This window comes from Pseudomonas sp. DF5 (genome assembly GCF_058148225.1).
Genome location: NZ_JBYVYM010000018.1, coordinates 1 through 57,671, shown reverse-complemented (window position 1 = coordinate 57,671; position 57,671 = coordinate 1). Strand labels below are relative to the sequence as shown.

Annotated in this window: 50 protein-coding genes, 9 tRNA genes and 1 pseudogene (1 of these 60 running past the window's edge); 18 read left to right on the top strand and 42 right to left on the bottom strand. The window is 59.6% G+C overall.

Features of this window, described 5'->3' with window-relative positions; all coding sequences use genetic code 11:
* Nucleotides 1-473: the 3' portion of a GDL motif peptide-associated radical SAM/SPASM maturase gene (locus tag AC30D7_RS17630; RefSeq protein ID WP_490134906.1), read on the top strand. The gene continues 991 nt to the left of window position 1, outside the view; 473 of the gene's 1,464 nt are visible here — the last part of the coding sequence; the start codon falls outside the window, past its left edge; the stop codon is at nt 471-473.
* Between the two features lie 134 nt (nt 474-607).
* On the opposite strand, the gene AC30D7_RS17625 is transcribed toward AC30D7_RS17630, so the two are convergent.
* Complete coding sequence (locus AC30D7_RS17625) at nt 608-973, bottom strand: SPOR domain-containing protein (protein WP_007938113.1); 366 nt, start codon at nt 971-973, stop codon at nt 608-610.
* Nucleotides 974-1,223: 250 nt separating this feature from the next.
* On the opposite strand from AC30D7_RS17625, the gene csrA reads away from it, so the two are divergent.
* Entirely contained in the window at nt 1,224-1,418 is a 195-nt protein-coding gene (gene csrA / locus AC30D7_RS17620; RefSeq protein ID WP_007938114.1) for a carbon storage regulator CsrA, read from the top strand.
* A gap of 195 nt (nt 1,419-1,613) precedes the next feature.
* On the opposite strand, the gene AC30D7_RS17615 is transcribed toward csrA, so the two are convergent.
* From AC30D7_RS17615 to AC30D7_RS17600, 4 genes and pseudogenes are all read right to left on the bottom strand, one after another.
* A complete protein-coding gene (locus AC30D7_RS17615; RefSeq protein WP_490134905.1) occupies nt 1,614-2,069 on the bottom strand; it encodes a DUF2214 family protein in 456 nt (151 codons plus the stop codon).
* 618 nt (nt 2,070-2,687) lie between these two features.
* A pseudogene (locus AC30D7_RS17610) lies at nt 2,688-2,915 on the bottom strand (hypothetical protein); the annotation flags it as partial.
* A gap of 178 nt (nt 2,916-3,093) precedes the next feature.
* A complete protein-coding gene (locus AC30D7_RS17605; RefSeq protein WP_007935023.1) occupies nt 3,094-3,561 on the bottom strand; it encodes an anti-virulence regulator CigR family protein in 468 nt (155 codons plus the stop codon).
* A gap of 202 nt (nt 3,562-3,763) precedes the next feature.
* Nucleotides 3,764-3,840 (bottom strand) — tRNA-Val (locus tag AC30D7_RS17600).
* A 183-nt stretch (nt 3,841-4,023) separates the two neighbouring features.
* Here AC30D7_RS17600 and AC30D7_RS17595 point away from each other — a divergent pair.
* Nucleotides 4,024-5,307: an NAD(P)/FAD-dependent oxidoreductase gene (locus AC30D7_RS17595; protein ID WP_490134904.1), complete on the top strand. Its 1,284-nt coding sequence runs from the start codon at nt 4,024-4,026 to the stop codon at nt 5,305-5,307.
* 246 nt (nt 5,308-5,553) lie between these two features.
* On the opposite strand, the gene AC30D7_RS17590 is transcribed toward AC30D7_RS17595, so the two are convergent.
* The 19 genes from AC30D7_RS17590 to leuC all read right to left on the bottom strand — a co-directional run bounded on the left by AC30D7_RS17590 (nt 5,554) and on the right by leuC (nt 24,731).
* Nucleotides 5,554-5,630 (bottom strand) — tRNA-Asp (locus tag AC30D7_RS17590).
* Between the two features lie 107 nt (nt 5,631-5,737).
* Nucleotides 5,738-5,814 (bottom strand) — tRNA-Asp (locus AC30D7_RS17585).
* A 54-nt stretch (nt 5,815-5,868) separates the two neighbouring features.
* Nucleotides 5,869-5,944: transfer RNA gene (locus tag AC30D7_RS17580), tRNA-Val, on the bottom strand.
* Between the two features lie 157 nt (nt 5,945-6,101).
* Nucleotides 6,102-6,869 carry an SDR family oxidoreductase gene (locus tag AC30D7_RS17575; protein ID WP_490134903.1) on the bottom strand — a complete coding sequence of 256 codons (768 nt, stop codon included), beginning with the start codon at nt 6,867-6,869 and terminating at the stop codon, nt 6,102-6,104.
* 5 nt (nt 6,870-6,874) lie between these two features.
* On the bottom strand, nt 6,875-8,086 hold the full coding sequence (locus AC30D7_RS17570) for an O-succinylhomoserine sulfhydrylase (RefSeq protein WP_490134902.1): 1,212 nt from the start codon (nt 8,084-8,086) through the stop codon (nt 6,875-6,877).
* A 67-nt stretch (nt 8,087-8,153) separates the two neighbouring features.
* Complete coding sequence (gene purF / locus AC30D7_RS17565) at nt 8,154-9,659, bottom strand: amidophosphoribosyltransferase (protein ID WP_108217777.1); 1,506 nt, start codon at nt 9,657-9,659, stop codon at nt 8,154-8,156.
* Nucleotides 9,660-9,700: 41 nt separating this feature from the next.
* Nucleotides 9,701-10,261: a CvpA family protein gene (locus AC30D7_RS17560; RefSeq protein WP_253425575.1), complete on the bottom strand. Its 561-nt coding sequence runs from the start codon at nt 10,259-10,261 to the stop codon at nt 9,701-9,703.
* 98 nt (nt 10,262-10,359) lie between these two features.
* Entirely contained in the window at nt 10,360-11,022 is a 663-nt protein-coding gene (locus tag AC30D7_RS17555) for an SPOR domain-containing protein (RefSeq protein ID WP_490134901.1), read from the bottom strand.
* Nucleotides 11,006-12,313 (bottom strand): bifunctional tetrahydrofolate synthase/dihydrofolate synthase, encoded by a 1,308-nt coding sequence (folC, locus tag AC30D7_RS17550; RefSeq protein WP_490134900.1) that lies wholly within the window; start codon nt 12,311-12,313, stop codon nt 11,006-11,008. The genes AC30D7_RS17555 and folC overlap by 17 nt, the downstream gene beginning before the upstream one ends.
* Complete coding sequence (gene accD / locus AC30D7_RS17545) at nt 12,310-13,230, bottom strand: acetyl-CoA carboxylase, carboxyltransferase subunit beta (RefSeq protein ID WP_490134899.1); 921 nt, start codon at nt 13,228-13,230, stop codon at nt 12,310-12,312. Before accD ends, folC begins: the two co-directional genes overlap by 4 nt.
* A 212-nt stretch (nt 13,231-13,442) precedes the next feature.
* Nucleotides 13,443-14,075 (bottom strand): phosphoribosylanthranilate isomerase, encoded by a 633-nt coding sequence (locus tag AC30D7_RS17540; RefSeq protein WP_490134898.1) that lies wholly within the window; start codon nt 14,073-14,075, stop codon nt 13,443-13,445.
* 63 nt (nt 14,076-14,138) lie between these two features.
* Entirely contained in the window at nt 14,139-14,963 is an 825-nt protein-coding gene (gene truA / locus AC30D7_RS17535) for a tRNA pseudouridine(38-40) synthase TruA (RefSeq protein WP_253426823.1), read from the bottom strand.
* Between the two features lie 324 nt (nt 14,964-15,287).
* On the bottom strand, nt 15,288-17,945 hold the full coding sequence (locus AC30D7_RS17530; protein WP_490134897.1) for a motility hub landmark protein FimV: 2,658 nt from the start codon (nt 17,943-17,945) through the stop codon (nt 15,288-15,290).
* Between the two features lie 208 nt (nt 17,946-18,153).
* Complete coding sequence (locus AC30D7_RS17525; RefSeq protein WP_490134896.1) at nt 18,154-19,164, bottom strand: aspartate-semialdehyde dehydrogenase; 1,011 nt, start codon at nt 19,162-19,164, stop codon at nt 18,154-18,156.
* Nucleotides 19,165-19,418: 254 nt separating this feature from the next.
* On the bottom strand, nt 19,419-20,531 hold the full coding sequence (asd, locus tag AC30D7_RS17520) for an aspartate-semialdehyde dehydrogenase (RefSeq protein ID WP_490134895.1): 1,113 nt from the start codon (nt 20,529-20,531) through the stop codon (nt 19,419-19,421).
* Nucleotides 20,532-20,599: 68 nt separating this feature from the next.
* Nucleotides 20,600-21,682, bottom strand: coding sequence for a 3-isopropylmalate dehydrogenase (gene leuB / locus AC30D7_RS17515; RefSeq protein WP_007935187.1), 1,083 nt, complete (start codon nt 21,680-21,682; stop codon nt 20,600-20,602).
* A 52-nt stretch (nt 21,683-21,734) separates the two neighbouring features.
* Complete coding sequence (locus tag AC30D7_RS17510) at nt 21,735-22,502, bottom strand: class I SAM-dependent methyltransferase (protein WP_490134894.1); 768 nt, start codon at nt 22,500-22,502, stop codon at nt 21,735-21,737.
* 154 nt (nt 22,503-22,656) lie between these two features.
* Nucleotides 22,657-23,301 (bottom strand): 3-isopropylmalate dehydratase small subunit, encoded by a 645-nt coding sequence (gene leuD / locus AC30D7_RS17505; protein ID WP_018928097.1) that lies wholly within the window; start codon nt 23,299-23,301, stop codon nt 22,657-22,659.
* 11 nt (nt 23,302-23,312) lie between these two features.
* Nucleotides 23,313-24,731, bottom strand: a complete 1,419-nt coding sequence (gene leuC / locus AC30D7_RS17500) for a 3-isopropylmalate dehydratase large subunit (RefSeq protein WP_490134893.1) — start codon at nt 24,729-24,731, stop codon at nt 23,313-23,315.
* Between the two features lie 159 nt (nt 24,732-24,890).
* On the opposite strand from leuC, the gene AC30D7_RS17495 reads away from it, so the two are divergent.
* Both AC30D7_RS17495 and AC30D7_RS17490 read left to right on the top strand, forming a co-directional pair.
* Entirely contained in the window at nt 24,891-25,781 is an 891-nt protein-coding gene (locus AC30D7_RS17495) for a LysR family transcriptional regulator (RefSeq protein WP_490134892.1), read from the top strand.
* Nucleotides 25,782-25,864: 83 nt separating this feature from the next.
* Nucleotides 25,865-29,143: a sensor domain-containing protein gene (locus AC30D7_RS17490; protein WP_490134891.1), complete on the top strand. Its 3,279-nt coding sequence runs from the start codon at nt 25,865-25,867 to the stop codon at nt 29,141-29,143.
* A gap of 255 nt (nt 29,144-29,398) precedes the next feature.
* Here the strand turns inward: AC30D7_RS17490 and AC30D7_RS17485 are convergent, their stop codons facing one another.
* The 11 genes from AC30D7_RS17485 to uvrB all read right to left on the bottom strand — a co-directional run bounded on the left by AC30D7_RS17485 (nt 29,399) and on the right by uvrB (nt 37,587).
* The gene (locus AC30D7_RS17485; protein ID WP_490134890.1) at nt 29,399-29,845 is read right to left on the bottom strand and encodes an Hsp20 family protein; all 447 of its coding nucleotides are present in this window, start codon (nt 29,843-29,845) and stop codon (nt 29,399-29,401) included.
* A 131-nt stretch (nt 29,846-29,976) separates the two neighbouring features.
* A complete protein-coding gene (locus AC30D7_RS17480; RefSeq protein ID WP_138867200.1) occupies nt 29,977-30,936 on the bottom strand; it encodes a tRNA dihydrouridine synthase in 960 nt (319 codons plus the stop codon).
* A gap of 96 nt (nt 30,937-31,032) precedes the next feature.
* Entirely contained in the window at nt 31,033-31,470 is a 438-nt protein-coding gene (locus AC30D7_RS17475) for an acyl-CoA thioesterase (protein ID WP_490134889.1), read from the bottom strand.
* 48 nt (nt 31,471-31,518) lie between these two features.
* Complete coding sequence (locus AC30D7_RS17470) at nt 31,519-32,352, bottom strand: alpha/beta fold hydrolase (RefSeq protein WP_490134888.1); 834 nt, start codon at nt 32,350-32,352, stop codon at nt 31,519-31,521.
* 31 nt (nt 32,353-32,383) lie between these two features.
* Nucleotides 32,384-32,923, bottom strand: a complete 540-nt coding sequence (locus tag AC30D7_RS17465; RefSeq protein ID WP_490134887.1) for a TetR/AcrR family transcriptional regulator — start codon at nt 32,921-32,923, stop codon at nt 32,384-32,386.
* Between the two features lie 182 nt (nt 32,924-33,105).
* Nucleotides 33,106-33,181, bottom strand: a tRNA-Glu gene (locus AC30D7_RS17460).
* 80 nt (nt 33,182-33,261) lie between these two features.
* Nucleotides 33,262-33,337, bottom strand: a tRNA-Ala gene (locus AC30D7_RS17455).
* 53 nt (nt 33,338-33,390) lie between these two features.
* Nucleotides 33,391-33,466, bottom strand: a tRNA-Glu gene (locus AC30D7_RS17450).
* 79 nt (nt 33,467-33,545) lie between these two features.
* A tRNA-Ala gene (locus AC30D7_RS17445) sits at nt 33,546-33,621 on the bottom strand.
* A 189-nt stretch (nt 33,622-33,810) separates the two neighbouring features.
* On the bottom strand, nt 33,811-35,292 hold the full coding sequence (gene gltX, locus AC30D7_RS17440; protein ID WP_018928106.1) for a glutamate--tRNA ligase: 1,482 nt from the start codon (nt 35,290-35,292) through the stop codon (nt 33,811-33,813).
* Between the two features lie 279 nt (nt 35,293-35,571).
* Nucleotides 35,572-37,587, bottom strand: a complete 2,016-nt coding sequence (gene uvrB / locus AC30D7_RS17435) for an excinuclease ABC subunit UvrB (protein ID WP_019582112.1) — start codon at nt 37,585-37,587, stop codon at nt 35,572-35,574.
* Between the two features lie 336 nt (nt 37,588-37,923).
* Between uvrB and AC30D7_RS17430 the strand changes: the two genes are divergently transcribed.
* Complete coding sequence (locus AC30D7_RS17430) at nt 37,924-39,120, top strand: amino acid aminotransferase (protein WP_028939639.1); 1,197 nt, start codon at nt 37,924-37,926, stop codon at nt 39,118-39,120.
* 140 nt (nt 39,121-39,260) lie between these two features.
* Nucleotides 39,261-39,461: a hypothetical protein gene (locus AC30D7_RS17425; RefSeq protein ID WP_007935214.1), complete on the top strand. Its 201-nt coding sequence runs from the start codon at nt 39,261-39,263 to the stop codon at nt 39,459-39,461.
* On the opposite strand, the gene AC30D7_RS17420 is transcribed toward AC30D7_RS17425, so the two are convergent.
* A complete protein-coding gene (locus AC30D7_RS17420) occupies nt 39,458-39,688 on the bottom strand; it encodes a hypothetical protein (RefSeq protein WP_019582110.1) in 231 nt (76 codons plus the stop codon). The two genes, AC30D7_RS17425 and AC30D7_RS17420, sit on opposite strands and share 4 nt — an antisense overlap.
* A gap of 227 nt (nt 39,689-39,915) precedes the next feature.
* Here AC30D7_RS17420 and AC30D7_RS17415 point away from each other — a divergent pair.
* Nucleotides 39,916-39,991, top strand: a tRNA-Asn gene (locus AC30D7_RS17415).
* A gap of 273 nt (nt 39,992-40,264) precedes the next feature.
* Nucleotides 40,265-40,723 (top strand): hypothetical protein, encoded by a 459-nt coding sequence (locus AC30D7_RS17410; RefSeq protein ID WP_019582109.1) that lies wholly within the window; start codon nt 40,265-40,267, stop codon nt 40,721-40,723.
* 284 nt (nt 40,724-41,007) lie between these two features.
* Here the strand turns inward: AC30D7_RS17410 and AC30D7_RS17405 are convergent, their stop codons facing one another.
* Nucleotides 41,008-42,525 carry a nucleobase:cation symporter-2 family protein gene (locus AC30D7_RS17405; RefSeq protein ID WP_490134886.1) on the bottom strand — a complete coding sequence of 506 codons (1,518 nt, stop codon included), beginning with the start codon at nt 42,523-42,525 and terminating at the stop codon, nt 41,008-41,010.
* Nucleotides 42,526-42,779: 254 nt separating this feature from the next.
* Here AC30D7_RS17405 and AC30D7_RS17400 point away from each other — a divergent pair, with 254 nt between their 5' ends.
* Nucleotides 42,780-43,061 (top strand): BrnT family toxin, encoded by a 282-nt coding sequence (locus AC30D7_RS17400; RefSeq protein WP_490134885.1) that lies wholly within the window; start codon nt 42,780-42,782, stop codon nt 43,059-43,061.
* Nucleotides 43,062-43,064: 3 nt separating this feature from the next.
* Entirely contained in the window at nt 43,065-43,409 is a 345-nt protein-coding gene (locus tag AC30D7_RS17395; protein ID WP_490134884.1) for a BrnA antitoxin family protein, read from the top strand.
* A 62-nt stretch (nt 43,410-43,471) separates the two neighbouring features.
* On the opposite strand, the gene AC30D7_RS17390 is transcribed toward AC30D7_RS17395, so the two are convergent.
* From AC30D7_RS17390 to AC30D7_RS17375, 4 genes are all read right to left on the bottom strand, one after another.
* Nucleotides 43,472-44,311 (bottom strand): arylamine N-acetyltransferase family protein, encoded by an 840-nt coding sequence (locus tag AC30D7_RS17390; protein ID WP_490134883.1) that lies wholly within the window; start codon nt 44,309-44,311, stop codon nt 43,472-43,474.
* A gap of 113 nt (nt 44,312-44,424) precedes the next feature.
* Nucleotides 44,425-45,219 (bottom strand): exodeoxyribonuclease III, encoded by a 795-nt coding sequence (gene xth, locus AC30D7_RS17385; protein ID WP_490134882.1) that lies wholly within the window; start codon nt 45,217-45,219, stop codon nt 44,425-44,427.
* Between the two features lie 84 nt (nt 45,220-45,303).
* Nucleotides 45,304-47,889, bottom strand: a complete 2,586-nt coding sequence (locus AC30D7_RS17380) for a bifunctional diguanylate cyclase/phosphodiesterase (RefSeq protein WP_490134881.1) — start codon at nt 47,887-47,889, stop codon at nt 45,304-45,306.
* A 188-nt stretch (nt 47,890-48,077) separates the two neighbouring features.
* Complete coding sequence (locus AC30D7_RS17375) at nt 48,078-49,649, bottom strand: sensor domain-containing diguanylate cyclase (RefSeq protein ID WP_490134880.1); 1,572 nt, start codon at nt 49,647-49,649, stop codon at nt 48,078-48,080.
* A gap of 192 nt (nt 49,650-49,841) precedes the next feature.
* On the opposite strand from AC30D7_RS17375, the gene AC30D7_RS17370 reads away from it, so the two are divergent.
* Nucleotides 49,842-50,324 carry a hypothetical protein gene (locus tag AC30D7_RS17370; RefSeq protein ID WP_490134879.1) on the top strand — a complete coding sequence of 161 codons (483 nt, stop codon included), beginning with the start codon at nt 49,842-49,844 and terminating at the stop codon, nt 50,322-50,324.
* Nucleotides 50,325-50,327: 3 nt separating this feature from the next.
* Here the strand turns inward: AC30D7_RS17370 and AC30D7_RS17365 are convergent, their stop codons facing one another.
* Nucleotides 50,328-52,079 carry a L,D-transpeptidase family protein gene (locus AC30D7_RS17365; protein ID WP_490134878.1) on the bottom strand — a complete coding sequence of 584 codons (1,752 nt, stop codon included), beginning with the start codon at nt 52,077-52,079 and terminating at the stop codon, nt 50,328-50,330.
* Between the two features lie 81 nt (nt 52,080-52,160).
* Here AC30D7_RS17365 and AC30D7_RS17360 point away from each other — a divergent pair, with 81 nt between their 5' ends.
* The 6 genes from AC30D7_RS17360 to AC30D7_RS17335 all read left to right on the top strand — a co-directional run bounded on the left by AC30D7_RS17360 (nt 52,161) and on the right by AC30D7_RS17335 (nt 57,640).
* Nucleotides 52,161-52,868, top strand: a complete 708-nt coding sequence (locus AC30D7_RS17360; protein ID WP_018928119.1) for a murein L,D-transpeptidase catalytic domain family protein — start codon at nt 52,161-52,163, stop codon at nt 52,866-52,868.
* A gap of 146 nt (nt 52,869-53,014) precedes the next feature.
* Nucleotides 53,015-54,880 carry a copper resistance system multicopper oxidase gene (locus AC30D7_RS17355; RefSeq protein ID WP_490134877.1) on the top strand — a complete coding sequence of 622 codons (1,866 nt, stop codon included), beginning with the start codon at nt 53,015-53,017 and terminating at the stop codon, nt 54,878-54,880.
* A 10-nt stretch (nt 54,881-54,890) separates the two neighbouring features.
* Nucleotides 54,891-55,778 carry a copper resistance protein B gene (locus AC30D7_RS17350; protein WP_490134876.1) on the top strand — a complete coding sequence of 296 codons (888 nt, stop codon included), beginning with the start codon at nt 54,891-54,893 and terminating at the stop codon, nt 55,776-55,778.
* Nucleotides 55,779-55,833: 55 nt separating this feature from the next.
* Nucleotides 55,834-56,217, top strand: coding sequence for a copper homeostasis periplasmic binding protein CopC (copC, locus tag AC30D7_RS17345; protein WP_028939650.1), 384 nt, complete (start codon nt 55,834-55,836; stop codon nt 56,215-56,217).
* A gap of 3 nt (nt 56,218-56,220) precedes the next feature.
* A complete protein-coding gene (copD, locus tag AC30D7_RS17340; RefSeq protein WP_490134875.1) occupies nt 56,221-57,144 on the top strand; it encodes a copper homeostasis membrane protein CopD in 924 nt (307 codons plus the stop codon).
* Between the two features lie 154 nt (nt 57,145-57,298).
* Nucleotides 57,299-57,640, top strand: a complete 342-nt coding sequence (locus tag AC30D7_RS17335) for a hypothetical protein (RefSeq protein WP_019582098.1) — start codon at nt 57,299-57,301, stop codon at nt 57,638-57,640.
* The last annotated feature ends 31 nt before the right edge of the window (nt 57,641-57,671 follow it).

Here is a 57,671-nt window from a genome sequence, read left to right as displayed (position 1 = left end):
ACGTCTGCCGTGGCGGCTGCACCTGGACGTCGCACTCCCTGCTCGGCAAACCCGGCAACAATCCCTACTGCCATTATCGCGCGCTGGACCTGCAAAAACGCGGGCTGCGTGAGCGCATCGTTAAACTCGAGGACGCGGCAAAAACCTCCTTCGCCGTCGGCCGTTTTGATCTGATTACCGAGCGCATCGATACCGGCGAGAAGGTGAACAGCGTCAGCGACAGCGGCCAGGTGATCAAACTGGCCTGGGCGAACCAGGGCCAGAAATCGCCGGACGAAGGGCGTATTCCGCCGCAACTGGCGCTGTGTCGTGGCTGCTTGCAGTACATTCATGCACACGAAGTGACGTGCCCCCACTGCAACGCCGATGTCGCCGCCGCAGAAGCCGTGCACCAGACAGACCGTGCCCGACAACAAGCGATCATCAACACCCTGACCGGCCTGTTGGGGTTGCCGCAAAACACCTTGATGTAACGTTTATGCGGACACGTCACCAGGGGAGCGATCTCACGGATCGCTTCCCTGGCACATCATCCGGCATGCGGGTCTGCGAGTTGCTGATCGATGGCAGGCGATCCGTCAGCGTCACCCGCGCGACGAAGAGGACCTCACTGAGCCGTCGGGTGTTCGACAATCAGCGATTCGATGTTCATTTTTTTCGCTCGGGTGAGCGCCGCTGTTATTTCAGCTTGCCTGGCCTGCGCCTCGGCTTGCGATCCGAACGGCCCGACCAGAATACGAACCTTTCCATTCTCCTTCACGACGTTGGGAACGAAGCTGTGCTCAATCAACCAACCGCTCAGGTCACTGACCGCCTGGGGTGTCTCGCCGCGCACTTCGACGTCCCACTGCGGGCCCGTTACCGCCGCAGGGACGGAGGCGACTGCCGGTTGCGGCTTTTGAGCGTCAACACCCTTATCCTCACCGCATCCGGCCAGCGTCAGTACCGCGATTACCAAGACCATTTTGCGCACAACGCTTTCCTCCGAATGCTTAAAGCGGCGATTTTAACATCCATGGATCCATCCGGAGTGCCGCAAAATGGGCTTAAAACAACGAGAATGATGGTGTCGGCCTCTGTATAGTTACACCTTGGGAATTAATGCAGCATCTGCGCGTCAGAAAGAGGCACCCAAACCGTGAAACTTCGCACTAATCTATACCTAATACCGACCTCTGCACTGTCCGAATCAGGTGCCCTACAAAGCAATCAAGGAGAAAACCATGCTGATACTCACCCGCAAAGTCGGTGAAAGCATAAACATCGGTGATGACATTACGATCACCATTCTGGGCGTTAGCGGCCAGCAAGTCAGGATTGGCATCAACGCCCCGAAAGACGTTGCGGTGCATCGCGAAGAAATTTATCAACGCATCCAGGCTGGCCTGACCGCCCCGGACAAGCCGCAAACGCCCTGAATCCTGCTGCAGTCAGTAGCCAGCCCATTCTGCCTCGAATAACGGCTGGCTAAAGATTCAGGCGCCGCATCGTTTTGCGCTCCGTCTCTCTTTGCGATGCCGTCGCAGCACGGAGCCGATACTACCGCCCTGCCTCTAGCCATGACTGTCAGACGTTTCGGATTTGCTGCGAGAAAGAGCGTTCCCCCTTCCCGGCTAGCCAAACGTCACCCCACGCGCCATGCCCGTGGCCGCCACGACCATCAGCACCAGCAACAGCGCCTCGATATGACTGATACGGGCAAACAGCGTTGCACGCCCGGTATCGATAGCCGAGCCACGCCCCAGCGCAAACCTCCATTTGATCAGCGTCACCATCGGTGCAATCTCAAGCAACAAGATGAACACGAAGAGCGTCATCTTGAGATGAAACAAGGGTTGGTGAAGATAGTAATCAGTGCCTTTTTCGTATCCGCCAAAAGCTCGCATCCCCCCCGTGATCAGGAGAGTGACTGCAGAGATCCCCCACAGGTTATCTGCAATCAAAACACGGCGAACGTCCCCTGCCCCGGCACTCAGACGACGTAACGCCGTACCGCGGGTCAGCACAGCCCAAAAACCCAGACCAAAGGCCAAGAGGTGAACCGCCGCCAGAAACCAGTGAGCCAGCATCGACATACTCCCGTCAGGACAAAGTTGAATCAGCCTTACAGTAGTAGTCCATCGTGTGGGATTTGCTCACGCATGTAGCTGGGCTGATCTCCCGCACCTCGCCACCGGGCAAATTGCAGGCGAAAAAAAACCGGGTTCCTGATGGATACCCGGTTTTTGAGAGTCTTGGACTTAATCCAGTCGTTTCGAGATCGAAGTGCGAGCGCTGCTCAACCCTTTGGTGTTGTGATCGCCAGGAGTAGTTGCCGAAATGGCAGAGGCCTTGGCAACTCCTCGTGTGTCCCTGGAATGCGCAATGCCCGAAGTGACTGCGCCATGGCCGCGATCACTGTTACGTTCGCTACCATAGTGGTTGCCTTTGAGGCCATGGTCCCGGACGGCTTTGCCGGCGTGATCACTGCTCAAGCCGGCACCACGGCCGACATGGGCGCTACTCAAGCCTGCACCACGGCCGACATGGTCGCTGCTCAAGCCTGCGCCGCGGCCGACGTGGTCGCTGCTCAAGCCTGCGCCGCGGCCGACGTGGTCGCTGCTCAAGCCTGCGCCGCGGCCGACGTGGTCGCTACTCAGACCTGCGCCACGGCCGATATGGTCGCTACTCAAGCCGGCACCACGGCCATTGCTGCTGTCGCCGCCGGAATGGCCAGAACCGCCGATACCACCATGACCACCGCCGTTACCGCCGCCATTGCCACCACCGTTACCACCGCCGCCGCCACCGCCATTGCCACCATCCTTCGCGTAGGCGGAGCTCATGATGGACAGTTCAGCGGGCAATAACGGGGCGGCTGCAAGCATCATCACGCAGGACATGACGGCAACAAAACTCTTGTTTTTTAATAGCATGGTGAGGTTCCGTGGAGGTTGATATTGCACGGAATAATTGACCGTCTCCCCCCCATACAGTTCAAAGGCCGGCGACCAGCGGGCAGGCAATGTGCAGCGATCGAACCGGCACACTGCTTCCCGTGATGTTGCTGGTCGTTATGCTGCAAGGGCGCAATTGAAATTTATCGCCCTCACATCAATCGAACGCACCATTGAGCACCTCGTAGATGATCCCGGTAGCGATAGCCACCAAAATCAAGTCAGTGCCAGCCTGCTGCCACTCATAGCCATCGTAGTGGGGAAGCTGGCCGAGCAGACGGCCATCGAGTTTTTTGGCGATCCCCGGCGGCAGAGGTTTACCGCGCGCAAGGTTTTTCTGAATACCGGGTGGCAAGGCGGGACCGGGGCTCCAGTAGTCGCGATAACCACCCACGATGCCAAGGACGCTACCGTGGTTGATGCTCGGGCCGTGACTCCAATCGTCCCCCCCTGAACCTTTCCCTTTGTTTCCATGGCCGGAGTTGCCATGGTCCTGGTTGTATTGTGGATTTCCCTTGCCTCCTCCCTGGCCTTTCCCGTTTCCCGGGTCGGCCAATGCAGTCACTGAACCAGACACCAAGGCAAGACACGTCATAGCGGCGATCAACGAGCGAGATCTAAACATATCCATTCTCTCCGAAAGGGGATGTCCCCTGAAGAATGTAGACGGCTATGGCGGTATTAGTTCAGCAACAGTGTTTACTGGAAGTAAGGCGCCGAGTTGGCGTTTTTGAGGATTTTGCAAAAGCCAGGTAAATCGCAGACAACAAAAAAGGGCCCACCTTTCGGTGAGCCCTTCTAGACCGCCCAGCAGAGCGGATTTTGTTTGGTAGGCGCGATTGGACTCGAACCAACGACCCCCACCATGTCAAGGTGGTGCTCTAACCAACTGAGCTACGTGCCTGCTGTGAGGCGGCATTCTACGGAATTCCGGAGGGGTGTCAACACCTTTTTTTCACCTAACCCTATGAATATGCAAAATATTTAATTTCGCTGTGGCAAAGAAGATTTTCCGGTGGCTAGCGGTCGATTTTTAACTCGGGTAGGATCAATGCACTCGTAAAATATATTAAACAGAGGCTGCAGGATGGCGAACACTCCCTACCCAGAGTCCTATTACGCTGCGTCGGCCAATGCGGCACCAGCGCGCCCGGCCTTGCAGGATGATGCAGAGACTGATGTCTGTGTAATCGGCGCCGGTTACACCGGCCTGTCCTCTGCCCTGTTTCTGCTGGAAAACGGTTTCAAGGTAACGGTGCTGGAAGCCGCCAAGGTCGGTTTCGGTGCGTCGGGACGCAACGGTGGCCAGATCGTTAACAGCTACAGCCGTGATATCGATGTGATCGAGCGCAGCGTCGGCCCCAAGCAAGCTCAGTTGCTGGGGCAGATGGCGTTCGAAGGAGGGCGGATCATTCGTGAGCGAGTGGCCAAATATAATATCCAGTGCGACTTGAAGGATGGCGGTGTGTTCGCCGCCATTACCGACAAGCAAATGGGCCATCTGGAGTCTCAGAAGCGCCTGTGGGAGCGTTTCGGTCACACGCAGCTTGAGCTGTTGGATCAGCGTCGCATCCGCGAGGTAGTGGCTTGCGATCAATATGTCGGCGGCATGCTCGACATGAGCGGCGGGCATATTCATCCACTCAATCTTGCCTTGGGCGAAGCGGCGGCCGTGGAGCTATTGGGCGGCACTATTTATGAGCAATCGCCGGCAGTGCGCATCGAGCGCAGTGCCAACCCGGTGGTGCATACGCCTCAGGGCAAGGTCAGGGCCAAGTTCATCATCGTTGCCGGCAACGCGTATATCGGCAATCTGGTGCCGGAGCTGGCGGCCAAGTCGATGCCCTGCGGGACTCAAGTGATCACCACCGAACCGTTGGGCGATGAATTGGCCAAACGTCTGCTGCCTCAGGACTACTGCGTCGAAGACTGTAACTACTTGCTCGACTATTACCGCCTGAGCGCCGACAAGCGTCTGATTTTCGGCGGCGGCGTGGTGTATGGCGCGCGGGATCCAGCGAACATCGAGGCGATCATTCGACCGAAGATGCTCAAGGCCTTCCCACAACTCAAGAACGTGAAAATCGATTACGCCTGGACCGGCAATTTCCTGCTGACCCTGTCGCGACTTCCTCAGGTCGGGCGACTGGGCGACAACATCTACTACTCCCAGGGTTGCAGTGGCCACGGAGTGACGTATACGCACCTGGCGGGCAAAGTACTGGCCGAGGCATTGCGTGGTCAGGCCGAGCGCTTCGACGCCTTTGCCGACCTGCCCCACTACCCATTCCCCGGCGGACAGTTGCTGCGCACACCGTTCGCTGCGTTGGGCGCCTGGTATTACGGATTGCGGGACAAGCTTGGGGTCTGATCGACTGACTCAGGCGACTTCTTTAAAGCGAAGTCGCCGTCAAAGCCCAACAGGTATCAGTGGCGCGCAAAGTGACTGGGCTGCTGGGATGCAGAAAGATCAGAGCGCAAAGGCATAGAGAAGAAAAAGACAAATTGCAGACACAAAAAACCCCGGTCTTTCGACCAGGGTCTTTGCTATCGACTCGAAGATTGCCAACGGCTTTCTTCGTAGCTCCAAGGCGTTCAGTGGGCCTTGAGGCAGATATGGCGCAGCGGACGGGACTCGAACCCGCGACCCCCGGCGTGACAGGCCGGTATTCTAACCGACTGAACTACCGCTGCGTATCGCTTTGAGCTGACGCTCAAGTAACTCGTCTGATTGAAAATTCGAGACTTTCCAATCTCGCTTTTTTCAATCTCGAATCAGGGTAAACCTGACTCGGAAAATATGGCGCAGCGGACGGGACTCGAACCCGCGACCCCCGGCGTGACAGGCCGGTATTCTAACCGACTGAACTACCGCTGCGCGTCGGTGGAGGCTTTTCAGCTTCCCTCTTGCTTACACAAGAGTCTCAAGAGTTGGTGGGTGATGACGGGATCGAACCGCCGACATTCTGCTTGTAAGGCAGACGCTCTCCCAGCTGAGCTAATCACCCTTTGCATCTCTGAGGCCGCGAAATTTACGCAGGTACCGAAGCTAAGTCAATACCCTGCTTGAAGTTTTTCTGAAAAAGACAAAATCGTGTCATTTCCAGCCGCGCCGACAATAGCCGACTTGCACTTCAAGCCGCACTTATTACGGCCTCGCTCGAACTACTCGCTGTAAATCATCTTCTTGGTCATGCCACCATCGACCACGAACTCCTGGCCCGTGACAAAACCGGCGTTCTTCGACAACAACCAGGCCACCATCGCCGCCACATCCTCGACCGTCCCTACCCTGCCCGCCGGATGCTGCGCATGATCGGTGTCGGTCAGCGGCTCGGCGCGTCGTGCCGCCGGATCCCGCGCATCGATCCAGCCGGGGCTGACCGCGTTGACGCGAATCTCCGGCCCAAGACTGATGGCCAAGGCGTGAGTCAGGGCCAACAGGCCGCCCTTGCTCGCCGCATAAGCCTCTGTGTCGGGTTCTGACTGCGCGGCGCGGGTCGAGGCCAGGTTGACGATGGCGCCGCTGTGAGCGCGCAGATACGGCGCACAGTGCTTGGCCAACAGCATCGGCCCACTGAGGTTCACCGCCAGCACCCGGTTCCAGTAGGCCAAGTCAAGGCTTTCCAGGGTGATGTTGTGCGGATCGGCCACCGCCGCATTGCACACCAGCGCATCCAGACGCCCGAATTGCCCCAACACCTCGGCCACACCCAGCGCCACCTGTGCTTCATTCGCGACGTCCATGGCGATGAACCAGGCGTTTTCGCCGAGCACCTTCGCCACTTTCGAACCACGTTCGCGATCCAGATCGGTCAGCACCACCTGCCAACCTTCGCAGATCAGCCAGGCCGCAATGCCCAAGCCAATGCCCCGCGCAGCACCGGTGACCAGTGCGACGCGGCCATGGGAGCCCGTGGTCGGCATCGACATTTCGATCACAAGGCAGCCAACCCGCGCGCCAGATCGGCTTGCAGGTCTGCCACATCTTCCAGACCGACCGCGATGCGGATCAGGCTGTCGCGAATCCCCGCCGCTTCACGCTCTTGCGGCGCCAGACGGCCGTGGGAGGTGGTGCTCGGGTGCGTGATGGTGGTTTTGCTGTCACCCAGGTTGGCGGTGATGGAAATCAGGCGAGTCGCGTCGATAAAGCGCCACGCGCCCTCTTTGCCGCCTTTGACCTCGAAACTCACGACCGCACCGAAGCCCTTCTGCTGACGCTGGGCCAGTTCGTGCTGCGGATGACTCTTGAGTCCGGCGTAATGGACTTTCTCGATACCGTCCTGCTGCTCCAGCCACTCGGCCAGTTGCTGGGCATTGGCGCAATGCGCCTTCATGCGCAGGCTCAGCGTTTCCAGGCCCTTGAGGAAGATCCAGGCGTTGAACGGGCTCAGGGTCGGCCCAGCGGTGCGCAGGAAACCGACGACTTCTTTCATCTGCTCACTGCGCCCCGCCACGACGCCGCCCATGCAACGACCCTGGCCGTCGATGAACTTGGTCGCTGAGTGCACAACGACGTCCGCCCCCAGCTTCAGTGGCTGCTGCAACGCGGGTGTGCAGAAGCAGTTATCGACCACCAACATCGCGCCTTTGGCGTGAGCGATTTCCGACAGCGCAGTGATATCCACCAGCTCGGCCAGCGGGTTGGACGGCGATTCTACAAAGAGCAATTTGGTGTTGGCTTTGATTGCTGCATCCCAGCCGGACAAGTCCGCCAGCGCTACGTAATCGACTTCGATGCCGAAGCGCTTGAAGTACTTCTCGAACAAGCTGATGGTCGAACCAAACACGCTACGCGACACCAGCACGTGATCGCCGGCACTGCACAGGCTCATTACCACCGCCATGATCGCGGCCATGCCAGTCGCCGTAGCCACGGCTTGCTCGGCGCTTTCCAGCGCGGCGATGCGCTCTTCGAACGCGCGCACGGTCGGGTTGGTGTAGCGCGAGTAAACGTTGCCCGGCACTTCACCGGAAAAACGCGCAGCCGCGTCGGCGGCGGTGCGGAATACGTAGCTGGAAGTGAAGAACATCGGATCACCGTGTTCGCCTTCCGGCGTGCGGTGCTGGCCGGCGCGTACGGCCAGGGTATCGAACGCTACGCCTTCGAGGTCGCTGTCCAGCCGACCGGCATCCCAATCCTGACTCATGCTGTCACTCCTTGCCTTGCTCTTTATTTAGTAGATACAAAACCGGCCCCTCAGGGCCGGTAGTTACTCAGTTGTTGTACAGATCAATGATCGCACTGACTGCCTGGGTCTTGACCTTGGAGGCATCGTTGCGTGCCTGCTCGATCTTGTTCAGGTAAGCCTCATCGACGTCGCCGGTGACGTACTGGCCGTCGAACACCGCGCAATCGAACTTGTCGATCTTGATCTTGCCGCCACCAACCGCTTCGATCAAGTCAGGCAGATCCTGATAGATCAACCAGTCAGCGCCGATCAGGTCGGCCACATCCTGGGTCGAACGGTTGTGGGCGATCAGCTCGTGAGCGCTTGGCATGTCGATGCCGTAGACGTTCGGGTAACGCACGGCCGGAGCCGCCGAGCAGAAATAGACGTTCTTGGCGCCGGCTTCGCGAGCCATCTGGATGATCTGCTTGCAGGTGGTGCCGCGAACGATGGAGTCATCCACCAGCATCACGTTCTTGCCGCGGAATTCCAGCTCGATGGCGTTGAGCTTCTGGCGAACGGACTTTTTCCGTGCAGCCTGACCCGGCATGATGAAGGTCCGGCCGATGTAGCGGTTCTTCACGAAGCCTTCGCGGAACTTGACGCCCAAGTGGTTCGCCAGCTCCAGGGCCGCGGTGCGGCTGGTGTCCGGAATCGGGATAACCACATCGATGTCGTGATCCGGGCGCTCGCGCAGGATCTTCTCGGCAAGCTTCTCGCCCATGCGCAGGCGGGCTTTGTAAACCGAGACACCGTCGATGATCGAGTCCGGACGCGCCAGGTAGACGTGTTCGAAGATGCACGGGGTAAGCGACGGGTTGGTCGCGCACTGACGGGTGTGCAGCTTGCCGTCCTCAGTGATGTAGACCGCTTCGCCCGGTGCCAGGTCGCGAATCAGGGTGAAACCGAGCACGTCCAGCGAAACGCTTTCGGAAGCGATCATGTACTCGACGCCTTCGTCGGTGTGACGCTGACCGAAGACGATCGGGCGGATGCCGTGCGGATCACGGAAACCGACGATGCCGTAACCGGTCACCATCGCCACGACTGCGTAACCACCAACGCAACGGTTGTGCACGTCGGTGACGGCAGCGAACACGTCTTCTTCGGTCGGCTGCAATTTGCCGCGCTGGGCCAGCTCGTGTGCGAACACGTTGAGCAGCACTTCCGAATCGGAGCTGGTGTTGACGTGGCGCAGGTCAGACTCGTAAATCTCCTTGGCCAGTTGCTCAACGTTGGTCAGGTTACCGTTGTGCGCCAGGGTGATGCCGTACGGCGAGTTGACGTAAAACGGTTGAGCTTCGGCCGAGGTCGAACTGCCCGCGGTCGGATAACGCACATGGCCAATGCCCATGTGACCGACCAGACGCTGCATGTGACGCTGATGGAACACGTCACGCACCAGGCCATTGTCCTTGCGCAGGAATAACCGGCCATCATGGCTGGTCACGATACCGGCAGCGTCCTGGCCGCGGTGCTGGAGGACGGTTAGCGCGTCATACAGCGCCTGATTGACGTTCGACTTACCGACGATACCGACGATGCCACACATGCGACGCAACCCCTACTTAATGGATCTGAACTGAACACAACTCACTGAGGCGTTTTGGCCGTCGGCAAGAGGTGCTCCTTGAACGGTATATCAGCGGGTACGCTGATTCCGCTGGCAAGCCACTGACTGCTCCACCCGAGAATCAGGTTTTTGGACCAGTCTGCGACCAATAGAAATTTTGGCACGAGCTGTGACTCTTGCCACCACCCGTCCTGCTGTACCGGCCCCAGGCTCAACAGCCCGACCGCCACGACCACCAGCAACACGCCGCGCGCCCCGCCGAAAGCCATGCCAAGGAATCGATCGGTCCCGGATAGCCCGGTGACGCGAACCAACTCGCCGATAAGATAATTGATCATTGCGCCTACGATTAAAGTGGCGACAAACATGATGGCACAGCCCGTGATCACACGAGCCGACGGTGTTGCAATGTATCCGCCGAGGTATTCGGACAATGAACCACCGAACATCCAGGCAACGACTCCTGCGATGATCCAGGTCAGCAGCGAGAGCGCTTCCTTGACGAAGCCGCGGCTCAGACTGATCAAAGCGGAGATGGCGATGATTGCAACGATCGCCCAGTCAACCCAGGTAAATGGCACAGTGCAGCCTACAGACAGATGAGGCGGCGCATTTTAGCAGAGCCCATGGCTGTCGGTAAGCTGAGATTATCAGTGCTTTTCAAATCAGGGCGATAGATTTAGCCGCGCTCAGGCTGGAAGCGCACCACAAACCCCTTGAGGTTCTGCTGACGACTCAACAAATCACGCAAACGATCGGCTTCCGCACGCTCGATCAGCGGCCCGACGAACACCCGATTCTTGCCATCGGATGAGCGGATATAGGCGTTATAGCCCTGACTGCGCAGGGTTTTCTGCAGGCTTTCAGCACTCTCGCGACTCGACAGGCTCGCCAGTTGCACCGACCAGCTGACCGACAGGCCATTGGCATCGACGCGACTTGGGGTGGCGACCGGCTTGGGTGGTGCGACCGCGATTGGCTGGGCAGGTGCCGGTACAGGCTTGGCAACTGGCGCTGCAGGTGGAGCGACCGGCTTGGCAGCCGGTGGCGCTGGCGCCACGGGAGCAGCCGGTGCAATCGCTGTCGACGGCGCTTGCTGTTCGGCAATCTCGTCATCGCTCGGCACAGGCTCTTGCGGCAATGCCTGCGGCTCAGGCACCGCTACCGGCTCGATCTGCACTTGCGGTACCGAGGGGGCATGCGGCGCAGCAGGCGCGTCGACCGTTACCTGGCGCTGTTCGTCCTGACGGGAAAACAGCATCGGCAGGAAAATCACCGCCAGCGCCACCAGCACCAGGGCGCCAACCATGCGCTGCTTGTACGCCTTATCCAGCAAAGCCATTTGCCGCTTCCTCCGTGGAGTGCCGGGCCAGCCATTCAAGGGCCTCGGCGACACAATAAAATGATCCGAACAACAGAATCTCATCGTCGCTCGTCGCCTGCGCGCACTGCCCTTCCAGGGCGGCGGCCACGCTGTCATAAGACGTTACCGAGGCGCCAAGGTTCTGCAATGCCGCGTGCAACTGAGCAACCGGCCGTGCCCGCGGCGAATCCAGCGGCGCGACAGCCCAATGCTGGACACTAGCATTCAATTCACCGACAACACCATCCAGATCCTTGTCCGCCAGCAACCCGAACACCGCCAGACGCTTGCCGGCCGGCGGTCGACTGGCCAGACGCCGAGCCAGATATTCTGCCGCGTGGGGGTTGTGCCCCACATCCAGCAGCAGATTCAGACGCTTGCCCTGCCAGACAATCTGACGACGATCGAGGCGACCAACGACCCGCGTTGCCTTCAGCGCTTCAATAATCTGCGCATCCATCCAAGGCAAGCCGAGCAGCAGGTAAGCCTGCAACGCCAGTGCGGCGTTTTCCATCGGCAGATCGAGCAATGGCAGATCGTGCAATTCGACCGCATGCCCTTGGGCATCAATACCGCGCCATTGCCAGTTGTGATCGGTGACACCCAGGTCGAAATCGCGCCCACGCAGGAAAAACGGGCAATTGAGCTCGCGCACCTTATCCAGCAGAGGTTGAGGAGGATTCAGATCGCCGCACAGAGCAGGCGCACCCTGGCGGAAGATCCCGGCCTTTTCGAAGGCCACGGATTCGCGGGTATCACCCAGGTAATCCGCATGGTCGACACCAATGCTGGTGACCAGCGCGATATCGGCATCCACCACATTGACCGTGTCCAGGCGCCCACCCAGGCCGACTTCCAGCACCACCGCATCGAGGCCGGCCTGCTGAAACAGCCAAAACGCCGCCAGAGTGCCCATTTCGAAGTAAGTCAGGGATGTTTCGCCACGACCCGCCTCGACCGCGGCAAAGGCTTCGCACAGCTGCGCGTCAGTGGCTTCTACACCGTTGACCTGCACCCGCTCGTTGTAACGCAGCAGGTGCGGAGAATTGTAGACACCCACGTTCAGGCCCTGCGCCCGCAGCAACGAAGCCACGAATGCGCAGGTAGACCCTTTGCCGTTGGTGCCGGTGACCGTGATCACCCGAGGCGCCGGCTTGCCCAGTCCCATGCGGGACGCTACCTGTTGCGAACGTTCCAGCCCCATGTCGATGGCCGAAGGATGCAACTGTTCAAGGTAGGCGAGCCACTCGCCAAGGGTGCGCTCGATCATAGGTTCGCAGGTACCGGTGGAACCACGATCGGCTCGACTGGCGCAGGGACGAACTTAGGCGTCGGTTTGCCGGTCAGTTGTGCCAGCAGGTTGCCCAGACGCGGACGCAGCTCCTGACGAGGAATGATCATATCGATCGCGCCGTGCTCCAGCAGGAACTCGCTGCGCTGGAAGCCTTCCGGCAGTTTTTCGCGAACGGTTTGTTCGATCACGCGCGGACCGGCGAAACCGATCAGGGCTTTCGGCTCACCGACGATCACGTCACCAAGCATCGCCAGACTGGCGGAAACGCCGCCATACACCGGATCGGTCAGCACCGAGATGAACGGAATGCCTTCTTCGCGCAGACGTGCCAGCACTGCGGAGGTCTTGGCCATTTGCATCAGGGAGATCAGTGCTTCCTGCATCCGCGCACCGCCGGAAGCGGAGAAGCAGATCATCGGGCAACGGTTTTCCAGGGCGTAGTTGGCGGCGCGCACAAAGCGCTCACCGACGATGGCACCCATCGAGCCACCCATGAAGGAGAATTCGAAGGCCGACACCACGACCGGCATGCCCAGCAAGGTGCCGCTCATGGAGATCAGTGCGTCTTTTTCGCCAGTCTGCTTTTGCGCGGCGGTCAGGCGATCCTTGTACTTCTTGCCATCACGGAATTTCAGACGGTCAACCGGCTCCAGGTCCGCGCCCAGTTCGGCACGACCTTCAGCGTCGAGGAAGATGTCGATGCGCGCGCGTGCGCCGATACGCATGTGGTGGTTGCACTTGGGGCAAACGTCCAGGGTCTTTTCCAGCTCCGGACGATACAGCACCGCCTCGCAAGACGGGCATTTGTGCCACAGACCTTCAGGCACCGAGCTCTTCTTGACCTCGGAACGCATGATCGAAGGGATCAGTTTGTCTACTAACCAGTTGCTCATGCTTTCTTTCTCCAGTACCGGCGGCCCGAACGCTCTGGTTCGCAGCCCCGCGTATGCCCTTGAGCTAAATTCATGTGTGTAGCGATGATCGATGGATTGCCGGGTCAGCGAGACGCTGACCTGCGTACAACCCAAAAATTCTCAGCCATGCCTGCTTTTTGCAGGTGCACCTCTTTTGTACAGAGCAGTGGACGGCGGCAGTCTGCCAGCCGTCACATCAACGACGTGCTACCGCGTACCGCTTTGATGAACGCTTGAATCTTTGCGTGATCCTTGATGCCCTTGCTCGCCTCTACCCCTCCGCTGACGTCCACCGCGTAAGGCCGAACCCGGGCGATCGCCTCGGCGACGTTATCTGGCGTCAAGCCACCCGCCAGGATGATCGGCTTGCTCAAGCCTTGCGGTATCAGTGACCAGTCGAAGGCTTCACCGGTTCCACCGGGAACACCTTCGACATAGGTGTCGAGCAAAATACCGCTGGCACTCGGGTAGGCGTCACAAGCTGCCGCAATGTCATCACCGGCCTTGACCCGCAATACCTTGATGTACGGTCGGTGCCAGCCTTCACAATCAGCGGCGGTTTCGTCGCCATGGAACTGCAACAAGTCCAGCGGCACGGCGTCGAGGATTTCCCCCAACTCGCAACGGCTGGCGTTGACGAACAAACCCACGGTGGTCACGAACGGCGGCAAGGCCGCGATGATCGCCCTCGCCTGCTGGAACGTCACGGCCCGTGGGCTTTTGGCGTAGAACACAAATCCGATGGCATCGGCCCCGGCCTCAACCGCCGCCAACGCATCCTCTATGCGGGTAATCCCACAAATTTTGCTGCGAACGGCCGACATGTCGATAGAACCTCAGGGCAATTGCGGGAAAGTCCCGGATGGTATCAAAAGCGTTCGAAGGCGTCAGCCGTCAAGTTCCGAGAAGCCGGTGAGGAAGTGTGGGCCGATGTAACGCTCGGGCAGTTCGAACTCGTCGCGATACTCAACCTGCACCAGATACAGGCCGAACGGATGAGCCGTCACCCCACCGGAACGACGAACGCGACTCTCCAGCACCTCTTTCATCCACTCCACGGGACGCTCGCCAGCACCGATAGTCATCAAGACGCCTGCGATGTTGCGCACCATGTGGTGCAGGAACGCGCTGGCACGGATATCAAGCACGATCATTTTGCCATGGCGGGTAACGCGCAAGTGATGCAGCTCCTTGATCGGCGACTTGGCCTGGCACTGGCCGGCACGGAAAGCACTGAAGTCGTGGGTGCCGACCAGATACTGAGCGGCCTCGGACATACGCTCAACGTCCAGCGGGCGATGGTTCCAGGTGATTTCTTCGTTCAGGTGCGCCGGGCGGATCTGATCGTTGTAGATCACATAGCGATAACGCCGGGCGATGGCTTTAAACCGCGCATGGAAATGCGCCGGCATGACCTTGGCCCAACTGACGCTGATATCGTGCGGCAAGTTGATGTTGGCACCCATGACCCAGGCTTTCATCGAGCGCTCGACCTGGGTGTCGAAATGCACCACTTGACCGCAAGCATGCACACCGGCGTCAGTGCGCCCGGCGCAATGCAGCGACACAGGGGAGTCGGCGACCTTGGACAAGGCCTTTTCGAGAAGCTCCTGCACCGTGTCCACACCGGAGGCCTGACGTTGCCAGCCGCGATAACGCGAACCTTTGTATTCAACGCCCAACGCGATCCGGAAAAAGCCGTCGGCCGCCATTTCGGCGGCCGGATTATCTATATTTGCCAAGGGGTGACAGCCTGCTGATCTACGCAAAGGCGAGCATTATAAGGCCGTCAGACCGGGATGCCAGAGCCGTGTGATTTCTGTGCTTCGCCCAACCAGTTCAACTGCTGACAGTTGTGCTGGATGTGAGGCCTCTTCGCGGGCAAGCCTCGCTCCTACAGTGATTGGGGCGGCCGCATATCCCCTGTAGGAGCGAGGCTTGCCCGCGAAGGCACTCCAACAGACGCCACCACACCCTCCCCAAACAAAAACGGCAGCCTCGATGGGCTGCCGTTTTGTTTACGCCTTACCGACGATTCACGCCAGACGCGAGAGCATTTCCCTGGCTTCGCTCTTCTGACCGGCATCGCCCTCGGTCACCACCTCATTGAGGATGTCCCGAGCGCCGTCGTTGTCGCCCATATCGATGTAGGCCTGGGCCAGGTCGAGTTTGGTGGCGACTTCGTCAGCGCCAGAGAGGAAATCGAGCTCGTCATCTGACGAGGCCAACGCATCTTCCTCAGTGAAGCTTGGCTCGCCGAGGCTCTGGGACAAACGATCCAGCTCGGCATTGACGTCGTTGAGTTCGTTTTCAAAGGCGTCAGGCTTATCCGGGGCGGCGTCCATTTCATCGGCCAGCGACAGATCGAAGTCAGCCGGCAACTCCAGATCGTCGAGCGGCGCCTCAGTCACCGTTGGCGCCTCAGTGACGGTCGGCACTTCAGCGACAGGCAAGTCCTTGAGGTCGTCATCCAGGCTCAGCAGGAAGTCGTCTTCAGCCAGAGTCTCCGGGGAAGCATCGCCGCCCAGATCCATGTCCAGGTCGAAGTCCGACAGGTCGTCGAGGCTTTCCTTGATTTCAGTCTGTTGTTGCAACACCGACTCAAAGCTCAGGTCGTCGTCCAGCGGAAACTCATCCAGCTCAGCCAGAGACTCTGGTTCTGGCTCAGGCTGTGGCTGCGGTGCTGGCTCGACTGCAACCGCAGGCGTGATCGGAGTAGCCGCTTCCAGATCGTCGAGACTCAGATCGAAAGCGCTGTCAAAGTCAGCCAATGCCGGCTCCGGGGCTTGCGGCTCATCCAGCAGCAGCTCCTTGACATACTGTGCATCCAGCTCGGCGGCAACGGCCGCAGCGGCCAGGCCACCCACCGCCGCGACCACCATGGTCGGGAAGCGGCTTTTCAGCTGTTCGACCCGGGCGAAGTTGTCGCCATTGGCCACCAGCTGACGCTCCTGCGCGACGAACGCATCGCGATCGCCCTGCTGACCGTAGACCTCCATCAGCTTCAGGCGCAGATCGCTGCGTTGCGGTTCTTTCTTGATGGCATCTTCCAGCAATGCGCCAGCCTGATTCAGACGACCGGCCGCGATGTGCGACTGTGCCTGGGCCAATACATCGTCAGAGCGTTCGGCGGCAGGCGCAACCAACGGTGCCGCGATCGGTGGCGTCACCACAACCGGAGCGACTACCGGAGCCGGTGCAGGTGCAGGCGTTGGTGCAGTTGCGAGCTTCACGCTTGGCGGCGGAACCTCCAGACCTTCGAAGCTGCTTTCCGGCAGGTCGTAGTCGGCGGAGAATTCTTGCTCTTCAGCCAAGGCACGAGCCATACGCAGGTGTTTCTCGGCTTCTTGCTGAGCTTTGCGGCGACGGGCCAGCAACAGCAGCAAGAGCAGCAGAACCACCGCACCGCCACCCACCAGACCCAGCAGGATCGGGTTAGTCAGCAGGTCGTTGAATTTCTGCTCGTCGGACGCCACAGGTGTCGGCTCGACGGGCGGTGCCGGAACGACTTCCGGTGCACCAGCCTCTGGCGCCGGAGCGGCTGGAGCCACGTCCGCAGTTTTTGCGGCAGGATTGCCCGCCAGCTCGGCCGACATCGCCGGAGCCGTCGTGGCAGCCACTGGTGCGCCTGCATCGCCTTCGGCTTGCAGCTTGGCCAACTGATTATTCTTCAATTCGATCAGACGCTGCAGCTTGTCCAGCTGACTTTGCAGATCGTTCATGCGGCTTTTCAGTTCGGCGTTGTCACGGCGAGTCGTGTCGAGGCTTTCCTGGGTCACGGCCAGCTTGTTGCTCAAGGCTTTCGCATCACCGGCGGCACCTTTGCCATGCCCCTTGCCGGTGTCGGCAGACACCAGGCTCAGCTTGTCCGTGGCGGCTTGCGACGAAGCACCTTCACCGCGAGCACGCTTGGTGGCATCGAGTTGCTGCTGCCCGCTTCCGGGCTTCGCCACATAGCGACGACCGTGGCGCCATGCAGAGTTCTGCGCCGCGACTTCAGCGATGGCCTTGGGTTGCGGCAGGTTGGTACTTTGCACCTGATCCGGCAGACGCAGCACCTGGCCGGTTTTCAACCGGTTGATGTTGCCGTCGATAAAGGCATCCGGATTCAGCGCCTGAATGGCTAGCATGGTTTGCTGGATCGATGCGCCGTTACGCGACTTGGCGGCAATTTCCCACAGGGTATCGCGCTGCGAAGTGGTGTATTGCGTCGATTTGGTCGCGCCCGTAGCTGGCGCAGTCACCGTTTGGGCTGGCGCCGGTTGCGCGGCGGCATCGGCGGTTTGCGGCGAGAATTTGGACGGATCGAGCAGCACGCTGTAATCGCGCAGCAGACGACCGTTTGGCCACATCACCTGAACCAGGAATTTCACCATCGGTTCGGACAGCGGTTTACTGGAGGTGATGCGCAGGATGCTTTTGCCGCTGGCGTTAAGCACCGGCGTAAACGTCAGGTCGTTGAGGAACGCCTGACGGTCGACACCGGCCTTGGCGAAATCTTCGGGCGAGGCCAGGCTCGGCACCACTTCGGCAGCGGTGAGATCCTTGACGTCGAGCAACTCGATTTCTGCTACCAGAGGCTGGTTCAGCGTCGATTTCAGGGTCAATTCCCCAAGCCCGAGGGCATGCGCCATACCGGAGGACAGCGCCGAGGCGGCCGCTATTGCTAACACCAGTTTGCGAACTTGAACCATAGCCTCATCCTTTGTTTGAACATTCCTCGGCCAGCGAGAAGGTGTTGATTGCCGCTGCCGTAAGGCGTTGCGCGCGACGGCGAAGGGTCGTCGCGCGCGATCGTTTCATTCATGCGACGAAAGCCCTGCGGGATGGCTCGCCTCAAGCATTCCAGCCAAACATAGCGTTCGGCTGGAACCACTAGAAAAAATTGTTGCCAAGTATCTTTTACAGCAGGTCTTTTATCAACAATTCAGCCACCTGCACAGCATTGAGCGCGGCGCCTTTGCGTACGTTATCTGACGTCAGCCACACGTTAAGTTCCGCCGGGTCGTCGATCCCGCTGCGAACCCGACCAACGTAAACCACGTCCTGCCCTACCGCATCGCCTACCGGAGTCGGGTAATCGCCCGCCTCGACCAGCTCGATACCAGGCGCTGCTTCCAGTGCTGCGTTGACTTTCGCCAGGTCGACAGCGCTCGATGACTGCAAGGTCACGCTATAGCTATCGCCAAAAAACACCGGGGCTTGAATGCAAGTGACGGAAATCTTTAATAAAGGCAGCGACAAGACCTGACGCAGCTCGCGCACCAGACGTTTTTCCAGCAGCGTATGGCCCTGAGCATCGGGCGCACCGACCTGCGCCAACAGGTTGAAAGCCATCTGTCGATCGAAGAAAGCCGGCTCCAGCGGACGCACGTTGAGCAGTTCGGCGGTTTGCCGGGCCAGCTCGCTGACCGCTTCGCGGCCCTGGGCCGATACCGCCAGGCACGCCGTCATGCTGATGCGTTGCAGGTCGAGCAAGTCGAGCAGCGGCGCCAGCACCACCGCCAGCGCTGTCGCCGAAGGGCTTGGGCTGCTGACCTGGAAGGGCTTTTTCAGGCCAGCCAGAACTGCAGCGTTGGCCTCGGGCACCACTTGCGGCGCCTGATCGGCCGGCAGTGCGCCGGACAGGTCGATCAGCGAGCACCCGGCAGCCGTGGCGCGCGGGGCGAAACTGAGGGTTACCGCCGGCCCGGCGGCGAAGAACACCAACTGGACTTTGCTGAAGTCGAATTCATCGACTTCGCGCACCCGCACGTTCTTGCCGCGAAACGGCACCGAGTGTCCGGCCGATTCACTGCTCGCCAGCAGGTGCAGATTGCCGACTGGAAAGTCGCGTTCTTCAAGAATCTGGACGAGTGTTTCGCCGACAGTACCGGTGGCGCCGATCACGGCAATATCGAAGGACTGGCTCATGGTTCTACCTCTGGCGAAACGGGGGGAGCGGCACTTTACCGGGTGGTTGGGATGCAGGCAATTCTGGTGGGGATTTGCGGTGAATGCGATGGCCTCTTCGCGGGCAAGCCTCGCTCCTACAAGGGGCTGGTCGGATAACTCCGATCACTGTAGGAGCGAGGCTTGCCCGCGAAGAGGGACTGACTGACGATGCAACCTCCCAAAAAAAACCCGCACCTCTTTCAAGGCGCGGGTTCTTTCATTGCATCAATCGATCAACGCTCAAGCAGGATCCGCAGCATGCGACGCAGCGGCTCGGCCGCGCCCCACAGCAGTTGGTCGCCGACGGTGAAGGCACCGACGAATTGCGACCCCATGTTCAGCTTGCGCAGACGACCGACCGGCACGTTCAGGGTGCCGGTGACTTTCGTCGGGCTCAGCTCCTGCATGCTGATTTCACGGTTGTTCGGCACCAGCTTGACCCAAGGGTTGTGCTGGCTGATCAGCCCTTCGATATCAGCGATCGGCACGTCTTTGTTCAGCTTGATGGTCAGCGCCTGGCTGTGGCAACGCATGGCGCCGATGCGCACGCAGATACCGTCCACCGGGATCGGGCTCTTAAAGCGACCGAGGATTTTGTTGGTCTCGGCCTGGGCCTTCCACTCTTCACGGCTCTGGCCGTTCGGCAGCTCCTTGTCGATCCACGGGATCAGGCTGCCGGCCAGCGGTACGCCGAAGTTTTCGATCGGGTACGCATCGCTGCGCATGGCTTCGGCGACACGGCGGTCGATGTCGAGGATGGCGCTGGCCGGATCGGCCAGTTGATCGGCGACAGCGCCGTGGGTCACCCCCATTTGCTTGATCAGCTCACGCATGTGCTGCGCGCCGCCACCGGAGGCCGCCTGATAGGTCATGGCGCTCATCCACTCCACCAGACCGGCTTCGAACAGACCGCCCAGGCCCATCAGCATCAGACTGACGGTGCAGTTGCCGCCGATGTAGTTCTTGGTGCCCGCGTCGAGCTGCTGGTCGATGACCTTGCGGTTCACCGGGTCCAGCACGATCACCGCGTCATCCTGCATGCGCAGGCTGGAAGCGGCGTCGATCCAGTAACCCTGCCAGCCGGCTTCGCGCAGCTTCGGGAACACTTCGCTGGTGTAGTCGCCACCCTGGCAGGTCAGAATCACGTCGAGGGTTTTCAGCTCTTCAATGCTGTAAGCGTCCTTGAGCGGAGCAATGTCCTTGCCCACGGACGGGCCTTGGCCACCGACATTGGAAGTGGTGAAAAACACCGGCTCGATAAGATCGAAATCCTGCTCTTCCAGCATCCGCTGCATGAGCACGGAACCGACCATGCCGCGCCAACCGATCAGACCTACACGTTTCATCGCAACTACACCTTCTTGAAAAGTGGGCCGCTGCTTTCAAGGTTGAAAATTGCAGCGGGCCAGAGAGATTACAGATTCCGCAGCGCGGCGACTACTGCGTCGCCCATTTCCTGTGTACCGACCTTGGTGCAACCAGCCGACCAGATGTCGCCCGTACGCAGACCCTGATCCAAAACCAGGCTCACGGCCTTCTCGATGGCATCGGCCGCATCCTGCAGATTGAAGCTGTAACGCAGCATCATCGACACCGACAAAATGGTCGCCAACGGGTTGGCAATGCCCTTGCCAGCGATGTCCGGCGCCGAACCATGGCACGGCTCGTACATGCCTTTGTTGTTGGCATCCAAAGACGCCGACGGCAGCATGCCGATGGAACCGGTGAGCATCGACGCTTCGTCGGAAAGAATGTCGCCGAACAGGTTGTCGGTGACGATCACGTCGAACTGCTTCGGCGCACGCACCAGTTGCATAGCGGCGTTGTCGACGTACATGTGGCTCAGTTCGACGTCCGGGTAGTCCTTGGCCACTTGCTCGACGATTTCACGCCACAGCTGGCTGGAGGCCAGCACGTTGGCCTTGTCCACCGAGCACAGCTTCTTGCCGCGCACGCGCGCCATGTCGAAACCGACACGGGCGATACGGCGGATTTCAGTTTCGCTGTATGGCAGCGTGTCGTAGGCCTGACGCTCGCCATTTTCCAGTTCGCGCACGCCACGTGGCGCGCCGAAGTAGATACCGCCGGTCAGTTCACGGACGATCAGGATGTCCAGGCCGGCAACGATTTCTGCCTTCAGGCTGGAAGCCTCGGCCAGTTGCGGGTACAGGATCGCCGGACGCAGGTTGCCGAACAAGCCCAGTTGCGCACGGATTTTCAGCAGACCGCGCTCAGGGCGGATGTCACGCTCGATGGTGTCCCATTTCGGGCCGCCCACGGCGCCCAGCAGCACAGCATCGGCTGCGCGTGCACGGGCCAGGGTTTCATCGGCCAGCGGCACGCCGTGCTTGTCGATGGCGGCGCCACCGATCACGTCATGGCTCAGTTCGAAGCCCAGGCTGTACTTGTCGTTCGCCAGCTCCAGCACCTTGACCGCTTCGGCCATGATTTCCGGACCAATACCGTCGCCTGGGAGAATCAGAATCTGCTTGCTCATGCTTTCCTCATGTCATCAGTCGGCGCACCCGCGGGTGCGCCCGGAAAAAATTCTATCGTTCAGCCATCAGCACCAGCACATCGGTGCTGAACGAACCATCGGCCTCAATCTCAAAATATTCGCGCACCTCGTTGCCCATCGATTGCTGCAACTCGAGGATCGCCGCGCGCATCACCTGCGGCGTACGCATGCGCTCGACCCAGGAGGTGTACTCCAGGCGCAACCGTTGGCGCGTGGTGCTGCGGGTATGCAACCCCGCTTCGCTGACCTGACGCAACCACTCGCCCGCAGAATAATCGCGCACGTGGCTGGTGTCGCGCAGCACTTCGACGCTTTGCAGGTAAGTGTCGAACAACGGGCTGCCCGGCGACAACACATCGATGAACGCCGCCACCCCGCCCGGTTTCAGCACCCGGCGAACTTCGCGCAGGGCCACACTGAGGTCGCTCCAATGGTGCGCCGAATAGCGGCTGAAGACGAAGTCGAACTCGCCATCGGCGAACGGCAGACGCTCGGCGGCGCCGTTGACCGTGGTCACATTACTCAAACCCCGGTCGATAGCAGCGGCGGCGACTACATCGAGCATCTGCTGGGACAAGTCGTAAGCGACGACTTCCTTGACCAGCGAGGCCACATGAAAACTCACATGACCGGCGCCGCAACCAAGGTCCAGTACCCGGGCATCGCCCTGCCCCGCCAGTTCAGCCTGTAGCAGTGCGAACTCGGTGCCTTGAGCGTGTACGGCGCTGCTCAGATAGGCCGAGGCCTGTTCACCGAATTGTTTTTGTACTACCTGACTGTGCTGGGCGGTGCTGGTCATGGGGACTTCCTTTTTGGGGTTTAGCCTTGTGTTGTCTGGTGGGCCTCTTCGCGGGCAAGCCTCGCTCCTACAGGGATTTGTGATGTTCACAAAACCTGTGGGAGCGGGCTTGCCCGCGATGAGGCCGGTCCTATCCTTACAAATCCCGGATCAATCACGCGTCGCGAAACAACCACGGCTGGCTTGCGCGGTGTTTGGCTTCAAACGTCGCAATCGCCTCGTGATCCTGCAAAGTCAGACCAATATCGTCGAGACCATTCAACAGGCAGTGCTTGCGGAAGGCATCGATCTCGAAGCTCAGCACTTTGCCGTCCGGGCGGGTCACGGTCTGGGCCTGCAAATCGATCTGCAACTGGTAGCCCGGGTTCGCTTCAACCTGCTTGAACAGCTCATCGACTTCAGCGTCGCTCAGGATGATCGGCAGCAAGCCGTTCTTGAAGCTGTTGTTGAAGAAGATGTCGGCGTAGCTCGGCGCGATGATGCTGCGGAAACCGTACTCTTCCAGTGCCCACGGCGCGTGCTCGCGGCTGGAGCCACAACCGAAGTTCTCGCGGGCCAGCAACACGCTGGCGCCTTGATAACGCTCGGCATTGAGGACGAAGTCCTTGTTCAGCGGGCGCTTGGAGTTGTCCTGATACGGCTGGCCAACGTCCAGATAACGCCACTCATCGAACAGGTTCGGACCGAAACCGGTGCGCTTGATCGACTTCAAGAACTGCTTCGGGATGATCTGGTCGGTGTCGACGTTGGCACGATCCAAAGGCGCGACAAGACCAGTGTGCTGGGTAAAAGCTTTCATGCTGCGCTCCTTTAGATCAATTCACGGACGTCGACGAAACGACCGTTCACAGCGGCGGCGGCGGCCATGGCCGGGCTGACGAGGTGGGTACGACCACCGGCGCCCTGACGGCCTTCGAAGTTACGGTTGGAGGTCGACGCGCAATGCTCGCCCGACTCCAAACGGTCCGGGTTCATCGCCAGGCACATCGAGCAGCCAGGCTCACGCCATTCAAAACCGGCCTCGATAAAAATCTTGTCCAGGCCTTCGGATTCGGCCTGAGCCTTCACCAGCCCCGAACCCGGCACCACGATGGCCTGCTTGATGGTCGAAGCCACTTTGCGGCCCTTGGCGATCACCGCGGCGGCGCGCAGGTCTTCGATCCGCGAGTTGGTGCAGGAGCCGATGAATACACGGTCCAACTGAATGTCGGTGATCGCCTGATTGGCGGTCAAACCCATGTATTTCAAGGCGCGTTCGATGGAATCGCGCTTGACCAGGTCCATTTCCTTGGCCGGATCCGGCACGTTCTGGTCCACGGCCAGCACCATCTCAGGCGAGGTGCCCCAGCTGACTTGCGGCTTGATCTGAGAGGCATCGAGCTCGACGATGGTGTCGAACTTGGCATCGGCGTCGGAGACCAGGTCTTTCCAGGCTTCGACGGCCAAATCCCACTCCGCGCCCTTCGGAGCAAATGGACGGCCCTTGACGTAAGCCACGGTTTTTTCGTCGGCGGCCACCAGGCCAACACGGGCGCCGGCTTCGATGGACATGTTGCAGATGGTCATGCGGCCTTCAACCGACAGGTCGCGAATCGCGCTACCGGCGAATTCGATGGCGTGGCCATTACCGCCGGCGGTGCCGATCTTGCCGATTACGGCGAGGACGATGTCCTTGGCAGTCACGCCGAACGGCAATTTGCCCTCGACCAACACCAGCATGTTCTTCATTTTCTTGGCGACCAGGCACTGAGTGGCGAGCACGTGCTCGACCTCGGAGGTGCCGATACCGTGAGCCAGGGCACCGAATGCGCCGTGGGTCGAGGTGTGGGAGTCGCCGCAGACCACGGTCATGCCCGGCAAGGTGGCGCCCTGCTCCGGACCGATGACGTGGACGATGCCTTGACGCACATCATTCATCTTGAATTCGACGATGCCGTATTCATCGCAGTTGTCGTCGAGGGTCTGAACCTGCAAACGCGAAACCTCGTCAGCGATGGCTTCGATGCCGCCCTTGCGCTCCGGGGTGGTCGGTACGTTGTGGTCCGGGGTCGCGATGTTGGCATCGATGCGCCAAGGCTTGCGCCCGGCCAGACGCAGGCCTTCGAAGGCTTGCGGCGAGGTCACTTCGTGGATGATGTGACGATCGATGTAGATCAGCGCAGAGCCATCGTCGCGCTGCTTGACCAAATGCGAATCCCAGAGCTTGTCGTAGAGCGTTTTGCCGGCCATCAGACGGTTTCCTCATCAGCTTGTTTCTATGCCCCGGATCTTGAGTAATTCAATAACCCCTTGGCTTGTGAGGTCGATCCTAGGGGGTTACATTAAATAACTCAAATTCATATTTTTTATGCTTTGCATAACCAACTGGAATGCCACTGAGACCTCACCATGGACCTCGCCAACCTCAACGCTTTTATCGCGATTGCCGAGACCGGAAGCTTCTCCGGTGCCGGTGAACGGCTGCACCTGACGCAACCGGCCATCAGCAAGCGCATCGCCGGGCTGGAGCAGCAATTGAAAGTACGGCTATTCGATCGACTGGGCCGGGAAGTCGGCCTGACCGAAGCCGGCCGCGCCCTGCTGCCTCGGGCTTATCAGATTCTCAATGTACTGGATGACACTCGCCGCGCCCTGACCAACCTGACCGGTGAAGTCACCGGCCGTCTGACATTGGCCACCAGCCATCACATCGGCCTGCATCGCTTGCCGCCCTTATTAAGGGAGTTCACCCGACGTTACCCGCAGGTGGCGCTGGATATTCAGTTCCTCGATTCGGAAGTGGCTTACGAAGAAATCCTCCATGGCCGCGCGGAACTGGCAGTCATCACCCTTGCACCGGAGCCCCACGCACTGGTCAAGGCCACGCCCGTGTGGGACGACCCGCTGGATTTCGTGGCCGCCCCGGAGCATCCGCTGATCAGCAACGGTGCGGTCAGCCTGGCGGATATTGCCTTGCACCCCGCGGTTTTCCCCGGTGGCAATACCTTTACCCACCACATCGTGCAACGCCTGTTCGAAGCCCAGGGCCTGACGCCAAACATCGCCATGAGCACCAATTATCTGGAAACCATCAAAATGATGGTCTCGATCGGCCTGGCCTGGAGCGTTTTGCCGCGCACCATGCTGGATGAACAAGTGGCGCGCATACCTTTGCCGGGCATACAACTCACTCGCCAGCTAGGCTATATCCTGCACACCGAACGGACGCTGTCGAACGCGGCACGGGCCTTCATGGCTCTGCTGGATGCACAAATCGATCAGCCAGGGACTCGCGGCTAAGCTGTGCGACTTCTTTTGTGCTACGCCTATAGAGCCCCAAAACCCTGTGCCTAACGCCCAATTCAGCCCAAGGCCTGTTATCCATGCCCAAATCTGTTGAACGTATGCCGCCGATGCCGCGAATTCAGGCAGTTGACCCGAAACGGTCCGAGCAGAGCTGGGAAAGCGCCCCGCAGTTGCTCGCGGCCCTCAACGGTGCCCGGCTGGGCGCTTGGTATTGGGACATCGAGCGCGGGCAGATCAGTTGGTCACGGGGCACTCAGGCGTTGTTCGGCTTCGATCCCCGGCAACCGCTGCCCGAGGACCTGGAATACCTCGACCTGTTGCCCCAGGAGGATCGGGCCAAAGCCATTCGCGCCTTCCATGCGGTGATCGCCGGTGCACCACTGGAACAGGCAATGCACCACCGCATCCGCTGGCCCGATGGCAGCCTGCATTGGCTGGAAATCAGCGGCAGCCTGCTGCCGGACAATAATGGCCGGCCACGAATGATCGGGGTCATCCGTGAAATTACCCACCAGCGTCAGCGCGAACAGGCGCTGAGCAGCTCGGAAAAACGTTTCGCCACGCTATTTCACCTGTGCCCGAACATGGTGCTGCTGACCCGTCAGGAAGACGGTCTGATCAGCGAAGCCAACCAGTATTTCGAAAGCCTGTTCGGCTGGCCGGTGCAGGACGCTATCGGCCGAACCACGCTGGAGCTGGGCCTCTGGGTCAACCCGGAACAACGGGCGGAACTGGTCAAGGCCACCAAGGCCAAAGGTGAGCTGATCAACATGGAGGTGCAATTTCGCGCCAGCAACGGGCAGGTTCACGACGGCATTCTCAGCGCGCAAAAGGTCGAGCTCGAAGGCCAGCCCTATCTGCTGAGCACATTCCTTGACACCACCGAACGCAAAATCGCCGAGCACGCCCTCAAAGACAGCCAGGAACGCCTCGACCTGGCCCTGGATTCGGCGCAACTCGGCACTTGGGACTGGCACATTCCCAGCGGCATGCTTTACGGCTCGGCGCGGGCCGCCCAGCTGCATGGCCTGGAGCCCAAACCCTTCCATGAATCCTTCGATGCGTTTTTCGAAGGCGTGCCCGGCGAAGAGCGCGACACCATGCGCGACGCTTACCGCAGCTTGCGCGAAGGCCCGGCCGGCAATTATCAACTGACCTACCGCGTGCAACTGCAGGACGGCAGTTCGCGCTACCTGGAAAGCCGCGCCAGACTCTACCGCGATGATGATGGCAACCCGCTGCGCATGGCCGGCACATTGCTGGACATCACCGAGCAAGTGGAGCGCGAACAGCAACTGATCGCGTCGGAAGAGAAATTCGCCACCTTGTTCCAAGTCAGCCCGGACCCGATCTGCGTCACGCGCCAGGACACCGGCCACTTCATCGAGATCAACTCCAGCTTCACCCAGACGTTCGGCTGGAGCACCACCGACGTCATCGGTCGCAGCGCCGACGACATCGGCCTGTGGGACGCTTCGGCGAAAAGCCTGCAAAGGATTGAGCGGGTCATCCGCGAACAGGGCCTGAACAATGTGGCGATCATCGTTCAGCACAAGGATGGGCAGTCCCTGACTTGCGTGATCTCCAGCCGCCAGATCAGCGTCGGCGACCAGCCGTGCATCGTCACCACCCTGCGCGACATAACCCAACAGCAACGCTCGGAAGCGGCGCTCAAGGCCAGCGAGGAGAAGTTCGCCAAGGCCTTCCACTCAAGCCCCGACGCCATCACCATTACCGAGCGAGACACTGGACGCTATCTGGAGGTTAACGACGGCTTCTGCCGCCTGACCGGCTACCGTGCCGATGAAGTGGTGGGCCGTACGGTGTATCAGGTCGGCATCTGGGCCGAGGAGAAGCAACGCTCGGCATTGCTGGCGGAGCTACAGATCAAGGGCCGGGTTCACCACCTGGAAATGCTCGGGCGCAATAAACGCGGCGAGTCGCTGACCGTCGAAGTCTCGGTGGAGCCGATCACCCTCAACGAAACCGCTTGCCTGCTGCTGACCGCCCGGGACGTCAGCCTGCTGAAAAATGCCGAAGCGCAAATCCGCCACCTGGCCTACCACGACCCGTTGACCAACCTGCCGAACCGCGCGCTATTGATGGATCGCCTGAGCCAGCAGATCGCCCTGCTCAAGCGCCACAACCTGCGCGGCGCCCTGATGTTCCTCGACCTCGACCACTTCAAGCACATCAACGACTCCCTCGGCCACCCGGTGGGCGATACGGTGCTGAAAATCATCACTGCGCGTCTTGAAGCCAGCGTACGCATGGAAGACACCGTCGCGCGCCTGGGCGGCGATGAATTCGTGGTGCTGCTCAGCGGCCTGGAAGGCTCACGCAGTGACGTCAGCGCTCAAGTCCGGGAGCTGGCGGACACCTTGCGCGAATTGCTGTCCGAACCGATGTTCCTCGACGGACAACGCCTGCAAGTGACGCCGAGCATCGGCATCGCGCTGATCCCCGACCACGGCTCGACCCCGACCGATCTGTTAAAACGCGCCGATATCGCCCTCTATCGCGCCAAGGACTCGGGCCGCAACACGACGCAGATGTATCACAACACCATGCAGAAGGCCGCCAGCGAACGCCTGCGCATGGAAACCGACCTGCGCCTGGCCCTTTCCCGGGGTGAATTCAGCGTGCAATACCAGCCTCAGGTGGACGCCCGCAACAACCGCATTACCGGCGCCGAAGCCCTGGTGCGCTGGCACCATCCGCAACTGGGCGCGCAATCGCCGACCGAGTTCATCAAGGTGCTGGAAGACAGCGGGCTGATTCTGGAAGTTGGCACATGGATCCTCGACGAAGCCTGTGCGGCCTTCAAACGCCTGATCGCCAAAGGCCTGATCGACCCGCTCAATTTCAGCCTGTGCGTGAACATCAGCCCGCGGCAATTCCGTCAGAACGATTTCGTCGAACGCATCGAGCACAGCCTCGGCAGCCACAACCTGCCCTTCTCGTTGCTGAAACTGGAAATCACCGAAGGCATCGTCATCCAGAACCTGGATGACACCATCAGCAAAATGCGTCGCCTGAAAAAACTCGGCGTGAGCTTTGCCATGGACGATTTCGGTACCGGTTACTCCTCGCTGACCTACCTCAAGCGCCTGCCGGTCGACACCCTGAAAATCGACCAATCGTTCATCCGCGACGCCACCACCGACCCCAACGATGCCGAAATCATTCGCGCCATCGTCGCCATGGCCCGCAGCCTGGAACTGGAAGTGATTGCCGAAGGGGTTGAAACCGAGGAGCAACTGGAGTTCTTGCAAGGGCTGGGCTGCCATTTGTATCAGGGGTATTTGCACAGCCGGCCGTTGCTGGTCGAGGAGTTTCAGAAACTGCTCAAATAGACCCGTAGCAGCTCCGCATTCGACTGTAGCAGCTGTCGAGCCTGCGAGGCTGCGTTCGGCTGCGAAGCAGTCGTAATCCAGTCAATACCATTTACCTGAAAGAACGCGGTGGCAGGTTTTGCGACTGCTACGCAGCCGAACGCAGCCTCGCGGGCTCGGCAGCTGCTACAAATAGGTGTAAATCTTATTCAGGACGGGATAACGGACAAAAAAAGGGCGCCAGTGGATGGCGCCCTTCTCATTTGCTCTGACCGATTAGTGTTGCAGAGCCGGTTTTTCCGCCCCATTGATCGGGATGCGTTTGGCTTTCGCTTCTTCCGGGATCACACGCAGCAGGTCGATACTCAACAAACCGTTGCGCAGTTCGGCGGCCTTGATTTCGATGTGGTCCGCCAGCCGGAAGGACAACTTGAAGGCACGCTGAGCGATGCCCTGATACAGGTAAGTGACACCTTCGTCCGTATCACGTTTGCCGCCACTGATGGTCAGCACACCTTTTTCCACTTGCAGCTCCAGGTCTTCTTCCTGGAAGCCGGCGGCCGCTACAACAATGCGGTATTGATCATCACCGTATCTTTCAACGTTGTAGGGTGGATAGGTGCTGCCTGGCTCATTGCGCAGGGCGGTTTCGAACAGGTCGTTGAAACGGTCGAAACCTACCGAGGAACGGAACAGTGGGGCCAAGGAAAATGCAGTACTCATGATTCAAATCTCCTGAACATAATCAGCAAGTTTTTTTGTCTCCGCGACCCGAATTCGGCATCGCGTAATCCTTAGATAAGGACCGCTGATTACTTTTCAAGAGATTATTTTCAGATTTTTTTCAAGCCGATTCAGGCGGCTTCAGACACCGGCAGCCCCAGTAAACGCGAGACCTGATCCAGCTCGGTTTCACGACGCAGGACGCCGAATAACTCTACCGCTTCGGGATAATTACGGGTCAGCATTGCCAGCCATTGCTTCAAGCGACCCGGCGATTGGCGTGGTGTCATCTGAGCCTTGGCTTGCAGCCAGAAGTCCTGAATCAGCGGCAACAGCTCGGCCCAGGTCATCTCGACGACCTCCTCGCCGGCCCGCGCCGCGGCGATCTGTCGGGCCAGGTCCGGACGCGACACCAGGCCGCGACCGAGCATGATGTCTTCGACGCCGCTGATCTCGCGGCAACGGCGCCAGTCCTCGACGCTCCAGATGTCACCATTGGCAAACACCGGCACTTTGACCACGTCCTGTACCCGCGGAATCCATTCCCAGTGGGCTGGAGGCTTATAACCATCAGTTTTGGTCCGCGCGTGAACCACAATGTGTGCCGCACCGCCTTCGGCCAGGGCCGTGGCGCAAACCAGTGAGCCATCGGGACTGTCGAAGCCCAGGCGCATTTTGGCGGTTACTGGAATGTGTGCTGGCACCGCGCGGCGGACATGTTCGACGATTTCGTTGAGCAGCTCAGGCTCTTTGAGCAGAACGGCGCCACCGCGCGACTTATTGACGGTCTTGGCCGGACAGCCGAAGTTCAGGTCGATGACTTCGGAACCCAACTCGCAGGCCAGAGCAGCGTTTTCCGCCAGACACACCGGATCGGAGCCAAGCAGTTGCACCCGCAGCGGCACGCCGGAGGCGGTACGGGCGCCGGTCAGCAGTTCCGGGCCGAACTTGTGGTAGTAGGCAGGCGTGAGCAGCTGATCGTTGATCCGAATGAACTCGGTTACACACCAATCGATACCGCCCACACGGGTCAGCACGTCCCGCAGGATGTTGTCGACCAACCCCTCCATGGGCGCCAAAGCAATTTGCATGAAAAACACACTCAACGAAAAACGTGGGGCAGTTTACTGGTTTCGGTGTGCAGAAGGTATTTCGTCAGACCGGGCGTGGCAAATGTGCGGACTGTGTCAGCTTGGAACTTGCAACGCCGAGCCATAGCCTTCGATGAATTCCGCCGGCATGCGCTTGGGCTTGCCGGTCGAAAGTTCAATACACACGAACGTGGTCTGCGCCCGCAGCAACGTAGTGTTGTCGCTGGGGCGCTTCAACTGAAAGTGTCGGGTCATTTTCAAACGCTGGTCCCAATCGACGATCCAGGTCGCCAATTGCAACTCATCGCTCTCATAGGCTGCCGCCAGATAATCGATCTCATGCCGCACCACCGCCATCGCCCGATCCAGCCGACGGTACTCGACCAAGTCCAGGCCCAGCCGTTGCGAGTGGCGCCAGGCACAGCGCTCGAGCCAGGTCACGTACACCGCGTTGTTCGCGTGGCCCAGCCCGTCGATGTCCTCGGCGCCCACTTCCAGATCAATGATAAACGGCGTTGCCCGATCCCAGCCCATGCCCCACTCCCGGTCAGATTATTTCGACCGGGGCAGTGTAACGGAAGCTCAGGCCGATTGGCGCGATTGCAGACTGCGACCGGCCAGCAGCGAGAGCACGCCATCGATCACCCGCGGATCGGCCAGGACCCGCTGATGACCGCCCTCTTCCAGGCGCAACAAGCGACTGTCGAACCAGGCTTCGTGGATCAATTGGGATTCCTTGACCGAGACATAGGTGTCGTCTTCGGCATGGACGATCAGCCCCGGCATGTCGAGCTGATAGTGCGCGACATCCAGCGCAGCGGCGCGCATGCCGACGTCTTTTTCGACCTGACGAATGAACGCCGAACGGGCTTTGGGCGGCAGGCGTACATAGCGCGCAAAACCGCGCAGCACCCCAAGGATTCGCGCCGGGGCGGCGATCGAGACCAGGGTTTCGGTGCGCAAGCCCAGCTGAACCGCGAGCATCGCACTGGCGCCGCCCATGGAGTGACCGATGACCGCCTGCAACGGCGGTAGCTCTGCGGCCGCTTCCAGCATCGCCCGGGCGAACAGCACCACATTGGCTTCGCGTCCAGGCGAGCGACCGTGAGCCGGGCCGTCCAGGGCGACCACGGTGTAACCGGCATCGACCAGCGCCGTGATCAGCGCGGCAAACTGCGTTGGCCGGCCTTCCCAGCCGTGCATCAACAGCACCGCCGGGCCCTGCCCCCAACGCAGCGCCGAGAGGCCAAAGCGCAAGGTGATCCGCTCGGATTTCGCCAGCAGCGGCAATTCCCAATCACGCGGCGGCAACTCCCGCGGGGTCATGAATGCCAGACGCATCTTGCTCGCCACCAGCTTCGGCGCGAACCAGCCCAAGGTGCCATTAACGCCACGAACCCAGCTCAACGTGTTCATCGCTCATCTCCTCAGGCCGGACGCCTTTAGGTCACAGCACCGCCGACTTGGCGGCACGCAGCAATCGATCGGATAACTCTCCTGGCCCCAGCGCCCGCGCCAGCGCCAAACCACCCACCATCAAGGCGATATCGGCCAAGACCTTGTCGGTGTCTTCCGGGCTGGCCGCCAACTGAGCGACCATCAATTCAACGTGCTCATTCAACGCCACACGGAATTCGTCCGGCAGACGACCCAGCTCACCGACCGATGCCGGAATCGGGCATGCCTGCTCGGTGGAATCACGGTGTTTGCGCGACAGGTAGAACGCTGCGACCAACGCGCGACGCTCTTCGCCGGTCAACTCGGCATCCATGTCGGCGATCAAGCCACGACGATGGCTGAGCAGCTGTTTGAACGCCTCCAGCATCAACGCATCCTTGCTTTCGAAGTGCGCATAGAAACCACCGACTGTCAGACCGGCCGCGCCCATTACTTCGCCCACGCTCGGCTCGGCCGGACCGCGCTGAATCAGCGCCGCACTGGCAGCCTTGAGGATGCGTTCGCGGGTTTGAGCTTTTTTATCGTTCATCGTTGCCTCCGAATATTACGACTAGAATATTATTCTCATAATAATTTTTCGCAAGTCGTAGATGTGACCGCTGGTCTGAAGAACAGTTTTGAGAGAAAAGGAGATTTGGCCAAACGCCAGACAAACAAAAGGGCCATTCAATAATTGAATGACCCTTAAAAATCCCGCAAAGCGGGTAATCGTGGCGTCCCCTAGGGGACTCGAACCCCTGTTACCGCCGTGAAAGGGCGGTGTCCTAGGCCACTAGACGAAGGGGACACAAACCCTTCTATACAACTGATCAGTGCTGAGAGCTGATCGATTCAAGGCCGGTGTGGCCAGACCTTGAACTGTAAAATTGGTGGAGCTAGACGGGATCGAACCGTCGACCTCTTGCATGCCATGCAAGCGCTCTCCCAGCTGAGCTATAGCCCCGGATTTTTCGCCTCGCGGCGGAGCGACATCTTGCAACATCGCTTCTGTAAAACTGGCGTCCCCTAGGGGACTCGAACCCCTGTTACCGCCGTGAAAGGGCGGTGTCCTAGGCCACTAGACGAAGGGGACGCAAACCCTTCTATACAACTGATCAACGCTGAGTGTTGATCGCTTCAAGGCCGGTGTGGCCACACCTTGAAGTGTAAATTGGTGGAGCTAGACGGGATCGAACCGTCGACCTCTTGCATGCCATGCAAGCGCTCTCCCAGCTGAGCTATAGCCCCTCATCGCTGAGGACGGGGCGAATCTTAATGGCGCATCGGAAAGCTGTCAAACTTATTTTTCAAAAAAATTAAAATTTTTTGCCGACATAACAATCACTTACCGCCCTCCCCCCGTAAATTCGGGGGAAGCGCCGAAGATCAGGATCAAAAGATCGCGACCTTCGGCAATTCCTACTGACTCAAACGCCGTCAGGCAATCGCGCCCAGAAGCTTTTCCCACTCTTTGTTTTCTTTCTTCGACACGCCGCCCAGCAGGTCAATGGCCTGGCGCAGACGGAAACGGGTCAGGTCCGGACCGAGGATTTCCATCGCATCGAGCACCGATACCGAACTGGCCTGCCCGGTAATTGCGGCAAACATCAGCGGCATGGCGTCACGCAGCTTCAGCTCCAGGGATTCGACCACCGCCTGAATCGTTGCGGTGATGCTGTCCTTCTCCCACTGACGCAGGCTTTCCAGCTTCCACAGGATCAATTGCATCAACTGACGAACCTGATCGCCCGAGAGCTTCTTGGATTCGAACAGTTTAGCGTCCGGATTCACACCACCAGCGAAGAAGAAACCGGCCAGCGGTGCAACCTGGCTGAAGGTTTCAACCCGGCCCTGCACGTGCGGGGCGATCTTCATCATGTACTCAGGGTTCAGCGCCCACTTCTGTACACGAGCGGCGAACTCTTCCACCGGCAGGTCACGCAGCCACTGGCCGTTGAGCCACGACAGCTTCTCGATGTCGAAAATCGGCCCACCAAGCGAGACGCGGCTCAAGTCGAAATTGTCGACCATTTCCTGCAGGGAGAACTTCTCGCGCTCATCCGGCATCGACCAGCCCATGCGGCCCAGGTAGTTGAGCATCGCTTCCGGCATGAAGCCCATGCGCTCGTAGAACGTCACCGAGGTCGGGTTCTTGCGCTTGGACAGCTTGCTCTTGTCCGGGTTACGCAGCAGCGGCATGTAGCACAGCTGCGGCTGTTCCCAGCCGAAGTACTCGTACAGCAGGATCAGTTTCGGTGCCGAAGGCAGCCATTCTTCACCGCGCAGCACGTGGGTGATGCCCATCAGATGGTCGTCGACCACGTTGGCCAGGAAGTACGTCGGCAGGCCGTCGGTCTTCATCAGCACTTGCATGTCCATGCGATCCCACGGGATCTCGACGTCACCACGCAGCATGTCCGGCACCACGCACACGCCTTCGGTCGGCACTTTCATGCGGATCACGTGAGGTTCGCCAGCGGCCAGGCGGCGCGCGACTTCTTCCTTGGACAGCAACAGCGCACGGCCGTCGTAACGCGGGGTCTCACCGCGGGCCATTTGCTCGGCGCGCATCTGGTCCAGCTCTTCGGCGGTGCAGAAGCACGGGAAGGCATGCCCCATGTCGACCAGTTGCTGGCAGTACTTCTGGTAGATATCGCCGCGCTCACTCTGACGGTAAGGACCGTGCGGGCCGCCGACATCCGGGCCTTCGCTCCAGTCGATACCCAACCAGCGCAGGGCGTCGAAAATCTGCTGTTCGGACTCGCGGGTCGAACGCAGTTGGTCGGTGTCTTCGATCCGCAGGATGAACTCACCGCCATGCTGCTTGGCAAAGCAGTAGTTGAACAAAGCGATGTAAGCGGTACCTACGTGGGGGTCCCCGGTAGGCGATGGCGCGATGCGAGTGCGGACGGTGGTCATGGCATGTCTCAAAAAGAATGAAAAGCGAAGATCAAACAAGGGGCGAATGGTAACAGGCGATAGCCGCCCGGCTCCAGTGAGTGGGGCATTTACCTCCACATCACTCGCAGGCCGAGGTGGGTTGAGGGCTGAAGGAAACGCTCTAGCTGACGAATATGGCGTTCAGTCGTACGCCTTCGCGAGCAAGCCCACTCCCACATCAGACCGCGTCCGCCTGGACAACTCGGTCAACTGTGGGCGCGGGCTTGCTCGCGAAGAGGCCTCGTCAGACGCCACGAATCAAACCGCGATCAACCGCTCCCGCAGCTTGCCGATTTCGTCGCGCAGCTGCGCCGCGGCTTCGAATTCCAGGTCGCGGGCGAGTTGGTACATCTTCTCTTCCAGCTGACGAATGCGCTTGGTGATCTCGCTTGGCGAGCGCAGTTCGGCTTCGTATTTGGCGCTTTCCTCGGCAGCCTTGGCCATGCCTTTGCGCTTCTTGCTGCGCGAGCCCGGCACAGTGGCGCCTTCCATGATGTCGGCGACGTCCTTGAACACGCCCTTAGGCGTGATGCCATTGGCCAGGTTGAAGGCGATCTGCTTGTCGCGACGACGCTCGGTTTCGCCGATCGCCCGTTCCATGGAGCCAGTAATGCGATCCGCATACAGAATCGCCCGGCCATTGAGGTTGCGCGCCGCCCGACCGATGGTCTGGATCAGCGAGCGCTCGGAACGCAGGAAGCCTTCCTTGTCAGCGTCAAGAATCGCCACCAGCGAGACTTCCGGCATGTCCAGACCTTCACGCAGCAGGTTGATCCCCACCAGCACATCAAAGGTGCCGAGGCGCAAGTCACGGATGATTTCGACCCGCTCCACGGTGTCGATGTCCGAGTGCAGATAACGCACGCGCACGCCGTGGTCGGCCAGGTAATCGGTCAAATCCTCGGACATGCGCTTGGTCAGCGTGGTGACCAGCACCCGCTCTTCCAGGGCTACGCGCTTGGTGATTTCCGAGAGCAAGTCGTCGACCTGAGTCAGTGCCGGACGGATTTCGATCTGCGGGTCCACCAGGCCGGTCGGGCGCACCACTTGCTCGACCACACGCCCTGCGTGCTCAGCCTCGTAATTGCCCGGCGTCGCCGAGACAAATATTGTCTGCGGGCTAATGCCTTCGAACTCGTCGAAACGCATTGGCCGGTTATCCAGCGCCGATGGCAGGCGGAAGCCGTACTCCACCAGCGTTTCCTTCCGGGACCGGTCGCCCTTATACATGGCACCGACCTGCGGCACGCTGACGTGGGATTCGTCGATCACCAGCAAGGCGTCAGCCGGCAGGTAGTCGAACAAAGTGGGCGGCGCCTCGCCGGATGCACGGCCCGACAGGTAGCGCGAGTAGTTTTCGATGCCGTTGCAGTAACCCAGCTCCAGAATCATCTCCAGGTCGAAACGGGTGCGCTGCTCCAAGCGTTGGGCTTCCACCAGTTTGTTGTTGGAACGCAGGTATTCCAGGCGCTCCTGCAACTCGACCTTGATCCCCTCGACGGCGTCGAGCAGGGTTTCCCGAGGCGTCACGTAGTGGCTCTTCGGATAGAAGGTGAAGCGCGGCAGCTTGCGGATGACTTCGCCCGTCAGCGGATCGAAGGCGGACAGGCTTTCCACCTCGTCATCGAACAGCTCGATGCGGATCGCCTCAAAGTCGGATTCCGCCGGGTGGATATCAATCACGTCGCCGCGCACCCGGAACGTCGCCCGGGCGAAGTCCACATCGTTGCGGGTGTATTGCAGGTCGGCCAGGCGTCGCAGCAGCGCACGCTGATCGAGCTTGTCGCCGCGATCCACGTGCAACACCATCTTCAAGTAGGTTTCCGGGCTGCCCAGACCGTAGATGCACGACACCGTGGTGACGATGATTGCGTCTTTGCGTTCCAGCAGCGCTTTGGTCGCGGACAGGCGCATCTGCTCGATGTGGTCGTTGATCGAGGCGTCCTTCTCAATGAAGGTGTCGGACGACGGCACATAGGCTTCGGGCTGGTAGTAGTCGTAATAGGAGACGAAGTATTCAACGGCGTTGTTCGGGAAGAACGCCTTGAACTCGCCGTACAACTGCGCAGCCAGGGTCTTGTTCGGCGCCAGCACCAGCGTCGGGCGCTGCACTTGGGCGATCACGTTGGCGATGCTGAAGGTCTTGCCCGAGCCGGTCACACCGAGCAGCGTCTGGTGCGCCAGCCCGGCCTCGATGCCCTCGACCATCAGACGGATGGCTTCCGGCTGATCGCCGGCGGGCTCGAAGCGGGTGACTAGCTGGAATTCAGACATACATACCTCTGGTTCACTCTTGCCCGGTTACACCGGACAGGAACGAGAAAGACCGCAAACGACCGATGTCGCCCGAGGAAAAAACTGGATTGTGCTCAATGTGGAGCCGATTGCCATCCCTTTCAAGGCAAACGTCCTACATCGGGTAAAACCTTTGACGATGTCACTCGACCAACGATCGAAAAATAATTGGAAAAACTTACCGTAAAAGCCGAATCGCCTGTCGCCATCAATCGCTGATGGCCTCTATACTAGCTCCCCGTTTGTGCACCGCTCTAGTGCATTCGGCTGGAGCGCGACACGTCCCTCCACACTCCATTCAGAGCCGCCGTAATAATGAGCCTGTTCTCCGCTGTCGAAATGGCACCACGCGATCCAATCCTGGGCCTCAACGAAGCATTCAATGCCGATACCCGTACCAACAAGGTCAACCTGGGGGTCGGTGTTTACTGCGACGAGCAAGGACGAATTCCTCTCCTGCGCGCCGTTGTCGAAGCCGAGACGATTCGCGCCGCTCAACACGTTTCCCGTGGCTACTTGCCGATCGACGGCATCGCCGCCTACGACCAGGCCGTGCAGAAACTGCTGTTCGGCAATGATTCGCCGCTGATCGCCGCTGGCCGGGTCATCACCACCCAGGCCGTCGGCGGTACTGGCGCGCTGAAAATCGGTGCCGATTTCCTCAAGCAACTGCTGCCGAACGCCGTCGTGGCGATCAGCGACCCGAGCTGGGAAAACCACCGCGCACTGTTCGAAACCGCCGGTTTCCCAGTGCAGAACTATCGCTACTATGACGCCGCCACCCACGACGTTAACCGCGCCGGCCTGCTGGAAGACCTGAACGCCCTGCCGTCCGGCTCCATCGTTGTGCTGCACGCCTGCTGCCACAACCCGACTGGTGTCGACCTGAGCCCGGCGGACTGGAAAAACGTACTGGAAGTAGTGAAAGCCAAAGGTCACGTGCCGTTCCTCGACATGGCCTACCAGGGCTTTGGCGACGGTATCGATGAAGACGCCGCTGCCGTGCGCCTGTTCGCCGAATCGAACCTGACCTTCTTCGTTTCCAGTTCGTTCTCCAAATCCTTCTCGCTGTACGGCGAGCGCGTTGGCGCTTTGTCGATCGTCAGCGAATCGAAAGAAGAAAGCGCTCGCGTGCTGTCGCAAGTCAAACGCGTGATCCGCACCAACTACTCCAACCCGCCGACCCACGGTGCAAGCATCGTCGCCGCTGTGCTGAACAGCCCGGTATTGCGTGCCCAGTGGGAAGAAGAACTGGCAGAAATGCGTCTGCGGATTCGCGGCATGCGCACCCAGATGGTCGACCTGCTGGCGAAAAACGCTCCACAGCGCGATTTCAGCTTCGTCGGTCGCCAGCGCGGCATGTTCTCCTACTCCGGCCTGACGGTTGAGCAAGTGACCCGTCTGCGCAACGAGTTCGGCATCTACGCCCTGGACACCGGCCGCATCTGCGTTGCCGCGCTGAACCAGAGCAACATCGACGCCGTGACCAAGGCCATCGTTCAGGTGATCTGAGTCGTCGCGCACCATGAAAACGGGAAGCCAAAATGGCTTCCCGTTTTTTATTGGCCTCAGATAAATCTCAAAGCAGCCGCTGCGCCCTTTAAACTCCCACAGGCTTTATGTACACCCGAGAATTCTTGCGAGAACCCCACATGAAAAACGATGACCTACGCGCCGACCGCGACGAGCTGGACCACTTCGTGCCCCGCTCCTCGGCCAAACGCGGTAATAACCTGGTGCTGCAAGTGGCCGCGGGCGTGTTCCTTGGCGGCCTGGCCTTGTGGCTGGTGCAACTGGCCGCCACGATGCTGTATGCCAAGCTGATGCTCGGCACCATCACTTTTGGCGGTTAGGCCAATTCGCTCGCACGCTGGCTGGCCGCGTCGTCATAGGCGACATAAAGCGACTCGGCCACCTGGCTTTTGATCGCCTTGGTGCTTTCCAGGCCCAGGACAAAACCTTCGGCCTTGCCGCCTGCGCGGTTCAGCTCGTCAGCGGTGCTGGCCTGAGTGATTGCGTCGAGCAGTTTCTCGGCGTGCGGGCCGACACCTTTGGGCAGGCTGATCTGAGCGATGCTCATGGGAATACCCCACTGTTTCGGGGTGTGAAGGCTGGGTGATTCATGGCGCGTACCTTTTCGGCTGAGGGCCGGCAGCGCGTGTCACCACTTCCGGGCAGCCATGGTAGACCTCTCCCGCGCTTCTGGTAACCGCCGATGGCCGATAAACCTCCCTCTGATCCGATGAAAACATCAAATTGCCAACAGAGGCTTGACTTCTCTTTTTGAATCAGTAACATACACGCCATTCCGCGATAGCTCAGTTGGTAGAGCAAGTGACTGTTAATCACTGGGTCCCTGGTTCGAGTCCAGGTCGTGGAGCCAGACAGCAAAACCGAAAAAGCCCCTGAATCGAAAGGTTCAGGGGCTTTTTTGTGTTTGACGAAAAGACACGATCCTATGAATTCCCTACCCCGACAGAGTAGGAAGCTTCCTGATTTTCTGTAGCCGTGTTTCAGGCTTTCGCCTGAGCCCCCGTAAACCCTGGACTAGAGCATCAATAGCCACTTTCATAGTGGCCGGATGCTGACTGTAAAGCAGCGAACTTGTGCGTTATGAATAGCGCCTCTCGCCTGCCAACATCCCCGGATCGTTCACGTGTCAGAGTTACTCAAACTCAAGGAGAACGTCCTTGTCCCTCACCCTGGTGGCTCACTGAGCTTTGGCACCCTTCCCGAGATGCCCAGGTTCAATTTACGGGGTGGCGAAATATTCCTGCGGGTCGGAATTCACAAAGGCATCAACAAAGGATTTGGCGTTCGACATGTCTGGGAAGCCCACAAGACCGACCTGGCAATATTTGGCTGCCACACCATTGATGATGTGGCAGCCCACATCGCCAAAATGATCGTACCCGGCGCCCCCATCTACTGTGAGTTCAAGGAAATGAGAGGTGATCACAGAGTCGCCGTGCTTAAAAATCCTACCGGCTCGCTCATTCTGGAGCCTCGAAATGAGCGTCGCGGCTTCGGATACTACGTCGTAACCTGGTATCCCAAGAGACGTGCAGAAGGCACCCTGGTCGGCACAATCGCCAAACCAGATCCCAAGCAATAAAAAAGGCGTCCTGATGGACGCCTTTTGAATTTTCGAGGAGTAGTCGCAGCGATTCTTTAGCTCCTGGCCACAAATGACCTTGGGTTCAGAATCCGACCGGCATGCCAGTCGTCACTACTTCAGAGGGAGCCAGCTTCTCTGCTGCCAACAAGATGGGGGGCCAATGCTGGAGGCCAAGCCCAAGGATGCGCAATTGCAGACCTCAAATTCGATTCTCAACCATGCGTGGAGCGAGTGTCAACCTGACCGACAACTGAATCGGTCGACCCACCCCCGATCGCCAGTCAGACATGCTCACGGTTTTTCGCATGCACCACCTGCAACTCGGCATGCCCATGCTCCGTCTCCACCACCGGAATCTCATTCCCGTCGCAGTCGCGCAGTTTACCTTCGCTGAAGTAGTCCCCTTCCCGCAGCGCCGCCAGGTCTTGATAACGCAGGACTCGTTCAGTACCGGCGGCAAACACCGATTGCTGGTCCGAGTTGCCGGCCGTGAGGTGATTGAAGGTCAGGTTCAGCACGATGGCCATGATCGCCGAGGAGCTGATGCCCGAGTGGAAGATCGTCGAGAACCAGCTGGGAAAGTGGTCGTAGAAGTTCGGGGCGGCGATGGGGATCATGCCGAAACCGATGGAAGTGGCGACGATGATCAGGTTGACGTTGTTGCGGTAGTCGACCTTGGACAGCGTCCGAATGCCGCTGGCGGCGACGGTACCGAACAGCACGATGCCGGCGCCACCAAGTACGGAGGTTGGCACGGCGGCGATGACCCGTCCCATGAACGGCAGCAACCCAAGCACCACCAGAAACACACCACCGGTGGCCACCACGAAACGGCTCTTGATCCCGGTGACCGCCACCAGCCCGACGTTCTGGGCGAAGGCGCTCTGAGTGAAGGAGCCGAAGATTGGCGCGATCATGCTCGACAGCATGTCGGCGCGCAAACCGTTGCCCAAGCGTTTGGAGTCGACTTTGGTGCCGATGATTTCACCGACGGCGAGGATGTCGGCCGAGGTTTCCACCAGGGTCACCATAATCACGATGCACATCGACAGGATCGCGGCGAAGTGGAAGGTCGGCATGCCGAAATGGAACGGCGCCGGGAAGCCGAACATTGGCCCCTGGTTAACGGACGAGAAATCCGCCATGCCAAGGAATACGGCGATGACCGTGCCGATGACCATCGCCAGGAGGATCGACAAACGAGAGATGGTCGCGCTGCCGATCTTGCTCAGTAGCAGCACCAGCACCAGCGTCACCGCCGCCAGACCGATGTTCGCCATACTGCCGAAATCCGGCGCATGACTGTTGCCACCCATGGCCCAGCGCGCGGCCACCGGCATCAGCGTCAAGCCGATGGTGGTGATCACAATGCCGGTCACCAGCGGTGGAAAGAACTTGGTAATCCTTGAGAACACCGGCGTGATCAGCAAGCCAATCAGCGACGCGGCAATCACTGCCCCGAGAATCGACTGAAAGCCGCCCTCCCCGCCACTGCTGACAATCGCGACCATGGTCGCAACGCCGGAGAACGACACGCCCTGCACCAGCGGCAACTGACAACCGAAAAACGGCAAACCCAGGGTTTGCAGCAATGTCGCCAGTCCCCCTGCAAACAATGAAGCAGCAATCAACAAACCGATGTCCGCCGGCGAGAGCCCGGCCGCCTGGCCGATGATCAAAGGCACCGCGACGATACCGCCGTACATGGTCAGAACGTGTTGCAGGCCATAAGCCATATTCGCGCCGATCCCAAGGTTTTCGTCCTCGGGCCGTTGGTGTGAAACATGGGGCGTTTTCATGGTTGGGGGGTTCCCTGGTTTTTGTTATGCGCACACTGTATTCAATACTAAGGACAAATGTCCATATAGTTGTATACAACTAACCAGTCAGATTATGAACACTTGTCCATACCACCCTTTGGCCATAGCGCCTCCAGTCCCAAACGTCTTGAAATACATCCCTGCGCCCCTATCCCTCCTCACCGCTAATCTTTTGCTTTCCAAGCGAGCGCCGGCACGGGCGCCTCCTCGCTTATACATATAAAGTATGCATAATGAAGTCATTCGAGATTCAGTATCACAGGGCAAAGAACGCGGCCAACAAACTAAAACATCAAGGCATCAGCCTCGCAGAGACAGAACCGGTGTTTTATGACGAACGAGCCCTGACTTTTCAGGACGACCATCATGATGAGCAGCGGTGGATCATCATGGGGCTGGATGCCAAAGGTCGCTTGCTGGTCGTTGCGTACACCTGGCGCGACCCGAATTTCGTGCGAATCATTTCCGCACGCGTCGCCACCAAAGGCGAGCGTCGCCACTACATGGAAGCTTGACCGATGAAAGACGAATACGACTTCAGCAACGCCAAGCGTGGAGCGGTTGCCTCCAGCAAAGGCAAGACCCGAATCACCATCATGCTCGACGATGTCGTCATAGAGGCTGCACGCGCTCTTGCAGAAAACGAGGGGTATGGCTACCAGACAGTGATCAACAATACTTTGCGCCAGGTGTTGCTCAGCGATAAAGGCAAAGCGGCGAAGCCCGATGAGAACACCGCGGGTGCAAACGTCGGGCATTTCAAAAAAGGCATAACCGCCTCGGAGCTGAAAAGCCTGGAGAAAAAATTGTCAGAAGCCCTCAGCGAAATCCATCACGTGATGGAGCTAGAAGTTCGTTCCTAGACACAAACTGCTTGAGTCGGCCAAATAAAAAAGGGCGGATTGATCCGCCCTTCGCGTGGAGCTCAGTTTGCCTGCGGCACCGGCTCGATCAACCGCTCCAGCACCGGCTTCAACGCCTCCTTCGCCGGCACCCGAATGTCGAATTCACGTTCCAGCAACCCGATCAACTCATCCACATCCGTCACCTGCCGCCGCTCACTCTCGCTGCCCATGCGGTGAATGGCAAAACTGCCGTTGTTCAGCGTGCGTCGCCATCCCTCCCCCGTCCGCGCCACCATCAGTTGTTTGACGAAGGATGAATCGGGATGGGTCGAGACATACCAGTTGCCGAGGGTGTAATCGATGTCTTCCTGACGCTGCAGGTCGAAGATGTACATCGCCCGCCATTCACCGCCAACGTTGGCGTGCAGGGTGTAGCCGTCCGCGTGCTGTTCAATGCGATAGGGTTCATGAGGGGTGAGTTGTTCTGCCTCGGTGTCGAGGATCAGCGGCGCGGTGGGCACCATGCCGCCGAAGCCGACGTCGGTGATGTAGCGCACGCCGTCGAAGGTCACCAGGCTCAAGCGGTGAGTGCGTGCGGTCCACGCGCCTTCGGGCTGGTTCATGACCACGCGACCGGTGATGCCGCGCGCCTCGAAACCCAGCGTCTGCAGCAAGGCCAGGAACAGGTTGTTGAGTTCGTAGCAGTAACCGCCACGACCCTCGTGCAGGACTTTCTGCTCGATGGACGGCAGGTCGATGAGTACCGGTTGCCCTAACAGCGTGGTGAGGTTTTCGAACGGAAAAGCTCCGGTGTGGCGCAACTGCAATTGACGCAGGGTTTCCAGGGTCGGCGCCGGGGGCGCGTCGAAACCCAGGCGTTGCAGGTACAGCGCAAGATTTGTCAGTCGTGGTTCGCTCATCGCTCAATCCTTATGCATGGAGCCCGCGGATCGCTCCGCCGATGGCCGCCATGTATAAGGGAAAAAGTGCTCGGGCCGATAATTGATTTCGCCAATCGCCGCTCACACTAAAACTATCGCCGTTTGCGTGAACCCAATCGAATCCACGTCGGCGCGTGATCGCTGGCATGAGACTCGTTGCGAACCCAGGCGTCGACGCCGGCCTCTCGCAGATAAGGACTCGCTGCCTGATTGAGCAGCAGATGATCGATGCGCAGTCCCGAGTTTTTCTGCCAGTGCTGCCGGAAGTAGTCCCAGAAGGTGTAGATCCGCTCCTCTGGATACAGATGACGCAGGGAATCAGTCCAGCCCTGATCCAGCAGACGCTGATAACACGCACGACTCTCGGGTTGCAGCAGCGCGTCCTTGAGCCAGGAGCGTGGGTTGTAGATGTCCATATCGGTGGGCACCACGTTGTAGTCGCCGGCCAGCACCACCGGATGCTCGCTGCTCTGCAGGTCCTTGGCGTACGAGATCAGCCGCTCGAACCACGCCAGTTTGTAATCGAACTTCGGCCCCGGCTGCGGATTGCCGTTGGGCAAGTACAGACACCCCACCAGAACCCCGTGCACGGCCGCTTCGATGTAGCGGCTATGGGTGTCACTGTCATCGCCCGGCAGACCACGCCGACGCTCCAGCGGTTGCGCATCGCGCGCCAGAATCGCTACTCCATTCCACGATGCCTGGCCGTGCCAGATGGCGCCATACCCGGCCGCCTCCAATTCAGCGGACGGAAACGCGCCATCCACCGATTTGAGCTCCTGCAAGCAGGCGATGTCTGGCTGTTCCCGCGCCAGCCACGCCAGTAGATTCGGCAGGCGTGCACGCATGCCGTTGACGTTGAAGGTGGCGATTTTCAGATTATTCATGGTCCGACGCTCGCAACGGATGGGCACTATCCAGTTGTGACCGGAGTACGCCACGGCAGTTGCCGTGGCGCACGAAACAGGCGACTAAAGGTGCGCGCCCTGTTGCGCAAAATCATCCTGTGAGGCCTTGAGCAACGGCAGCAGCGCATACCTGTCCACCGGACGACTGAGGTAAAAACCCTGCACTTCATGGCACTGATCCGAGATCAGGAAGTCCAGTTGTTCCAGCGTCTCGACACCTTCTGCAGTCACCGTCAGACCCATCGCCTTGCCCAGGTTGATGATCGCCTGCACCACGGCGCGATCGTTGCTGCCGCTGCTCATGGACGCAATGAAGCGTTTGTCGATCTTGATCCCGTCGAACGGATACGTGCGCAGGTAACCCAACGAAGAATAACCGGTGCCGAAGTCGTCCATGTTCAGGCGCACGCCCAACTCCTTGAGCGCGGTCATGGTCGCCAGTGCACCATCGACGTCGTTGAGCATCACGTTTTCAGTGATTTCCAGCTCCAGCCGACTGGCGGGCAAACGGGTCTGGATCAACACTTCGCGCACGTCCTCGATTACATCGCTACGGACGAATTGCACCGGTGACAGGTTGACCGACACCATCATCGCGCCAGGCCAGGTCAAGGCCGTTTCGCACGCCTCGCGCAACACCCAACGGCCCAGGGGCACGATCAGGTCGGTCTGCTCGGCCAGCGGGATAAACGCATCGGGGCTCAACAAGCCTTGCACCGGATGCTGCCAACGCAGCAGCGCTTCGACCGAAACGATCCGCTTGCCATCGACGTGATAACGCGGCTGGTAATGCATCACGAATTCGTTGTTCTTGATCGCCCGCCGCAGGTCGTTTTCCAGTTGCCGGCGATGCTGGATCTGATCGTTCATGTGCGCGGCAAAATAGCACCAGGTCTTCTTGCCATCGAATTTGGCCTGATACAACGCGATATCGGCACACCGAATCAGCTCCTGCGCAATATGCCCCTGGCGCCGACTCAAGGCGATACCGATGCTCGCGCCGATGTGCAGCGAGTGATGGTCGTAGTGAATCGGCCGATGCAGGCTATCGAGCAAATGCTCGCAAAACCGGTCGATTTCCGCGTGACTGTCCATGCCATGGAGCACCAGCACGAACTCGTCGCCACCCAGTCGGGCGACCAGGTCAATGTCCCGCGTGCACTCGCGCAAACGAGTGGCAACTTCCAGCAATACCGCATCGCCGGCCGGGTGGCCGAGGGAGTCGTTGATCGGCTTGAAGTTATCCAGGTCGATCATCAACAACGTCAGCGCCGTCGACTGCTCTTTGAGTGCCAGCGCTTCATCGAGAAAACGCGCCAGCTTGTTGCGGTTTGGCAGGCCGGTCAGGGCGTCGTGCAACGACAGGTGCTGAATTTGCGCATGGGCGGCGACTTCATCGGTGATGTCGCTCGCCGTTCCGCGATAACCCAGCACCGCGCCCTTGCGCTGGATCGGCCGTGCCGACACCCGGCAGACCCGCTGTTGCCCCGATTGATCGCGGTAGGAGCAGCGCAAGTGGCTGACGGTTTGCTCTTCATCGAGTTTGTTCAGCCACAGCGACAACGGCGTTGTATCGCAATTGAGCAATTGCCCGATGTTCTGCCCCAGCCATTGCTGATCGGAGAACCCGGTGACCGTACCGAAACGGCCCGACAGGTACGTGATGCAATGCTGGTCGTCGATTTCCCAGATCCAGTCGGACGCGGCCTCGGCTACCGCACGAAAACGCTCTTCACTGGCCTCCAGCGCCTGGTTCGACAAATCGAGGCTGGTGTAACTGGCATCCACATGCCCGGACGTGCGCAACACATAGCGAAAGAAATAGGCGGTCAACAACGCCAGAATCAGCAGCGCCCCGCCCAGTGGCGGCAACAACGACCAGAGCAATTGGTGACCCGGTTGTTCAAGCCGGGACACCAGGCTGTAACCGGTGCCGACGAGGGCAACGGCCGGTTGTGCGGCAGTAATGGCGTCGTCGGGCATCAGCCTCAAGTCATGCAAACCGTAATCGGCGCTCAGCACACCGAGTTTTTCAGGGTCCAGTTGGTCGACGTATATCAGCACCGAAGTGCTCTTGGGATCGACCGCCGGGCGCTCATCATTGGGCACAATCGCGGCAGCCGTCAGCAGCGCCGGTTTACCTTCGAACAAGGTGTACTGGCTGATGGGTTTGATGAGGCTTTCCTGACTCTGAACCTCGTTGATGAGCGGCGCCAACGATGCCGACAGATAGGCCGCCGCCTCGTCCTGCACCTGAAGCCCGCGTACCACGGCGTATTTTGTTCGCTGAAGATCGACCACGAAAACACCATCATAGTGGTCCATGGTGAACAGGGTTTTACCCATGTTCTGCTCGACGTAGGCCCACTGCACATCGACCTCGCCGTTCAGGTGATCGTAGGCCGTCGTCCAGTTGGCATAACTGATGATGTAGTTTTTCGTCGCGGTGATGCGGTTTTCCAGTGCGCGCTGGGTATAAAACGTGGTCTTGGCCAGGTCCTTGGCATCGAGCCGCCCGGCAATACTGAACAGAGCGATCAGCGCGATCAGCACCCCGACCAAAAACAGCAGACCGACCACCAACATCAAGTTGCGAGTAATCGGGGTATGGCGCGCAGGCGCAGCGGTGGTAACGGCAGACAAATCCATGCACTTGATCCTGTCAATCGATTGCCCGGTCGGGATAAGACCGGCGGCCCAGTCAGTCAGGTATGACAGCCGGGCTCTCTGCACTGACCATAGCAGGCAAGCCCGATCATCGCTCCTGGATAACGCAAGTCATTGCCACACTTGAAGAACCGGTCACAAGAACCATCGCCGATCGATCGCTGCAAACGTCATCGATCCGAGCGCATCAGCGCCTCGACGCCCCCTTCCATCGACAACACCGCCGAGCGATTACGCCCTGAGTGCTTGGCCTGGTACAACGCCGCATCCGCGCGTTTGATCAACGTTTCGGTGCTGTCATGCGCCGTCGGCACGAACGAATAACAACCAAGACTGACCGTCAGGTAGCCCGTGGGCGAACCGCTGTGAGTAATGTTTTTATCCATGACGCTACGACGGATTTGTTCGGCGATCGTCAGTGCACCGTGGATGTCGGTTTCCGGCAACAACACTGCGAACTCTTCACCGCCGTAGCGCACCGCCAGATCAGCTTGGCGGTGACAGCAACTCTTGACTGCTCGCGCCACTTCGGCCAGGCAATGGTCCCCGGCCACATGACCGTAAGTGTCGTTGTAGCGCTTGAAGTAATCGATATCGAGCATGATCAGGCCCAGCGGGCTAGACCGCCGGGCACCCCGACCGAACTCTGTCTCCAGCGCCCGCTCGAACAATCGGCGGTTGGCCAACCCGGTCAGGCTGTCGTGGGTGGCGATCAGCTCCAGGGTTTTCTGCGCCTGGCGCAAATCCGCCTCGACGCGTTCACCCGCGCGCACCTGATAAATGAACACCCAACCAAACAAGCCAACGCCCAAGACAACCAGGGCGACGATCACACCGGATTGAATCGCCGTGTCGTACCAGTCCTTGAGGATTGCGTCTTTGGAGGATGCCGCCGCGACCACCACCGGATAGGCATCGAGCTGACGGTAGCCATACAACCGAGCGATGCCATCCACCACTGAGTCGATCATGGCGTTGCCGGACGTGGCGTTGGGCAAGAGTTTCTGAAAAATCTCGCCCTTAGCCAATGACCTGCCGATCTGCGATTCCACAAACGGCCGTCGCGCCAGCTGTGTTCCATCGGTCAATGCCAAAAACATCGCGCCGTTGTCGTCGAGGCTGAAGCTTTTGAAGAACTGATCGAAGTACGACATCTTGATCCCGGCCAACAACACGCCCTGGAAATGACCGTTCTGATCGTTTATCCGTTTGGAAACCGGGATGATCCACTCGCCATTTTCCCGACTGCGGATGGCCGGGCCGATGTGCGCCAGGGTTGACATGTTTTGCTGGTGAAACCTGAAGTACTCGCGGTCTGCCACACCTGCCCCGCGGGGTAGATCCTTGAACGACGTCACGACCCATTGCCCCTGCCTGTCGAACAGAAATATCCCGTGCAACTGATTCAGCGCTTGCACCCGCCGCGCGAAGGTTTTCTGCAAGCGTGACGTCTGGGCAGCGTCGAAACCTTCAGCCTGAATCCAGTCCACCAGACTGGTCAGCACCAGATCGGCCTTCATGAACGTGTCTTCGGCCTGCTGCGCCATGGCCCGGGTCAGGTTCGACGACGACACCTCGGCCAATGCCAGGTCGTGTCGACGCGACTGCTCCAGTTGCAGATAAAGCAACCCGCAGAGACAAAGGCATACCGCTGCAATGAACAGCACCGCAGCCTTGAGCAAAGGCAGTCGCTTCAAGGCACCGCCGGATGCGTGCTGCGGATCGTGAATGGGGATAGGCAAAAGTGAGTCCTGGAAGGGTAAGACATGGGCAACGGCCCAAAGCCCTTACTTTTTTGAGCGTAGTCTACGGGGTTGTGCGGGATAAACAGAGGATTGAGGGATAAATGGTTGTGTTTTAATTCCATGACGCATGGCAAAACCACATGACCTTGAAGGAGCTACGATTAGTTTAAATCACGACAGGAAATCGAAATGAGTAAGGTAGACGAGCTCGCCGCGAAGCTTAAACAATCCCGGCAAACCAGTGCCGACGCGACCATCGCCGATCAAGCCATCGACAGCTGGCCCGCCCAGGTCTACGAGCTGTATCACCAGATCGAAGCCTGGCTGCAACCACTGATCGAGGTGGGTCTGAAGCTGCGACGCAATCCCACTCATGTGTTCGAGAGTGCGCCGGACGGTGCGACTTACGATTACGCCATCGACCAACTGCTGATCGAAGGCAACCACCACAGCATCACCTTCGATCCCGTCGCGCGCTTCACCGTCGACGGCGCCGGGCGGATCGAAATCCACTCGACAGGCAAGGAACTCGCCTTGTTACGAACAGTGAACGAACACGGCGAGACGCAGTGGTGGCTCCAGGCGAGCGAACAATCCGGACAACAACCGGATGCGATCGCGCTGACGGAACACAATTTGCTGCTGGCAGTGCAAGAAGGCTTGGGGCTTTAAAGCCTACAACTTGCTCTGCTCCGCTGCCACCGAGGGAGGCGCCGCTCGCCTCCCGTCCAGCGCCGGCCGCTCCGAAGGCTGATTCAACGCCCGCAATACCGGGGAGTCATAGCCATACACATCGGGCTTGAATGTCACGCGCCCATCAAGACTCAGGTCCACCGTCCAGTAGGCCAACAGCACCGGCACTTTCACCGGGAGCCTGATGTTCTCTGTCTTGCCGTTGGCTAACTGTTTTTGAATCCCTTCGCTGTTCCAGTGAACCGGATCGTTGAACAACAGCTCCACCAATTGCAGCGGGTTTTCTACCCGAATACAGCCGGAGCTGGTCGCGCGGTTGGATTTCGCGAACAACTCGCGATGCGGCGTGTCGTGCAGATAAATCGAATACTCATTGGGAAAACGAATCACCACCTGCCCCAGCGAGTTATCCGACCCCGCATCCTGCCGTAAGGTAAGGCCACGCGGGTTGTCCCAATCGACAGTGGACGGATCAAGCACATTGCCATCTCGATCGATCACGCGAATCCGGCTTGCCTCAAGGTAACCAGGATTGTCGCGAATCTTCGGCAGCATGTCCTTGAGCAGAATCGTCGGTGGCACGGTCCAGGTGGGGTTGAACGTGACGTAGGTGATCGCGGATTGAAAAATCGGCGTGCTGCGAAACGGCTTACCGACCTGCACCCGCGAGCGCCAGATCGGTTTGCCATCGCGATAGAACGCGACTTTATACCCGGCGATATCGACCACGACGAAGGTGCCCTGAAGCTTGTACAGCAGCCATCGCGCCCGCTCCATGTTCACCCGCACCTGATCGATTCGCGCCTCGACCGGTACATTCAGCTCCGCGAGCGTCGCCGGCCCCGCTACACCGTCCGCCCCAAGGTATTGCTCGGTCTGAAACTTCTTCACCGCCGCAGTGACGGCGTCGTCGTAGTCGGTGCGAGCAGTCCCTTGCGCGGCGAGATAACCGCCCGCCGCCAAACGCGTACGCAATAGAGCGACCGAGGCGTCGTCCATGCCGGGCCTGAGCGTCTGCCCTTCCGGGATCTTTGGCCAGCCGCCCCGATCACGAACCTTGCGCAGTTGCGCCAGGCCATGGCGCAACGTGCCGTAAACCGCTTCTTGGGGCGGCGCCTGGGCGAAGGCGCGCGCAATGTCATGGCTGTCGAGGGCGGCGAAAAACTTGTTGACGTCCTCCCGAGGATCGACGCCAGCGGGGTCGAAGTTCCAGTGGATGTCCAACCGCGAAGGGTCGACCTTGCCGCGCCGCAACTGCAGCAGCGCCGTGATGAACGTCCGGGTGGCGGAGATATCAAAGGCTGCCCGTTGCCCGGGGGTTGGGGAGGTTGTCTGCATCAGCGTGTGGGCCTCGGCCAACTCGGCGATCCGGAAATCCGCGGGGTTCAGGCCATCGGCCTGGGTATCACCCAAGCTTTTCAACAACTGGGCGACATCGTCATCGTCCGTCCAGGCGGCGCGATAGCCACGATGGCTATAAAAATCCAGCACGACTCGGTTCACATCGACCCGTTGATGACGCGGCGAGGTGAGCAGCGGAGGAAACGCCGAACTCAATGGCGCCAACTCCGCCTGAATCGCTTGGCCGACATAATCACCGGGAGCCGCTTCAGCCAAAGTGCTAACGGGAGATGCCGGCTCAATCGGCGAAGTTTGCGCGATCGCAGTGCCGCTTATCAGAAAGCCCATAAAAAATATGCGGCTTATGACGAATAACCTTGTTAACTGCCCCATGGATAATCCTTAATCTTCCGTTTTCAACCGGCTAGCGTCGTGCGCGCTGCTAGACTCGAAATATTCAGATGAGACTTGCATATGGCCCCACACCGCTTTGGCTGCTTAATGACGGCCCTGCTGCTGACTGCTTTTTTTTCATTACCGGCAGCCTACGCCGATTCGCTTGAAGCTGCCTTGGTCAAAGCGGCCCCCGATGCCAACGCCAAAGTCATTGCCCTGGCCGTTCGCGCCTCCCAATGCAGCCGGGCCCAAGGCACGTCCCCGGTGCAGAGACTCGCAGTGATCGATTATTCCCTGCCCTCGACGGTGCAACGTCTTTGGGTATTCGACCTTAAACAACGCAAATTGTTGTTCCATGAACTGGTCGCCCACGGTCGCAACAGTGGCGAGAACATGGCCAGCCAATTCTCCAATCAGAATGCCAGCTACGCCACCAGCCTGGGCTTGTACCGCACCCAATCCAGCTATGTCGGGCAGAACGGTTATTCCCTGCGCATGGAAGGTCTGGAACCGGGTTTTAACGACAACGCCTTCGAACGGGCGATCGTCATTCACGGCGCGCCTTACGTCAGCCCTGCCCTGGCGCGGGCCAATGGCCGGATTGGCAGAAGTCTCGGCTGCCCTGCAGTGAGGCCTGCGATTGCACATCGGCTGATCGACTCGATGAAAGACGGGCAGTTGTTGTTCTCCTACTATCCGGATCAGCGTTGGTTGAAGTCTTCTTCGTATATCAATTGCGGTAACGCCACCGTGGCGGATTCTTCCAGGTCCAATAGCAGTCCTTGAACACCGCGTGAAACTGTCAAAACTGTAATCTTGGCCTCAGCCTGCTGAAAGGCACCGCCCGTTAGCCTCCTCCCCATTGAGTTCTCTTCCTTCCGCTCAGGATGGACCTGAGGGCTTTATCAGGCTGACGGACGGGATAAAACGGCATGCATTCCAACACCTCAAGACGCACCTTTGTGAAGGGCCTGGCCGCTGGCGGGATGCTCGCTGGCCTCGGGCTGTGGCGCACGCCAGTCTGGGCGGTCACCAGCCCCGGCCAACCGAATGTGCTGGCCGGTACCGACTTCGACCTGTTCATTGGCGAATCCCCGGTCAACATCACCGGCAACCCTCGAACCGCGATGACCATCAACGGCGGCATTCCCGGCCCCTTGCTGCGCTGGCGTGAAGGCGACACCGTCACGCTGCGGGTGAAAAACAAACTCAAGGACAGCACGTCGATTCACTGGCACGGCATTTTGCTGCCGGCCAACATGGACGGCGTGCCGGGCCTGAGTTTTCACGGGATCGAGCCGGGTGGCATGTACGTCTACCAGTTCAAGGTCCGGCAGAACGGCACTTACTGGTACCACAGCCATTCGGGCTTTCAGGAACAGTCCGGGGTTTACGGGCCGTTGGTGATCGACGCCAAGGAGCCGGAGCCGTTCCAGTACGACCGCGACTACGTGGTGATGCTCACCGACTGGACCGACGAAGACGCCGTCGGCCTGATGAAAAAACTCAAGAAACAATCGGACTACTACAACTACAACAAACGCACCGTGGGCGATTTCATCCACGACGTCAGCGAGAAAGGCTGGGGCTCCACGGTGGCCGATCGCAAGATGTGGGCCGAGATGAAGATGAACCCCACCGACCTGGCGGACGTCAGCGGTGCCACTTACACCTACTTGATGAACGGCCAGGCGCCGAACATGAACTGGACCGGCCTGTTCCGTCCCGGCGAAAAGCTGCGCCTGCGTTTTATCAACGGCTCGTCCATGACCTATTTCGACGTGCGTATCCCGGGTTTGAAAATGACCGTGGTCGCGGCGGATGGCCAACACGTCAAACCGGTGAGCGTCGACGAGTTCCGCATCGCGGTGGCAGAGACGTTCGACGTGATCGTCGAGCCTACCCAGGACGCCTATACCCTGTTCGCCCAGTCGATGGATCGAACGGGTTATGCGCGAGGCACCCTGGCGGTGAAGGCCGGGTTGTCGGCGCCGATTCCAGCGCTGGATCCGCGACCGCTGGTGACCATGGATGACATGGGCATGGGCGGCATGGATCACGGCAGCATGGGCGGTGACATGGCGGGGATGGACCACGGTGCCATGCAAGGCATGAACGGTGGTGACATGCAGGGCATGGACGGCGGAGACATGCAGGGCATGGACGGCGGAGACATGCAGGGCATGGACGGCGGCAACATGCAGGGCACGAACAGCATGGCCGGAATGGATCACAGCAGCATGGCCATGGGTGGCATGGCCGGAATGGCCGGTATGCAATCCCATCCCGACACGGAAAAAGACAACCCGCTGGTGGACATGCAAGCCATGAGCACCACGCCAAAACTCGACGACCCGGGCATGGGCCTGCGCAACAACGGCCGCCGTGTGCTGACCTACTCCGACCTGCGCAGCACCTTCGAAGACCCGGACGGCCGCGAGCCCGGCCGCACCATCGAACTGCACCTGACCGGCCACATGGAGAAGTTCGCCTGGTCGTTCAACGGCGTGAAGTTCTCTGATGCCGAACCCGTGCGACTCAAGTACGGCGAGCGGGTTCGAGTGGTGCTGGTCAACGACACGATGATGACCCACCCCATTCATTTGCACGGTATGTGGAGCGACCTCGAAGACGAGAACGGCCAGTTCATGGTGCGCAAACACACCATTGATGTGCCGCCGGGATCGAAGCGCAGCTATCGGGTCACCGCCGATGCGCTCGGCCGCTGGGCCTACCACTGCCATCTCCTGTACCACATGGAAATGGGCATGTTCCGTGAAGTTCGCGTGGAAGAATAAGGCGCTACCCATGACCAGACTCACTCCGATCTCTTTGGCCCTCGTTACCGTGGGCCTGACGCTCTCTTCGGCCATGGCCGCCACCGACAACATGCAGGGCATGGACCATAGCCAGATGCCGGGCATGGATCACAGCCAGATGCAGAACGAGGATTACGGGCAAATGCAGCCCGCCGCGCCGACCCAAAGCCGCACGCCGATCCCGGCATTGACCGACGCCGACCGTGCTGCCGTTTTCGTCAGCCCCGCCGGCCATGACATGCACGACAGTGCGCTCAACTATTACTTCCTCGCCGACAAACTCGAATGGCAGGACGCCGATAACGGCAGCGCATTGGCGTGGGATCTGTCCGGCTGGATCGGCGGCGACATCGATCGCCTGTGGCTGCGCTCCGAAGGCGAGCGCGTCAATGGCAAAACCGAAGACGCCGAAGTCCAGGCCCTCTGGGGCCACGCGATCAGCCCATGGTGGGACGTGGTGACCGGCGTGCGCCAGGACTTCAAACCCGGCGCCCCGCAAACCTGGGCCGCGCTCGGCGTGCAAGGCATGGCCCTGTACAACTTCGAAACCGAGGCCACCGCATTCATCGGCGAAGGCGGCCAGACCGCTGCACGACTGGAAGGTGACTACGACATCCTGCTCACCAATCGGCTGATTTTGCAGCCGACCGCCGAGCTCAACGTCTACGGCAAAAACGACCCGCAACGGGGCATTGGCTCCGGACTGTCGAACACCGAAGCCGGCCTGCGGCTGCGCTATGAAATCCGCCGGGAGTTCGCGCCCTACATCGGTGTGACCTGGAACCGCACCTACGGCAAAACCGCCGATTACGCCAGGGACGAAGGCGAGGACCGCAGCGAAGCCCGACTGGTCGTCGGCGTTCGGCTGTGGTTCTAAACACTTCAACTCAAAAACCTAAAAAACAACCGCTTAAAGCGGTAAGAGGCCTTGCATGCGCACCATCAAAACCACCGCTGTCGCCATCGCACTTTCCACCGGGCTGCTCATGAGCGCACTGGCTCAAGCCCACCCGAAACTGCTCTCCTCCACCCCAACCGAAGGCGCGGACGGCGCAGCACCGAGCAACATCGAGCTGCACTTTTCCGAAAACCTCATGACCCAATTCTCCGGCGCCAAACTGGTCATGACCGAGATGCCTGGCATGGCCCATTCCCCCATGCCGATGAAAGCCAAAGTCTCCGGCGGCAGCGACCCGAAAACCATGGTCGTCACCCCGCTCTCGCCCCTGCCCACCGGCAGCTACAAAGTCGAATGGCGCGCCGTGTCTTCGGACACTCACCCGATCACCGGCAACGTTACGTTCAAAGTGAAGTGATTGATGAGCGACTCGGTCGGCATTGCCCTGCGGTTTGCGTTGTATGTGGATTTGATGCTGTTGTTCGGGGTGGCACTTTTTGGGCTGTACAGCCTTAAAGGGCAGGAACGGATGTCCGGGGCGGTGCTGCCATTCCGGTCGATGCTGGCGGGGATGGCAGTGCTGGGCGCGGTGTTGTCCGTCGCCAGCATGGTGATGATGGCGAGCGCCATGAGCGGTGAAACGGACTTCGCCGAGCTGCGTCCGCACATCGAGATGATGCTGTTTGAGACGGATGTCGGCTTGGCTTGGGGGGTTCGCATTGTTGCGCTGGTCATCGCTGGCTTAGCGGTGATGCTCCGTGCGCCTGGTTTCAGTTTATGGGTCGCGGCTTTTGCCGGTGCTGTTGCCCTCGCCAGCCTGGCCTGGAGCGGGCATGGGGCGATGGATGAAGGCGATCGTCGCTTTTGGCATTTCGCGGTGGACATTCTGCACCTGCTGGCGGCGGGGGCTTGGCTTGGCGCGTTGCTGGCGTTTGCGTTGATGGCGAAGATCAATGCCCTGCAAACCGAAGCGCGCCTCAGGTTGCTGGCCCGCGCGGTTAATCGGTTTGAGGCGATTGGCGCGGCCATCGTCGTGGTCATCACCGCGACGGGAGTCGTGAATTATCTGTTCATCGTTGGGCCGAAGCTGGACGAGGTGTTTCTCAGCACTTACGGGATTCTGCTGTTCATCAAAGTGGTGCTGTTTGCCGGCATGCTGGTGCTCGCCGCGTTGAACCGGTTTCACCTCGGGCCGTTTCTGGAGCGGTCGTTGCGGGACGGGCAATACACGGTCGCCGCCAATGCTTTGCGGCGCAGCGTGGTGGTGGAAATGGCGGCAGCGGTGTTGATTGTCGGATTGGTGGCTTGGCTCGGAACGCTGAGCCCGGAAATGTGTGCCCAGTAGGGAAATGAACGCATCCGATGACCGGCCAGAGCAGTCAGTGGACAGGGTGAGGGTCCTTTACTAGCGTCTAACCACACTAGATTTCAAGCCAGAGGGTTCAACACCCAAGCGCCAAGGTGAAAAAAGCGGCGCAATTATCGAAAGGAGTTCGAAAATGGCTGAAGTAATGAAAGTGGTGGATGTCGACTTAAAAATACTTAAATCAAACCCACCGCAGCTACACATATCGGCAATTGGCCTGGTGAATTCTGGTGGATGGACAAACCCGAGACTGGAGCCGCGGGTTTACATTCAGTTCCCGCCAGACGGCATTCAGGACTTCGATTTTGTTGCTGATCCGCCCCAAGGAGCTGCTATTCAGGTCATCCTTCCCATCGACGCATCAAAACTTTGGAAAGACCCGCCACTCGATAAACTCAAGGGAGTAAGAGTGCACTCTGCCAGCAACTCGATTGAAGCGCATCTTAAAAGTTCGAAGTCCGTGGCTTGTGGATAAACAACTCATGTAGAGGGATACGTGTCGGGCC

Coding starts and splice junctions, on each gene's coding strand:
- csrA (WP_007938114.1), top strand. CDS start 1,224: ATGCTGATACTCACCCGCAAAGTCGGTGAAAGCATAAACATCGGTGAT.
- AC30D7_RS17615 (WP_490134905.1), bottom strand. CDS start 2,069: ATGCTGGCTCACTGGTTTCTGGCGGCGGTTCACCTCTTGGCCTTTGGT.
- AC30D7_RS17605 (WP_007935023.1), bottom strand. CDS start 3,561: ATGTTTAGATCTCGCTCGTTGATCGCCGCTATGACGTGTCTTGCCTTG.
- AC30D7_RS17595 (WP_490134904.1), top strand. CDS start 4,024: ATGGCGAACACTCCCTACCCAGAGTCCTATTACGCTGCGTCGGCCAAT.
- AC30D7_RS17575 (WP_490134903.1), bottom strand. CDS start 6,869: ATGTCGATGCCGACCACGGGCTCCCATGGCCGCGTCGCACTGGTCACC.
- AC30D7_RS17570 (WP_490134902.1), bottom strand. CDS start 8,086: ATGAGTCAGGATTGGGATGCCGGTCGGCTGGACAGCGACCTCGAAGGC.
- purF (WP_108217777.1), bottom strand. CDS start 9,659: ATGTGTGGCATCGTCGGTATCGTCGGTAAGTCGAACGTCAATCAGGCG.
- AC30D7_RS17555 (WP_490134901.1), bottom strand. CDS start 11,022: ATGGCTTTGCTGGATAAGGCGTACAAGCAGCGCATGGTTGGCGCCCTG.
- folC (WP_490134900.1), bottom strand. CDS start 12,313: ATGATCGAGCGCACCCTTGGCGAGTGGCTCGCCTACCTTGAACAGTTG.
- accD (WP_490134899.1), bottom strand. CDS start 13,230: ATGAGCAACTGGTTAGTAGACAAACTGATCCCTTCGATCATGCGTTCC.
- AC30D7_RS17540 (WP_490134898.1), bottom strand. CDS start 14,075: ATGTCGGCCGTTCGCAGCAAAATTTGTGGGATTACCCGCATAGAGGAT.
- truA (WP_253426823.1), bottom strand. CDS start 14,963: ATGGCGGCCGACGGCTTTTTCCGGATCGCGTTGGGCGTTGAATACAAA.
- AC30D7_RS17530 (WP_490134897.1), bottom strand. CDS start 17,945: ATGGTTCAAGTTCGCAAACTGGTGTTAGCAATAGCGGCCGCCTCGGCG.
- AC30D7_RS17525 (WP_490134896.1), bottom strand. CDS start 19,164: ATGAGCCAGTCCTTCGATATTGCCGTGATCGGCGCCACCGGTACTGTC.
- asd (WP_490134895.1), bottom strand. CDS start 20,531: ATGAAACGTGTAGGTCTGATCGGTTGGCGCGGCATGGTCGGTTCCGTG.
- leuB (WP_007935187.1), bottom strand. CDS start 21,682: ATGAGCAAGCAGATTCTGATTCTCCCAGGCGACGGTATTGGTCCGGAA.
- AC30D7_RS17510 (WP_490134894.1), bottom strand. CDS start 22,502: ATGACCAGCACCGCCCAGCACAGTCAGGTAGTACAAAAACAATTCGGT.
- leuD (WP_018928097.1), bottom strand. CDS start 23,301: ATGAAAGCTTTTACCCAGCACACTGGTCTTGTCGCGCCTTTGGATCGT.
- leuC (WP_490134893.1), bottom strand. CDS start 24,731: ATGGCCGGCAAAACGCTCTACGACAAGCTCTGGGATTCGCATTTGGTC.
- AC30D7_RS17495 (WP_490134892.1), top strand. CDS start 24,891: ATGGACCTCGCCAACCTCAACGCTTTTATCGCGATTGCCGAGACCGGA.
- AC30D7_RS17490 (WP_490134891.1), top strand. CDS start 25,865: ATGCCCAAATCTGTTGAACGTATGCCGCCGATGCCGCGAATTCAGGCA.
- AC30D7_RS17485 (WP_490134890.1), bottom strand. CDS start 29,845: ATGAGTACTGCATTTTCCTTGGCCCCACTGTTCCGTTCCTCGGTAGGT.
- AC30D7_RS17480 (WP_138867200.1), bottom strand. CDS start 30,936: ATGCAAATTGCTTTGGCGCCCATGGAGGGGTTGGTCGACAACATCCTG.
- AC30D7_RS17475 (WP_490134889.1), bottom strand. CDS start 31,470: ATGGGCTGGGATCGGGCAACGCCGTTTATCATTGATCTGGAAGTGGGC.
- AC30D7_RS17470 (WP_490134888.1), bottom strand. CDS start 32,352: ATGAACACGTTGAGCTGGGTTCGTGGCGTTAATGGCACCTTGGGCTGG.
- AC30D7_RS17465 (WP_490134887.1), bottom strand. CDS start 32,923: ATGAACGATAAAAAAGCTCAAACCCGCGAACGCATCCTCAAGGCTGCC.
- gltX (WP_018928106.1), bottom strand. CDS start 35,292: ATGACCACCGTCCGCACTCGCATCGCGCCATCGCCTACCGGGGACCCC.
- uvrB (WP_019582112.1), bottom strand. CDS start 37,587: ATGTCTGAATTCCAGCTAGTCACCCGCTTCGAGCCCGCCGGCGATCAG.
- AC30D7_RS17430 (WP_028939639.1), top strand. CDS start 37,924: ATGAGCCTGTTCTCCGCTGTCGAAATGGCACCACGCGATCCAATCCTG.
- AC30D7_RS17425 (WP_007935214.1), top strand. CDS start 39,261: ATGAAAAACGATGACCTACGCGCCGACCGCGACGAGCTGGACCACTTC.
- AC30D7_RS17420 (WP_019582110.1), bottom strand. CDS start 39,688: ATGAGCATCGCTCAGATCAGCCTGCCCAAAGGTGTCGGCCCGCACGCC.
- AC30D7_RS17405 (WP_490134886.1), bottom strand. CDS start 42,525: ATGAAAACGCCCCATGTTTCACACCAACGGCCCGAGGACGAAAACCTT.
- AC30D7_RS17400 (WP_490134885.1), top strand. CDS start 42,780: ATGAAGTCATTCGAGATTCAGTATCACAGGGCAAAGAACGCGGCCAAC.
- AC30D7_RS17395 (WP_490134884.1), top strand. CDS start 43,065: ATGAAAGACGAATACGACTTCAGCAACGCCAAGCGTGGAGCGGTTGCC.
- AC30D7_RS17390 (WP_490134883.1), bottom strand. CDS start 44,311: ATGAGCGAACCACGACTGACAAATCTTGCGCTGTACCTGCAACGCCTG.
- xth (WP_490134882.1), bottom strand. CDS start 45,219: ATGAATAATCTGAAAATCGCCACCTTCAACGTCAACGGCATGCGTGCA.
- AC30D7_RS17380 (WP_490134881.1), bottom strand. CDS start 47,889: ATGGATTTGTCTGCCGTTACCACCGCTGCGCCTGCGCGCCATACCCCG.
- AC30D7_RS17370 (WP_490134879.1), top strand. CDS start 49,842: ATGAGTAAGGTAGACGAGCTCGCCGCGAAGCTTAAACAATCCCGGCAA.
- AC30D7_RS17365 (WP_490134878.1), bottom strand. CDS start 52,079: ATGGGGCAGTTAACAAGGTTATTCGTCATAAGCCGCATATTTTTTATG.
- AC30D7_RS17360 (WP_018928119.1), top strand. CDS start 52,161: ATGGCCCCACACCGCTTTGGCTGCTTAATGACGGCCCTGCTGCTGACT.
- AC30D7_RS17355 (WP_490134877.1), top strand. CDS start 53,015: ATGCATTCCAACACCTCAAGACGCACCTTTGTGAAGGGCCTGGCCGCT.
- AC30D7_RS17350 (WP_490134876.1), top strand. CDS start 54,891: ATGACCAGACTCACTCCGATCTCTTTGGCCCTCGTTACCGTGGGCCTG.
- copC (WP_028939650.1), top strand. CDS start 55,834: ATGCGCACCATCAAAACCACCGCTGTCGCCATCGCACTTTCCACCGGG.
- copD (WP_490134875.1), top strand. CDS start 56,221: ATGAGCGACTCGGTCGGCATTGCCCTGCGGTTTGCGTTGTATGTGGAT.
- AC30D7_RS17335 (WP_019582098.1), top strand. CDS start 57,299: ATGGCTGAAGTAATGAAAGTGGTGGATGTCGACTTAAAAATACTTAAA.